This is a genomic window from Pseudomonas sp. GL-B-12, assembly GCF_019955895.1.
Classification (GTDB): Bacteria; Pseudomonadota; Gammaproteobacteria; order Pseudomonadales; family Pseudomonadaceae; genus Aquipseudomonas.
In genome coordinates this window covers 1-56088 of sequence record NZ_JAHBCX010000028.1, presented here as the reverse complement: position 1 = coordinate 56088, position 56088 = coordinate 1, and the positions used below count along the sequence as shown (strand labels likewise).

At 61.8% G+C, this 56088-nt stretch carries 51 protein-coding genes and 1 tRNA gene (1 of these 52 only partly in view); 25 read left to right on the top strand and 27 right to left on the bottom strand.

Features of this window, described 5'->3' with window-relative positions; genetic code table 11:
• A protein-coding gene (locus tag KGA85_RS16535; protein WP_223456007.1) for a peptidase U32 family protein crosses the window boundary here: on the top strand, positions 1 to 1354 show its 3' portion. The gene continues 635 nt to the left of window position 1, outside the view; the window shows 1354 of its 1989 coding nt (coding positions 636-1989); its start codon lies off the left edge, out of view; it ends in the stop codon at positions 1352 to 1354.
• 105 nt (positions 1355 to 1459) lie between these two features.
• Here KGA85_RS16535 and KGA85_RS16530 read toward each other — a convergent pair whose 3' ends face one another.
• The gene (locus KGA85_RS16530; protein WP_223543243.1) at positions 1460 to 1888 is read right to left on the bottom strand and encodes a hypothetical protein; all 429 of its coding nucleotides are present in this window, start codon (positions 1886 to 1888) and stop codon (positions 1460 to 1462) included.
• A gap of 321 nt (positions 1889 to 2209) precedes the next feature.
• Between KGA85_RS16530 and KGA85_RS16525 the strand changes: the two genes are divergently transcribed.
• Positions 2210 to 2284, top strand: a tRNA-Gln gene (locus KGA85_RS16525).
• A gap of 98 nt (positions 2285 to 2382) precedes the next feature.
• Here KGA85_RS16525 and KGA85_RS16520 read toward each other — a convergent pair.
• Positions 2383 to 3045: a glutathione S-transferase family protein gene (locus KGA85_RS16520; protein WP_223543237.1), complete on the bottom strand. Its 663-nt coding sequence runs from the start codon at positions 3043 to 3045 to the stop codon at positions 2383 to 2385.
• 157 nt (positions 3046 to 3202) lie between these two features.
• Here KGA85_RS16520 and KGA85_RS16515 point away from each other — a divergent pair, with 157 nt between their 5' ends.
• Positions 3203 to 4135 (top strand): GlxA family transcriptional regulator, encoded by a 933-nt coding sequence (locus tag KGA85_RS16515; RefSeq protein WP_223543236.1) that lies wholly within the window; start codon positions 3203 to 3205, stop codon positions 4133 to 4135.
• A 101-nt stretch (positions 4136 to 4236) separates the two neighbouring features.
• On the top strand, positions 4237 to 5211 hold the full coding sequence (locus KGA85_RS16510) for a carbon-nitrogen hydrolase family protein (RefSeq protein ID WP_223543235.1): 975 nt from the start codon (positions 4237 to 4239) through the stop codon (positions 5209 to 5211).
• A 68-nt stretch (positions 5212 to 5279) separates the two neighbouring features.
• Here KGA85_RS16510 and KGA85_RS16505 read toward each other — a convergent pair whose 3' ends face one another.
• Complete coding sequence (locus KGA85_RS16505; RefSeq protein WP_223543234.1) at positions 5280 to 5786, bottom strand: DoxX family protein; 507 nt, start codon at positions 5784 to 5786, stop codon at positions 5280 to 5282.
• Between the two features lie 365 nt (positions 5787 to 6151).
• On the opposite strand from KGA85_RS16505, the gene KGA85_RS16500 reads away from it, so the two are divergent.
• Positions 6152 to 7654, top strand: coding sequence for an aldehyde dehydrogenase family protein (locus tag KGA85_RS16500; RefSeq protein ID WP_223456002.1), 1503 nt, complete (start codon positions 6152 to 6154; stop codon positions 7652 to 7654).
• Between the two features lie 114 nt (positions 7655 to 7768).
• Here KGA85_RS16500 and KGA85_RS16495 read toward each other — a convergent pair whose 3' ends face one another.
• The 3 genes from KGA85_RS16495 to KGA85_RS16485 all read right to left on the bottom strand — a co-directional run bounded on the left by KGA85_RS16495 (position 7769) and on the right by KGA85_RS16485 (position 11177).
• Complete coding sequence (locus KGA85_RS16495) at positions 7769 to 8098, bottom strand: hypothetical protein (RefSeq protein ID WP_032829393.1); 330 nt, start codon at positions 8096 to 8098, stop codon at positions 7769 to 7771.
• 523 nt (positions 8099 to 8621) lie between these two features.
• Entirely contained in the window at positions 8622 to 9125 is a 504-nt protein-coding gene (locus KGA85_RS16490) for a GNAT family N-acetyltransferase (RefSeq protein WP_223456001.1), read from the bottom strand.
• A gap of 105 nt (positions 9126 to 9230) precedes the next feature.
• Complete coding sequence (locus KGA85_RS16485; protein ID WP_263287412.1) at positions 9231 to 11177, bottom strand: DNA topoisomerase III; 1947 nt, start codon at positions 11175 to 11177, stop codon at positions 9231 to 9233.
• A 349-nt stretch (positions 11178 to 11526) separates the two neighbouring features.
• Here KGA85_RS16485 and KGA85_RS16480 point away from each other — a divergent pair, with 349 nt between their 5' ends.
• The gene (locus KGA85_RS16480) at positions 11527 to 11895 is read left to right on the top strand and encodes a DUF427 domain-containing protein (RefSeq protein WP_008046975.1); all 369 of its coding nucleotides are present in this window, start codon (positions 11527 to 11529) and stop codon (positions 11893 to 11895) included.
• 53 nt (positions 11896 to 11948) lie between these two features.
• Here the strand turns inward: KGA85_RS16480 and KGA85_RS16475 are convergent, their stop codons facing one another.
• Together KGA85_RS16475 and KGA85_RS16470 are read right to left on the bottom strand one after the other, a co-directional pair.
• Entirely contained in the window at positions 11949 to 13571 is a 1623-nt protein-coding gene (locus tag KGA85_RS16475) for an MFS transporter (RefSeq protein WP_223455999.1), read from the bottom strand.
• 140 nt (positions 13572 to 13711) lie between these two features.
• A complete protein-coding gene (locus KGA85_RS16470; protein WP_223455998.1) occupies positions 13712 to 15373 on the bottom strand; it encodes a GMC family oxidoreductase in 1662 nt (553 codons plus the stop codon).
• A gap of 132 nt (positions 15374 to 15505) precedes the next feature.
• Here KGA85_RS16470 and KGA85_RS16465 point away from each other — a divergent pair, with 132 nt between their 5' ends.
• Positions 15506 to 16408 carry a LysR family transcriptional regulator gene (locus KGA85_RS16465; protein ID WP_223535990.1) on the top strand — a complete coding sequence of 301 codons (903 nt, stop codon included), beginning with the start codon at positions 15506 to 15508 and terminating at the stop codon, positions 16406 to 16408.
• A gap of 133 nt (positions 16409 to 16541) precedes the next feature.
• Here KGA85_RS16465 and KGA85_RS16460 read toward each other — a convergent pair whose 3' ends face one another.
• Together KGA85_RS16460 and KGA85_RS16455 are read right to left on the bottom strand one after the other, a co-directional pair.
• Positions 16542 to 17639 carry a DNA alkylation repair protein gene (locus tag KGA85_RS16460; protein WP_223455996.1) on the bottom strand — a complete coding sequence of 366 codons (1098 nt, stop codon included), beginning with the start codon at positions 17637 to 17639 and terminating at the stop codon, positions 16542 to 16544.
• A gap of 112 nt (positions 17640 to 17751) precedes the next feature.
• Positions 17752 to 19560 carry a monovalent cation:proton antiporter-2 (CPA2) family protein gene (locus KGA85_RS16455; RefSeq protein ID WP_223543233.1) on the bottom strand — a complete coding sequence of 603 codons (1809 nt, stop codon included), beginning with the start codon at positions 19558 to 19560 and terminating at the stop codon, positions 17752 to 17754.
• 159 nt (positions 19561 to 19719) lie between these two features.
• On the opposite strand from KGA85_RS16455, the gene KGA85_RS16450 reads away from it, so the two are divergent.
• On the top strand, positions 19720 to 20634 hold the full coding sequence (locus KGA85_RS16450; protein WP_223533806.1) for a LysR family transcriptional regulator: 915 nt from the start codon (positions 19720 to 19722) through the stop codon (positions 20632 to 20634).
• Here the strand turns inward: KGA85_RS16450 and KGA85_RS16445 are convergent.
• The 3 genes from KGA85_RS16445 to KGA85_RS16435 form a co-directional block, all read right to left on the bottom strand.
• The gene (locus KGA85_RS16445) at positions 20624 to 21400 is read right to left on the bottom strand and encodes a substrate-binding domain-containing protein (protein ID WP_223456019.1); all 777 of its coding nucleotides are present in this window, start codon (positions 21398 to 21400) and stop codon (positions 20624 to 20626) included. The two genes, KGA85_RS16450 and KGA85_RS16445, sit on opposite strands and share 11 nt — an antisense overlap.
• A 26-nt stretch (positions 21401 to 21426) precedes the next feature.
• Positions 21427 to 22719 carry an MFS transporter gene (locus tag KGA85_RS16440; protein WP_223543232.1) on the bottom strand — a complete coding sequence of 431 codons (1293 nt, stop codon included), beginning with the start codon at positions 22717 to 22719 and terminating at the stop codon, positions 21427 to 21429.
• A 191-nt stretch (positions 22720 to 22910) separates the two neighbouring features.
• Complete coding sequence (locus tag KGA85_RS16435; protein ID WP_046037325.1) at positions 22911 to 23984, bottom strand: sensor domain-containing diguanylate cyclase; 1074 nt, start codon at positions 23982 to 23984, stop codon at positions 22911 to 22913.
• Between the two features lie 171 nt (positions 23985 to 24155).
• Between KGA85_RS16435 and KGA85_RS16430 the strand changes: the two genes are divergently transcribed.
• Complete coding sequence (locus KGA85_RS16430; RefSeq protein WP_223535973.1) at positions 24156 to 24494, top strand: FKBP-type peptidyl-prolyl cis-trans isomerase; 339 nt, start codon at positions 24156 to 24158, stop codon at positions 24492 to 24494.
• Between the two features lie 3 nt (positions 24495 to 24497).
• Here the strand turns inward: KGA85_RS16430 and KGA85_RS16425 are convergent, their stop codons facing one another.
• Positions 24498 to 25529 (bottom strand): D-cysteine desulfhydrase family protein, encoded by a 1032-nt coding sequence (locus tag KGA85_RS16425; RefSeq protein WP_223543231.1) that lies wholly within the window; start codon positions 25527 to 25529, stop codon positions 24498 to 24500.
• A 186-nt stretch (positions 25530 to 25715) separates the two neighbouring features.
• Between KGA85_RS16425 and KGA85_RS16420 the strand changes: the two genes are divergently transcribed.
• The 3 genes from KGA85_RS16420 (at position 25716) to dmeF (ending at position 27543) form a co-directional block, all read left to right on the top strand.
• Positions 25716 to 26207 (top strand): MEKHLA domain-containing protein, encoded by a 492-nt coding sequence (locus KGA85_RS16420; RefSeq protein ID WP_223543230.1) that lies wholly within the window; start codon positions 25716 to 25718, stop codon positions 26205 to 26207.
• Between the two features lie 114 nt (positions 26208 to 26321).
• Complete coding sequence (locus KGA85_RS16415; protein ID WP_046037323.1) at positions 26322 to 26597, top strand: metal/formaldehyde-sensitive transcriptional repressor; 276 nt, start codon at positions 26322 to 26324, stop codon at positions 26595 to 26597.
• Between the two features lie 13 nt (positions 26598 to 26610).
• Positions 26611 to 27543, top strand: a complete 933-nt coding sequence (gene dmeF / locus KGA85_RS16410) for a CDF family Co(II)/Ni(II) efflux transporter DmeF (protein WP_223455989.1) — start codon at positions 26611 to 26613, stop codon at positions 27541 to 27543.
• 11 nt (positions 27544 to 27554) lie between these two features.
• Here the strand turns inward: dmeF and KGA85_RS16405 are convergent, their stop codons facing one another.
• On the bottom strand, positions 27555 to 28664 hold the full coding sequence (locus tag KGA85_RS16405) for a cytochrome P450 (protein WP_223543229.1): 1110 nt from the start codon (positions 28662 to 28664) through the stop codon (positions 27555 to 27557).
• Positions 28665 to 28742: 78 nt separating this feature from the next.
• Between KGA85_RS16405 and KGA85_RS16400 the strand changes: the two genes are divergently transcribed.
• Complete coding sequence (locus tag KGA85_RS16400) at positions 28743 to 29507, top strand: ArsR/SmtB family transcription factor (protein ID WP_223543228.1); 765 nt, start codon at positions 28743 to 28745, stop codon at positions 29505 to 29507.
• Between the two features lie 162 nt (positions 29508 to 29669).
• On the opposite strand, the gene KGA85_RS16395 is transcribed toward KGA85_RS16400, so the two are convergent.
• The 5 genes from KGA85_RS16395 to KGA85_RS16375 form a co-directional block, all read right to left on the bottom strand.
• Positions 29670 to 30689: a branched-chain amino acid aminotransferase gene (locus tag KGA85_RS16395; RefSeq protein WP_223455986.1), complete on the bottom strand. Its 1020-nt coding sequence runs from the start codon at positions 30687 to 30689 to the stop codon at positions 29670 to 29672.
• Between the two features lie 257 nt (positions 30690 to 30946).
• Positions 30947 to 32329: a dihydrolipoyl dehydrogenase gene (lpdA, locus tag KGA85_RS16390; RefSeq protein WP_223543227.1), complete on the bottom strand. Its 1383-nt coding sequence runs from the start codon at positions 32327 to 32329 to the stop codon at positions 30947 to 30949.
• A 3-nt stretch (positions 32330 to 32332) separates the two neighbouring features.
• Positions 32333 to 33607: a dihydrolipoamide acetyltransferase family protein gene (locus KGA85_RS16385; protein ID WP_223543226.1), complete on the bottom strand. Its 1275-nt coding sequence runs from the start codon at positions 33605 to 33607 to the stop codon at positions 32333 to 32335.
• Entirely contained in the window at positions 33608 to 34666 is a 1059-nt protein-coding gene (locus tag KGA85_RS16380; protein WP_015095444.1) for an alpha-ketoacid dehydrogenase subunit beta, read from the bottom strand.
• A 1-nt stretch (position 34667) separates the two neighbouring features.
• Positions 34668 to 35903 carry a 3-methyl-2-oxobutanoate dehydrogenase (2-methylpropanoyl-transferring) subunit alpha gene (locus KGA85_RS16375; protein WP_223455983.1) on the bottom strand — a complete coding sequence of 412 codons (1236 nt, stop codon included), beginning with the start codon at positions 35901 to 35903 and terminating at the stop codon, positions 34668 to 34670.
• A gap of 185 nt (positions 35904 to 36088) precedes the next feature.
• On the opposite strand from KGA85_RS16375, the gene bkdR reads away from it, so the two are divergent.
• The gene (gene bkdR, locus KGA85_RS16370; protein WP_007976593.1) at positions 36089 to 36577 is read left to right on the top strand and encodes a Bkd operon transcriptional regulator BkdR; all 489 of its coding nucleotides are present in this window, start codon (positions 36089 to 36091) and stop codon (positions 36575 to 36577) included.
• 9 nt (positions 36578 to 36586) lie between these two features.
• On the opposite strand, the gene KGA85_RS16365 is transcribed toward bkdR, so the two are convergent.
• Positions 36587 to 37450, bottom strand: a complete 864-nt coding sequence (locus tag KGA85_RS16365) for an MBL fold metallo-hydrolase (RefSeq protein ID WP_223533814.1) — start codon at positions 37448 to 37450, stop codon at positions 36587 to 36589.
• A gap of 118 nt (positions 37451 to 37568) precedes the next feature.
• Between KGA85_RS16365 and KGA85_RS16360 the strand changes: the two genes are divergently transcribed.
• From KGA85_RS16360 to nahK, 6 genes are all read left to right on the top strand, one after another.
• The gene (locus KGA85_RS16360; RefSeq protein ID WP_223455981.1) at positions 37569 to 37910 is read left to right on the top strand and encodes an ArsR/SmtB family transcription factor; all 342 of its coding nucleotides are present in this window, start codon (positions 37569 to 37571) and stop codon (positions 37908 to 37910) included.
• A 167-nt stretch (positions 37911 to 38077) separates the two neighbouring features.
• Positions 38078 to 39322 carry an FAD/NAD(P)-binding oxidoreductase gene (locus tag KGA85_RS16355; RefSeq protein WP_223543225.1) on the top strand — a complete coding sequence of 415 codons (1245 nt, stop codon included), beginning with the start codon at positions 38078 to 38080 and terminating at the stop codon, positions 39320 to 39322.
• 9 nt (positions 39323 to 39331) lie between these two features.
• Positions 39332 to 40138 carry a sulfite exporter TauE/SafE family protein gene (locus KGA85_RS16350; protein ID WP_223543224.1) on the top strand — a complete coding sequence of 269 codons (807 nt, stop codon included), beginning with the start codon at positions 39332 to 39334 and terminating at the stop codon, positions 40136 to 40138.
• Positions 40139 to 40347: 209 nt separating this feature from the next.
• A complete protein-coding gene (locus tag KGA85_RS16345) occupies positions 40348 to 41532 on the top strand; it encodes a porin (RefSeq protein ID WP_223533918.1) in 1185 nt (394 codons plus the stop codon).
• A 154-nt stretch (positions 41533 to 41686) separates the two neighbouring features.
• A complete protein-coding gene (gene nosP, locus KGA85_RS16340) occupies positions 41687 to 42844 on the top strand; it encodes a nitric oxide-sensing protein NosP (RefSeq protein WP_223455977.1) in 1158 nt (385 codons plus the stop codon).
• The gene (nahK, locus tag KGA85_RS16335; RefSeq protein ID WP_223455976.1) at positions 42774 to 45407 is read left to right on the top strand and encodes a hybrid sensor histidine kinase/response regulator NahK/ErcS'; all 2634 of its coding nucleotides are present in this window, start codon (positions 42774 to 42776) and stop codon (positions 45405 to 45407) included. Before nosP ends, nahK begins: the two co-directional genes overlap by 71 nt.
• Positions 45408 to 45519: 112 nt before the next feature.
• Here nahK and KGA85_RS16330 read toward each other — a convergent pair whose 3' ends face one another.
• The 6 genes from KGA85_RS16330 to KGA85_RS16305 all read right to left on the bottom strand — a co-directional run bounded on the left by KGA85_RS16330 (position 45520) and on the right by KGA85_RS16305 (position 50620).
• Positions 45520 to 46185, bottom strand: a complete 666-nt coding sequence (locus KGA85_RS16330; RefSeq protein WP_046037303.1) for a response regulator transcription factor — start codon at positions 46183 to 46185, stop codon at positions 45520 to 45522.
• A gap of 56 nt (positions 46186 to 46241) precedes the next feature.
• Entirely contained in the window at positions 46242 to 46799 is a 558-nt protein-coding gene (locus KGA85_RS16325; protein ID WP_223455975.1) for a PQQ-dependent catabolism-associated CXXCW motif protein, read from the bottom strand.
• 130 nt (positions 46800 to 46929) lie between these two features.
• The gene (locus tag KGA85_RS16320; RefSeq protein WP_223535959.1) at positions 46930 to 47721 is read right to left on the bottom strand and encodes an ABC transporter permease; all 792 of its coding nucleotides are present in this window, start codon (positions 47719 to 47721) and stop codon (positions 46930 to 46932) included.
• Positions 47718 to 48449 carry an ABC transporter ATP-binding protein gene (locus KGA85_RS16315; protein ID WP_223455973.1) on the bottom strand — a complete coding sequence of 244 codons (732 nt, stop codon included), beginning with the start codon at positions 48447 to 48449 and terminating at the stop codon, positions 47718 to 47720. The genes KGA85_RS16320 and KGA85_RS16315 overlap by 4 nt, the downstream gene beginning before the upstream one ends.
• The gene (locus KGA85_RS16310) at positions 48446 to 49405 is read right to left on the bottom strand and encodes a YVTN family beta-propeller repeat protein (RefSeq protein WP_223535941.1); all 960 of its coding nucleotides are present in this window, start codon (positions 49403 to 49405) and stop codon (positions 48446 to 48448) included. The genes KGA85_RS16315 and KGA85_RS16310 overlap by 4 nt, the downstream gene beginning before the upstream one ends.
• A gap of 30 nt (positions 49406 to 49435) precedes the next feature.
• Positions 49436 to 50620, bottom strand: coding sequence for an ABC transporter substrate-binding protein (locus KGA85_RS16305; protein WP_223455972.1), 1185 nt, complete (start codon positions 50618 to 50620; stop codon positions 49436 to 49438).
• Between the two features lie 280 nt (positions 50621 to 50900).
• Between KGA85_RS16305 and pedF the strand changes: the two genes are divergently transcribed.
• From pedF to KGA85_RS16280, 5 genes are all read left to right on the top strand, one after another.
• Positions 50901 to 51362 carry a cytochrome c-550 PedF gene (pedF, locus tag KGA85_RS16300; protein ID WP_223455971.1) on the top strand — a complete coding sequence of 154 codons (462 nt, stop codon included), beginning with the start codon at positions 50901 to 50903 and terminating at the stop codon, positions 51360 to 51362.
• A 3-nt stretch (positions 51363 to 51365) separates the two neighbouring features.
• On the top strand, positions 51366 to 52241 hold the full coding sequence (locus KGA85_RS16295; protein WP_223455970.1) for a substrate-binding periplasmic protein: 876 nt from the start codon (positions 51366 to 51368) through the stop codon (positions 52239 to 52241).
• A 10-nt stretch (positions 52242 to 52251) separates the two neighbouring features.
• Positions 52252 to 53013 (top strand): quinoprotein dehydrogenase-associated SoxYZ-like carrier, encoded by a 762-nt coding sequence (locus tag KGA85_RS16290; RefSeq protein WP_223543223.1) that lies wholly within the window; start codon positions 52252 to 52254, stop codon positions 53011 to 53013.
• Between the two features lie 16 nt (positions 53014 to 53029).
• Complete coding sequence (locus tag KGA85_RS16285) at positions 53030 to 53968, top strand: quinoprotein relay system zinc metallohydrolase 1 (RefSeq protein WP_223533915.1); 939 nt, start codon at positions 53030 to 53032, stop codon at positions 53966 to 53968.
• Between the two features lie 289 nt (positions 53969 to 54257).
• Entirely contained in the window at positions 54258 to 56033 is a 1776-nt protein-coding gene (locus KGA85_RS16280) for a PQQ-dependent methanol/ethanol family dehydrogenase (protein ID WP_110661132.1), read from the top strand.
• The last annotated feature ends 55 nt before the right edge of the window (positions 56034 to 56088 follow it).

Sequence of the window (56088 nt, the reverse complement as noted above, 5' to 3'; positions counted from 1 at the left end):
CGAAAAGCACCTACTGTCGATGAAGGACAACAACCAGAGCGCCAACATCCGCGCCCTGGTCGAGGCCGGTGTGCGTTCGTTCAAGATCGAGGGCCGCTACAAGGACATGGGCTATGTGAAAAACATCACCGCCTATTACCGCCAGCGCCTCGATGCTGTGCTCGAAGACCGCCCGGACCTGGCCCGTGCCTCCAGCGGCCGCACCGCGCACTTCTTCCTGCCTGACCCGGAAAAAACCTTCCACCGTGGCAGCACCGATTACTTCGTCACTGACCGCAAGATCGATATCGGCGCCTTTGACTCGCCGACCTTCACCGGTCTGCCGGTGGGTGTGGTCGAGAAAGTCGCCAAGCGTGACATGCAGGTCGTGACGCACGAGCCGCTGTCCAACGGCGACGGCCTCAACGTGCTGGTCAAGCGTGAAGTGGTGGGTTTCCGCGCCAACATCGCCGAACCCAAAGGCGAGTTCGAGGAGGATGGGGAGAAGCGCTATCGCTATCGCGTCGAGCCCAACGAGATGCCGGAGGGCATGTACAAGCTGCGCCCCAACCATCCGCTGAATCGCAATCTCGATCACAACTGGCAACAGGCGCTGCAAAAGACCTCCGCCGAGCGTCGAATCGCCCTGAACTGGGTCGCTCGCCTGCGTGAAGAGCAGCTGGAACTGATCGCTACCAGTGAAGAGGGCATCAGCGCCAGCGTCACCCTGGCTGGCCCGTTCGGCGCCGCCAACAAGCCGGAACAGGCGTTGGAGCAATTGCAGGATCTGCTCGGCCAACTGGGTACCACGCAGTACCACGCTATCGACATCAAGCTGGACGCGCCGCAGGCGTACTTCATCCCCAACTCGCAGCTCAAGGCCTTGCGCCGTGAAGTGATTGAAGCCTTGACCGAAGCGCGGATCGCCGCCCACCCGCGTGGCAGCCGCAAGGCCGAAACCACGCCGCCGCCGGTGTACCCGGATTCGCACCTGTCGTTCCTGGCCAACGTCTACAACCAGAAGGCCCGGGACTTCTATCACCGCCACGGCGTCAAGCTGATCGACGCGGCCTACGAGGCCCACGAGGAAACCGGCGAGGTGCCGGTGATGATCACCAAGCACTGCCTGCGTTTCTCCTTCAACCTGTGCCCGAAACAGGCCAAGGGCGTGACTGGCGTGCGCACCAAGGTTGCGCCGATGCAGCTGATCCACGGCGATGAAGTGCTGACGTTGAAGTTCGACTGCAAGCCTTGCGAGATGCACATCATCGGCAAGATGAAAGGCCACATCCTCAACCTGCCGCAACCGGGCAGCGTGGTCGGTCACATCAGCCCCGAAGACCTGCTCAAGACCATCCCGCGCGCGCCGCACTGAGTGACCGGTGAGTGCGTCGCAACGGCGCGCTCACCTGTTCCTGCTTGAAACCTGCTTTTGCTGAAGTCCAGGCGCTGGCGACAAACCTGGAGCTGGCGGTCGACACTATCCACAGGTGTCGGCGACAGCCTTTTCAGCGCGTTTGAATTCCTGTTTGACGTCGGTGGGGATGCGTTGCTTTTTCAGTTCCTGACCGAGGAAGGGTTGTTCGCCTCGGGACTGGACCTCAGCGTTCTCGGCCGTTATCTGCGCCTCGATGGCAGCGGCGTGCTTGTCGATGACGGCATCGACCTCGGCTTCATTCTTGGCGGTATCGAGTGCCAGGACCAACTGACCAGCCTCGGCTTTTTCGGCTTCGGCATAGGCTTCAACCGTCAACCCGGAGGCCAGGGCTCGCGCCTGGGTTTCCAGGCCATTGAGGTGCGCCCGGGCGGTCTTGCAGACCGCTTCCTGTCGCTGGTCCTGGATGTGTTCCCAGGTGTTCAACCCATAAATCGCGGCCCCGAGTACCAGAAGGGTTGCAGCGGCCCCCATTAATTTGGCTTTCACTTTTGGCGCCCTCAAATGGCAAGGGAAGGGTGTTGCGCAAACGATTCCCGATTCAATTCGAGTAAAGAAAAGCGTAGCAGAGCTGGTCGGGCTGAAAGTGCGCCGACACCCACCCGAGATTCGGCTCAACACTAAGCGTCTGTTTTAATGAACAATTTTTTTTGTTTGGGCTTCCCATACGAGGAAAAGGTTGGTAAATTTGCGCCCACTCTTGCACCGGCCCTCAGGGAGCCCGTCACGCAAGCAGGCAACAGGTCTTGTTGCCACTCAAGAAAGCGAGTGCCAGGCACTCATCGCAACAGATACAGGGGCGTCGCCAAGCGGTAAGGCAGCAGGTTTTGATCCTGCCATGCGTTGGTTCGAATCCAGCCGCCCCTGCCATTTTTTTATTCCTGCGTAATCAGATAACACTCGACCGACGGTTATTATTCGTCGATTCGTTGTTTTTTGCCTCCCATTCTCCCGTCGCACTGGTGCCCCTACCGAAAGCGCTCCGGGATGGCCTCGGCAAACGGATACCAGGAAAAATACGGCCTTGCCTCGTCGATCACCCGCTTGACCGAGGGCCTTTGGGTCAACCTGTCGAAATAAGCACTCAAGTGGCGATGATCGTCGGGAAAGGCTACGAGGGTGCTGGCGTAGAACAGCGCCGGAGCGGCGGCGCAATCGGCCATGCTGAATGCGGGGCTGGCTGCCCAGGTTCTTGCCGTCAGCTGACGTTCAAGCATGCCGTACGCCGTCATCAGCGCGGCGCGTTCGCGGGTCAGGTCGCCGTTTGCGGCATTGATTCGGTCAGCGACGATCTTCTGCATGGGCACCTGGACATGCAGGTCGAAAAAACGGTCCCACAGGCGGACTTCCAGCGCGGCTTGCCAATCGTCCGGAATCAGATGCGCCCGGTCGGGGTGGAGTCGGTCCAGGTACTCAATGATCACACTCGACTCGGGTACGTCCCGTTGGCGGTCGTGATCACGGAGCACCGGGAATTTGCAGAGTGGCCAAAGTGCTTGTAGCTCGGCCCGGTCAGCCTCGTTGCCCAGGTCGATGATCCTTTTTTCAAACTCGATTTCCAGTTCATAGAGCGCGATCAGCGCTTTGTGGCAGAACGACGAGAGCGGATGGAAATAAAGAGTCAGTGACATCCTTCAATTCCTCGGTGAGATGGAAACCAGTTGATTATCCGTCGCCATCGGCCAATGCGCGAGGCGCTCCACCCTGATGTCCGACGCCTGCTGATCGGGTTATAGTACAAGTCTCTGGCCTGAACTTCAGGTATGCCACGTTTAGGGTCATATCGCCATGCACCAGATCGGACTCATTGTTTACCCCGGTTTCCAGGTTTTGGGCCTGGCCATGTGTGCCGCCTTCGAGTTGGCCAACAGTGCCGGTGACGAGCCGTTGTACCGCATTGCCTTGCTGTCCGAGCCGGGTGGCCTGGTGCAAACGTCCGCCGGTTTTGCTGTGCAGACCGAAGCATTCGACCAGCGTGGGTTCGATACGCTGCTGGTCCTGGGCGACAACCTGATCCGCCCGACCACGCCGGGCATGCTGGCGTTTTTGCGTCGCGCCAGTCTCGGCACCCGGCGTCTGGGCTCGATTTGCACGGGGGCGATAGCCCTGGCGGAGGCGGGCTTGCTCGACGGGCGGCGGGCGACAACCCACTGGGCGCATGTGCCGGCCTTTCGCAAGGCGTACCCGAACGTGAAGGTCGAGGAAGACCGGATCTTCATCAACGACGGCCACCTGTGGACCGCGGCGGGTATGAGCGCTTGCGTCGATCTGGCGCTGGCCCTGGTGGAGAGCGATCTGGGCGTCGACATTGCACGCAAGGTAGCGCGGCAATTGGTGGTGTACCACCGGCGTTCGGGCGGGCAGTCGCAGTTTTCGGTGATGCTGGAACTGGCCCCCAAAACCGACCGGATACAGGCCGCGCTGAACTACGCCAAGCAGAATCTCAAGTCGGCGCTGTCGGTCGAGGAGCTGGCCAGCGCGGCCAATCTCAGCCCTCGGCAATTCAGCCGGGTGTTTCATGCCGAAACCGGCCAGTCTCCGGCCAAGGCCATCGAAAACCTGCGGGTCGAGTCGGCCCGGTTGATGATGGAAACCGGACGACACTCCATCGATGTGGTGGCGACGGACACCGGCTTTGGGGACCGGGAACGTATGCGCCGCGCTTTTATTCGGGCGTTCGGGCAGCCGCCGCAGGTGATCCAGCGTGCCAGTCGGGGCTGAATCATGATGTCCTGAAAGGTGGTGTATACGACATTCAGGTCTTTATATTATCGGCGTAATCTTGATCTCGTTGAAACTTTTCCCTCAATGAGATCACCGCCATGACCCTCGTCAAAGCCGCCGCCGTACAAATCAGCCCTGTTCTTTACAGCCGTGAAGGCACCGTCGACAAAGTGGTGCAGAAGATTCTCGAACTCGGCGAACAGGGTGTGCAATTCGCCGTGTTCCCGGAAACCGTCGTGCCGTACTACCCGTACTTTTCCTACGTGCAGTCACCGTTCGAAATGGCCGCCGAACACCTCAAGCTGCTGGACCAGGCGGTCACGGTGCCTTCGGCCGCCACCGATGCCATCGGCGCTGCGGCCAGGCAATCCGGGATGGTCGTGTCCATCGGCGTCAACGAACGCGATGGCGGCACGCTGTACAACACGCAGTTGCTGTTCGATGCCGACGGCTCGCTGATCCAGCGTCGCCGCAAGATTTCCCCGACCTACCACGAGCGCATGATCTGGGGCATGGGCGACGGCTCCGGTCTGCGTGCCGTCGACAGCGCGGTAGGGCGCATCGGGCAACTGGCCTGCTGGGAGCATTTCAACCCGCTGGCCCGCTATGCCTTGATGGCCGATGGCGAACAGATCCATGCGGCGATGTACCCGGGGTCGTTTGCAGGTCCCCTGTTTGCCTCGCAAATGGAAGTCAGCATTCGCCAGCATGCCCTGGAGGCCGCGTGCTTTGTGGTCAACTCCACGGCGTGGCTGTACCCCGAACAGCAGGCGCAGATCATGGCCGACACCGGTTGTGCTATCGGCCCGATCTCGGGTGGCTGTTACACGGCGATCGTCGGCCCGGACGGTGTGGTGCTGGGTTCGTTGCAGGAAGGTGAGGGCGAGGTGATTGTTGATCTCGACATGAGCCAGATCGACAAGCGCAAACGCATGATGGATTCCCGCGGCCACTACAGCCGCCCGGAATTGCTGAGCCTGTTGATTGACCGCACCCCTCAAACCCATGTGCATGAACGCAGCGCGCATCCGAAGCTGGCCGAGCAGACCGGGCTGGAAGAAGTGATTGGTTAGTTCCTGGCAAAAAAACAGGGGACTTCATGGAAGTCCCCTTTTTGTTTGTCCGCGTTGCAGCTTTCGTTTCAGCGACGCCAGATGAAACGAGCCAGCAGCGCATCGATGCTGAGCTTGCCGCCACCTGACAGCAACAGCGGTGTGAAGGCCACAAGGTAGATCAATGGCAGTTTGAAGTTGCCGTAACCCTTGTTGCTGATGGCATAACCTTGGGCAAGTTCGCTGAGGCTGTGCCAGTCGGCGGGCCAATGCACGGCGGCAGTTGCGACGAGGGTCACCACCATCAGGCTCAGCGCCGAAAAACGTGTGCCCAGGCCCACCAGCAAGGTCAAGGCGAAGATCAGTTCGGCCCACATCGACAGTTCCCAGTTCAGCGTCGCTGGAAGGTGGTCGAACGGAAACGGGAAGCGCGCCTGGATATCGGTGAACCAGTTCTGGCCGTTGAATTTTTCCAGGCCGGACTCGAGGAACTCCCAGGCGAGAAACACCCGCAGCGCCAGGGGGGCAACCCAGTCGCCGGCACGGTCGAGGTTCAGGTGCAGGCCTTTGACGGCCGAAGAAATGGAGGTGCTCATGGACGTTGCTCTCTTTCAGGTCAGGGCGGCGGGGCAACGGCATGCCCCGTGAGTTGAGCGCTTTGATTGGCGTGGCCAATCGACAGGTGTATTTCATCAACGGGGTGTATCTGCGGTGTGTCGTTGCGGCGGGGTTTTGCGTGCGGGGTGTGTCTGGGGCGGGGCTGTATACATTGAGATACGTAACCGGTCACCACATATCCCTTACCCCTGTGGGAGCGAGCCTGCTCCGGGCGGCGATCCGACGATGGCGGAGTGTCGGGCGGCAGCTATGTTGGATGTGCCGGCCTCTTCGAGAGCAGGCTCGCTCCCACAGGGAAATTGCTATACATTTTCCGGCCGCCCACTGCATGGTGAACCGCTTCATGTCCCTCGCGCTCGAACGTCTAGTCGCTGGCACGCCAATCCCTTTCGCCGGTAATCGTGTCACTGTCGTCAGCCCCGAACTGGCGCAACGCTTCCAGCCCGGTGACCACCTGCTGGTGGAGCAGGTCAGCGGCGAGTTGCTACTGATCCCCGTGGCGGACCAGCAAGCGGCCAACGTCGCGATCGAGCGCGCCCAGGCGGCATTCACCGCGCTGTCGGCGGTGTCTGACCAGGCGATCAGCGCCTTCTTCGACCTGTTTGCTCAACGCCTGGAAACCCCGGAATGCTGGGCCTTGATCGAAGCCGCCAACCTGGCTGACATCGAACGGGCCAAGGCGCGCGGTCGCTCGACCACCCGGTTGCTGGCCGATGAGCGCATGCGTCGTGACATGATCGCCGGCCTGCGCGCCTGGCGTGATGCCGCGGCCAGTCGTGGCAAGGTGATCAGTTGCGTCGAGCACGATGGCTGGAAAGTCGAGCAAGTGGTCTCGCCGCTGGGCATCGTCGCGTTCGTCTTCGAAGGTCGGCCGAATGTGTTTGCTGACGCGGCCGGTGTATTGCGCACCGGCAACACCGCCGTGCTGCGCATCGGCAGTGATGCGTTGGGCACGGCCCAGGCGATCGTCACCCATGCACTGAACCCTGCGCTGAGCGACGCCGGCTTGCCGGCCGGTGCCGTGTCGCTGGTGGAAAGTGTCAACCACGCCGCCGGTTGGGCGATGTTCGCTGACCGGCGTCTGTCATTGGCGGTGGCCCGTGGTTCGGGTCGCGCCGTCAGCCAGTTGGGCAGCATTGCGCAGCAGGCCGGCACGGCGGTCAGCCTGCACGGCACCGGTGGCGCGTGGCTGATCGCCAATGCCGATGCCGACGCCAAGCGTTTTGCCGCCGTGGTGCGCAACTCCCTGGACCGCAAGGTCTGCAACACCCTGAACGTCTGCCTGATTCACCGCGACCGTGCCGCTGAACTGGTGCCGCTGTTCCTCGACGCACTCAAGCAGGCCGGCACCGCACGGGGCCAGGGTTGCAAGCTGCACATCGTCGAAGGCAGCGAGTCGCATCTGCCACAAGATTGGCTGGCGGCAACGGTCGAGGTGTACCGCGCCGAAGGCTATCAGACCGAGGCGCAGGCCGAGCCGTTGCCCGAAGATCAATTGGGCCGTGAATGGGAGTGGGAAGAAACCCCGGAAGTCAGCCTGAAAATCGTCGACGACCTGGACAGTGCCATTGCCTTGTTCAATCGCTACAGCCCGCAATTCACGGTGTCGTTGATCAGTGAGAGTGCCGAGGCCCAGGAGCGATTCTACAACGCGGTCAACGCGCCTTTTGTCGGCAATGGCATCACCCGTTGGGTCGACGGCCAGTACGCGTTGAACAAGCCGGAACTGGGACTTTCGAACTGGGAGAGCGGTCGCCTGTTTGCTCGCAGTGCGATTCTCTCCGGTGATGGTGTGTTCACTATTCGTAGCCGCATGACCCAGGTCGATCTGGGCGTCAAACGCTGAACCCTGTGGGAGCAAGCCCGCTCCCACATTTGGTTTTCGTTCCAGCATAAAAAAGGCCTGCTCCTTATCGGGAGCAGGCCTTGTTTATCAATAAGTCAGTAATGACTCATTCAATCAGTAGAACCGGTCAATCACCCGAACTTCGTTCTGATTCTGCATCGAGGCCCAGGCCTGCTTCAGGGTTTGCAGAACATTACCGATGAAGTCCTTGTCGGCGGCGGCTTTCTTGCCGACATAGCCCTGGCCGCGACGGTACATCTTCAGTCGGGCCAGCAGGTTCTGGTTGTTCTGGTCGAACTCTGCTTCATGGGCGTGCGGCGACAGGCAGTCGATGTGAACCTGGCCACACTTGCTGATCCAGAGAATATGGTTGTCGTGGCTGTCTTTCTTTGCAGCGAAGATACGAGCCAGTTCATCGATAGTTGGTTGATTGTTCAGATTCATCATAAAGCCCCTTGACCAATTGGTGATCTTTCAAAGTTGATTCGCTAATACAGGTAGCCCATCGGTTAGTTGATCCCTGGCACCGAAACCAGGACGTCAGCGTTCGACCGCCTTATCGGGCGGGGTCCTGCGTCTGTTGCATGTAGTCGTGTTGAATAACTGCTACGCAATAGCGTCACAACGAAGAGAAGCGGCGAAAACCTTAAGGCCACTGCCGACGTTTTCAGGGTCGGCCACAAGCTTCATGAGGATTGCTCGCCAAGACTTCTCGCCCTTGTACTGGACGTTCAGGCCAGGTCAGCTTCTTCAATCTGCCTTGTGGGCAGCGTGTATCCGGGAAAAACAGCTCGGCGGTCAGACGAGCTTGCTCAAACGTGTTGCCTGTACTCCCGATCGGGGAGACGTCTGCATCATGCAAGGGCAAATCGGAGGCGTCAACGGTTTTGTAGTGAATATTTTCAGTCACTACATATTGTCGGACAAAGCTGTTGGGAATTAGCGGGCGGAGTCGAAGGTGTGTCGGTCAGGACGACAAAGGCGGACACTCAAAGCGGTAAAAAGTGCAGGGATGACCGTCTACCAGCTGCTGATGCAAGGTGAACCCGTCAACGTTGAGCCCCGGCATCACGGCGGCCCAGAACAGGCGTGCCGGCTGATTCGCCTCGATGTGGAAAATCTGCCATTGACCGGGGAATTGACTCAAGAGGGTGGATACGACAAATCGCGCGACACCCTGGCCACGGAAGCGTCGACTGACAAACAGATAGCCGATGTTGTAGTCGGCACCGGGTAGATGGACCTGGTTATCCACGGTCACGAAGCCGGCCAGTTCACCGTCGACCTTGATCAGGAATGGCCGGGTGGCTGGGTTTCGCCAGTAGTCGGGCATGGGCAGGATGTTGAACAAACCGTATTCGCCCAGTTTCAGCGGCAACCATTCGCTGAAGTCGTAGGTGTAGAACTGCATCAGGTTCTCGATGGTTTCCAGTTCATCGCGTTGGGCGGCGTGCAGTTCAATCGAAGACATTCGAAGTGGCTCCTGATCGGCCAAGGGACACCATTGATTATGGCCGGCGTCGCACGATCTGTGGCGAGGGAGCTTGCTCCCTCGCCACAGGGTTCGGTGTCAGGTTTACGTGTTGCTTGCGGGTTTTGCCCTGCGCTTGGTGCCGTTCGCAGCTTTGCGCGGGGTGCCTTTACGTTTTTTCTTCCATGGGGCTGCGGCGGAGCCGCCGGGCGGTGGACCGCTGATGGTCAGGCTCAGCCCGGCACAGCGACTGACCTGTTTGCTCATCCACGCCGCCTGTTTGGTGACGAACTCTTCCAGGCTCATTTCCCCGCTTTGCACCATGTCCAGGGCCTGTTCCCAGATCGCCGTGGTGCCCGGATCGGCGATGGCCCGTGGTACGGCGTCGATCAGGCTGAACGCGGCCGGCGTGGCGGCCAGGGCCTTGCCGTTCTTGACCAGATAACCACGGTCGAGCAGGCCCTGGATGATCGACGCACGGGTCGCTTCGGTGCCGATGCCGGTGGTGTCCTTGAGTTTTTGCTTGAGCAGCGGGTCTTCCACCAGTTTGGCCACATTCTTCATGGCCTTGATCAGGTCGCCTTCCGTGAACGGCTTTGGCGGTTGCGTCCACAGATCCTTGAGTTGCACGCCGGCCACTGCGCAATCGATGCCTTCGGCCAGGTTGGGCAGAGTCTGCGGTGCCGGGGCTTCGCGCCCCTTGGCCGGAGCCAGCGCTTCGGGCAGGGCGCGTTTCCAGCCCGGCTCGATGATCTGCTTGCCGACAGCCCGCAAGGCCTCGCCGGCGCAGTCGAAGTCGGCCTGGGTGCGGTCGTATTCGTGATTGGGCAGGAACTGCGCCAGGTATCGGGCGCGGATCAGGGTGTAGACCGCACGCTGTTTGCCCGCCAGGCGCTCGAGGTTCTTTGCCGCAGCCGTGGGGATGATGCCGTGGTGAGCGCTGACCTTGGCATCGTTCCAGGCCCGTGAGCGCCGTTGCGGATCAAGGTGGTCGTGCAAGGCGTTCAACGCCGGATCGGCCTGGCGCAACGCCGCCAGAATGGCTGGTGCCTCACTGTGCTGACTGAGGGGCAAGTAGCCGCAATCACTGCGCGGATAGGTGATGACTTTGTAGGTTTCGTACAGCGCCTGGGCGATGTCGAGGGTTTCCTGGGCACCGAGACCGAGCTTCTTCGAGCAGACCTCCTGCAGGGTGCCCAGGTCGAACGGCAGCGGGGCCACCTCGCGCATCCGTTCGGTGCGCAACTTGATCACCCGCGCACTGGCCGCGCCGCTCATGGCGGCCGCCGCCTGTTGCGCCAGCGCCTGGTTCAGGCAGCGATCCTGATCGTCGCAAACGTCCGATGCCGCGCGCCATTGCGCAGTGAACGCGGTGCCGTTGTGCAGCAGTTGCACGTCGATGGCCCAATAGGGGACGGGCACAAAGTCGGCAATGCTGCGATCGCGATCCACCACCAGGCGCAAGGTCGGCGTTTGCACCCGGCCGACCGGTAACACGCCTTGATAGCCAGACTGGCGCCCCAGCAGGGTGAACAGCCGACTCATGTTCATGCCGATCAGCCAGTCGGCCCGGGAACGCCCCAGGGCCGAGTGATAGAGGCTGAAGGTCTCGTGCCCCGGTTTGAGGGCCGCAAGGGCCTTGCGGATGGACGCATCGTCCAGCGCCGACAACCAGAGGCGGCGGATCGGCCCGCGATAGCGGCAATGCTCCACCAGTTCCCGGGCGATCATCTCGCCCTCGCGGTCGGCGTCCGTGGCGATGATCAGTTCGGACGCTTCACCGAGCAGGCGCTTGACCGCCTTGTACTGGCTGGCGGTGCGCGGCTTGACGGTCATTTTCCATTTTTCGGGAATGATCGGCAGGTCGGCCAGCACCCAGCGCTTGTAGCGCGCGTCGTAGGCATCCGGCGGTGCGGTTTCCAGCAGGTGGCCGATGCACCAGGTCACCGTGACGTCCGTTCCCAGCCAGCAGCCATCGCCCCGGCGCCGGGCGCCGAGGACTGCCGCAATGTCTTTGGCCTGGGAAGGTTTTTCACAGAGGTACAGCCGCATAACCACCATCGTCGATCAATTTGCCAGAGGTGCACAGAATGGCGCTTGATGGGCGATGGAGCAATCTTTATCTGTATGGATGTACAGCTTGGTGTGTCGCGCCGAAGGCCTGCGCCGGCTGACACCGGCCTGGCTCCGTTCGGCTGCGAAGCAGTCGCGAGGGTGAAACTTGGGTTATACCTGATAAACCGTGGTCTCAGGTTTTGGGGCTGCTGCGCAGCCCATCGCGGGCAAGCCACGCTCCCACGTTGTGCTGTGGTGTTGTCGAGAAACTGCGGGCTTGCCCGCGATGAACGTTGACGCGGTATTCCGATTTGCAGGTCCATCACTGTCATGAGGAACGCATTCCATGAAAAGCTCCGGTCCTAGCCCTGTCATCACCATCGCCGAGCAGCCTGGCTGTCTGCTGGTGAGATTTCACGGCATTCAAGTGGCGGCCTCGGCACGCGCCCTGGTGTTGCTGGAGGCCAATTACCCGCCGGTGTACTACGTGCCGCGAGAGGACATCGACGAGAAATATTTCGCCCGCACCGACCACACCAGCTATTGCCCGTACAAGGGCGATGCCAGTTATTTCAGCTTGCAGGTGCCGGGGCATGAAAGTGCCAACGCGGTGTGGAGTTACGAAGACCCCAAGGTATCGGTGGAGCAAATCCGCGGATACCTGGCGTTCTACCCGGATCAAGTGAAGTTCGAGTTGCTTGATGCCGAAGTTTGATTAGGGTTGATCGCCGCGACGAGGGAGCCGCTCCCTCGTCGCGAGCAATGACCTCAGTTCCTGTCGAGATCCACGTTGCGCGTCTCACGCAGACAAATCATCCCCACCACCAGGCTCACCCCGGTGATCACCACCGGGTACCACAGCCCGTAGAAGATGTCCCCGGTGTACACCACCAACGCGAACGACACGGTCGGCAGGAAACCGCCGAACCAGCCGTTGCCGATGTGGTAGGGCAGGGACATCGAGGTGTAGCGGATGCGGGTCGGGAACAGTTCGACCATCAACGCCGCCAGCGGGCCGTAGCACATCGCGGAGATGATGATCAGCGCGACGATCAGCGCCACGATCATCGGTTTGTTGATCTGCTGCATGTCAGCCTGTTGCGGGTAACCGGCGAGGGTCACGGCACCGCGCAGGGCGGCTTCGTCGAAACCATCGATCTTCACGTCACCGACGCTGACCTGCACGCCGCTGCCGGCCGGGGCCGCTGCGCTCTGGTAGGGCAGACCCTGCTTGACCAGGAAGGTCTTGACCTTGTCGCACGGGCTGTCGAATTTCGCCTTGCCCACCGGGTCGAACTGGAAGGTGCAGGTGGCCGGGTCGGCCATCACGGTGATCGGTGCCTGGCGACTGGCCTGGTCGATGGCCGGGTTGGCGTAGTGGGCCAGGGTCTTGAAGATCGGGAAGTACAGCGCGGTGGCCAGCAGCAGGCCGATCATCAGCACCGGTTTACGCCCGACCTTGTCCGACAGCCAGCCAAAGAAAATGAAGAAAGGCGCGCCAATGGTCACGCTGACAATCAGCAAGCCGTTGGCCACCGCCGGGTCCATTTTCAGGAACTGGGTGAGGAAGAACAGCACATAGAATTGCGCGGCATAGAAGGTCACCGCTTGCCCGGCATTGATGCTGAACAGGGCGATCAACACCACCTTGAGGTTTTCCCATTTGCCGAAGGAGTCGCGAATCGGCTGTTTGCACAGCTTGCCTTCTTCTTTCATTTTCACGAAGGCTGGCGACTCGTGCAGGCTCATACGAATCCAGGTCGAGATGCCCAGCAGCACGATGGAAAACAGGAACGGAATACGCCAGCCCCAGACTTCGAACTGGTCACCGGTGAAGTAGCGGCAGCCCAGCACCACCAGCAGCGACAGCAGCAGGCCCAGAGTCGCGGTGGACTGAATCCAGCTGGTGTGGAAGCCCCGCTTGCCGACGGGCGCGTGCTCGGCGACATAGGTCGCGGCGCCGCCGTATTCACCGCCCAGGGCCAGGCCCTGGAGCATGCGCAGCATCACCAGGATGATCGGCGCGGCGATGCCGATGCTGGCGTAGGTCGGCAGCAACCCGACGCAGAACGTCGCCAGGCCCATGAGGATGATGGTGGCGAGGAAGGTGTACTTGCGCCCGATCATGTCCCCCAACCGCCCGAACACCAGCGCGCCGAACGGCCGGACGATGAAGCCGGCGGCGAAGGCCATCAGGGCAAAGATAAACGCCGTGGTGTCGTTGACCCCGGCGAAGAACTGCTTGCTGATCACCGCCGCGAGGGCGCCATAGAGGAAAAAGTCGTACCACTCGAAGACCGTCCCGAGGGACGAGGCGAAGATGACTTTCTGGGTTTCCTGGCTGGTGCCCGCGCTGCGCACGGCTTCCAGGGTTTGAACGTTCTCTGACATACCGGTATCCCTCACAGTGATTGTTTTTGTTGTTCCACTGGTGTTGCGTGTTCCTTGCAGGGGTGATGCTCGATGTCCGTGAATCTGATGCGGTCCTTGTGGGAGCGGGCTTGCTCGCGAAAGCGTCGTGTCATTCAACATCAATGTGAATGATCCACCGCCTTCGCGAGCAAGCCCGCTCCCACAGGTGATGTGTTTACAGAAGGGTTGAGGATCATCTGCGCAGCCTTCTCGGCAATCATCAGCGTCGGCGAGCAGGTGTTGCCCGAGGTGATGCGCGGCATGATCGAGGCATCGGCAATGCGCAGGCCGGGGATGCCATGGACCTTGAGTTGCGCATCGACCACGGCGTCGGCGTCATTGCCCATGCGGCAGGTGCCCACCGGATGGAAAATCGTGGTGCCGATCCGCGCGGCGGCTTCGTGCAGTTGTTCTTCGTTTTGCAGGCTGTCGCCGGGCAGGTATTCCACCGGATTGAAGGCGCGCAGGGCCGGGGCGGCGACGATGCGCCGGGTCAGGCGAATGGCGTCGGCGGCGACCCGCAGGTCCTCCGGATGGCTCAGGTAATTGGGTTGGATCAGCGGGGCTTCCTGCGGATCGGCGGAGCGGATTTCCACCCGGCCACGGCTTTGCGGACGCAGATCGCAGACCGACGCGGTGAACGCCGGGAACGCATGCAGCGGTTCGCCAAAGCGCTCCAGCGACAGTGGCTGCACGTGGTATTCGAGATTGGCGGAAGTCTGCTCCGGCCCCGATCGGGCAAAAGCGCCCAACTGGCTCGGCGCCATGGACAGCGGGCCGCTGCGGTCATACAGGTAGCGCAGGCCCATGCCCATCTTGCCCCACAGGCTGCCGGCAATCTGGTTCAGGGTGCGGGCATTTTCCAGCTTGTAGATCAGCCGCAGTTGCAGGTGATCCTGCAGGTTGCCACCGACGCCGGGTAGTTCATGGACGACGCCAATGCCCAGCCGCTCCAGCAGTGGACGCGGGCCGATGCCGGAGCGTTGCAGGATGCTGGGCGAACCGACGGAGCCGGCACACAGGACGATCTCCTTGCGCGCCTTGAAGTTTTTCGCCTGGCCTTGCCAGCGGGCGCTGACCGCCGATGCACGGCCATTGTCCAGCAACACGCGGTCGACTTCGACACCGGTCAGCACGGTGAGATTGGGACGCTGGCGAATGGGTTTGAGAAAGGCCTTGGACGCGTTCCAGCGGATTCCGGCCTTCTGATTGACCTGGAAATAGCCGCAACCTTCGTTGTCGCCCTGGTTGAAGTCATCGATGCTGGCGATGCCGCTTTGTTCGGCGGCACTGCGGAACGCATCGAGAATCGGCCATGACAGGCGCTGGCGTTCGACTCGCCATTCGCCCGCGGCGCCGTGAAATTCGGCGGCGCCGGCAAAGTGGTTTTCACTCTGCTTGAACAGCGGCAACACGTCTTGCCAGCTCCAGCCAGGGTTGCCGTCGGCGGCCCAGCGGTCGTAGTCGCCGGCCTGGCCGCGCATGTAGATCATGCCGTTGATCGAGGAACAGCCGCCCAGTACCTTGCCGCGCGGGTAGCTCAGGGCGCGGCCTTGCAGGCCCGGTTGCGCTTCGGTCTTGAAGCACCAGTCGGTGCGCGGGTTGCCGATGCAGAACAGGTAGCCCACGGGGATGTGAATCCACGCATAGTTGTCGCGGCCACCGGCCTCGAGCAGCAACACGCGATGTTGCGCATTGGCCGACAAACGATTGGCCAGCAGACATCCGGCCGGCCCGGCCCCGACCACGATGTAATCGTATTCATCAAGGGAAGTCTGCATCCCTGACCTCGCGTTGTTGTTCTTGTTGTCTGTCATCCTAGTTGTTAGCTTTCGTCAAAAGAATGTTAGTTTTTGCGCAGCCGCTGTGCGTTTTTAAACAGCATCCCGAACGGCAAAGAACAAGGACGCTTCATGTTCGACTGGAATGACCTGCGGTTTTTTCTTGAATTGCAGCGCAGCGGGCGTTTGCTCACGGCTGCCCGGCGCTTGAACACCACCCATGCCACCGTGGCGCGGCACATCGAGGCCATCGAAAAAAGTCTCGGTACGGCGTTGTTCGTCCAGCATGCCCAGGGGTATGAGATGACCCCGGCAGGCGAGGCGTTGCTTAAACACGCCGAGGCGATGGAGAACGTGGCGCTGCTGGCCCAGGAGGAAATCACCCAGTCCACCGCGCCGCTGGGCAAGATCCGCGTCGGGGTGACGGAAGGCCTGGGCATCATGTTCCTCGCCAGTCGCATGAACGGCTTGTTCGAGCGCTATCCGGGGCTGGAGGTGGAACTGGTGGCGGTGCCGCGTTTTGTCAGCATCCTCAACCGCGAGGCGGAAATCAGCATCCACCTCGAACGCCCGGCCGCCGACATGCTGGTCACCCGCAAACTCACCGATTATCGTCTGGCGCTCTATGCCAGCCAGGACTACCTCGACCGTTCACCGCCGTTGCGCAGTCGTGAGGACCTGGGGCGTCATGCGTGGATTGGCTATGTCGACGACCTGCTGTTCAGTCAGGAGCTGATGTTCCTCAACAGCTTCTGCCGTAACCCGCAGGTGGTGTTTCACAGCACCAGCGTGATCGCCCAACAGCAGGCGGCGCGCTCAGGCCTGGGGATTGCCGTGCTGCCGTGCTACATGGCCAGTGCCGATCCCGGTCTGGTGCCGTTGCTGCCGGACGAAAGCATCCAGCGCAGCTACTGGATCAGCACCCGCCGGGAGTTGCACAAGTCGGTGCGGTTGCGGGTGTTGTGGGATTATGTGGTTGAGTTGTGTGAGCGGGAGCAGGGGTTGTTGCAGGGGGCAGTTTCCCTCGGTGCCTGAGCTGACGCCATCGCGGGCAAGCCCGCTCCCACAGGTTTTTGTGCTGTTCACACCAACTGTGTAGCACAGCAGATCCCTGTGGGAGCGGGCTTGCCCGCGATGGCGGCGGTCCATCCAGAATTGATCCTACGGCTTAACCAACAATCTCGAACGCCGTACTGGCCAGCCTTTCACCATTGACCATGATATGCACCGCATGGCGCCCCGCATAATGCCGGCGGGTGGTGAGTTCCTTGATCTGCTGGCCACGGCTGACGGCTTCGACGGCGTTACCGGGCAGCGTCAGTGCCTTGAGCTTGAACACCTTCGCCGAGGTGCTGCCGTTGGCCTTGACGTAATCGATGGCGTAGTCGATCACCAGGCGCTGGCTGCTTTGAACGGTGGATTTGACGGCAAACGACAGGGTGATCTTTTCTCCCAGGCCAATCACCGGTGGTTCGACTTTCACATCCACGATCTCGACCTCAGGCTTGCCGCCCGCGCCGATGATCGCCAGTGCCCGCTGGTTGCCCTGTTTGATCAGGCTGCGCAGGGCGTGTTTGGCGATCCATGCGGTGTGCCTGTTGTCCAGCGACCAGTCTTCGATCAGGTTCAGCACCCAGTCGGGATTATCCTTGGTGATGTCGTTGAGGTGGTTGGCCACGGATTTGCGCACGTACAGGCTCGTGTCGGCCTTGAGGTTGTCGAGGATCTTCGCGGCCAGTGTCGGATCGGCCTGAATGGGCTCCAGCCGGAATGACCAGGGCAGGCGCGGCCGGCATCCTTCGCTGGCCAGGCGCCGCACATGCTCGTTGCCATCCAGCGACCAGGCATGCATCAGCTTGAGCGAGCGTTCGAGGTCACTGCGCAGAAAGTGACGGATTGCGAATTCCGAAGAGCCAAAAGCGGTGAAGTACTTCAGTGCGTCCATCGACTGATCGAACGCATGGGCGCCGTAGCTGGCGACATAGTGCGGCAGGCACATGCTGACAAAGCCGCTGTTCAGGCGCGGGGCGAGGGCGCGTAGCACCTGCAGCGATGCCTCGTAGTCCAGGGGCAGCACGGCGTGCAGGCATTCGCTGACCCGGGCCATGCGCTGCATGACGCTGAGGTCTGCCAGGCCGGATTGGGTCAGCTTCAGGAAGCGCCTGGCCTCGAATGGCGGATAGACCGCGGTCATTTCGCTGGCGATGTGCTGGAGGCGCTCGGTGTTGAAGATTTCCTTTAGGGCGGGGGCAGGTTGGTCAGTCATGGTGGTTCCTTTGAAGTTGTGGTTATTCCATCACACCGCGTTATCGTTCTTCGCGATGTAGAAACGGGCTTGCTCCGGGCGGCGTTCCGACGAAGAGGCCCGAATAGTCACCTCAATTCTTGCCCGCCTGCTCCTGCAGTTGATCCGACTCGAATAACCTGGCCAGTTCCGCCCGCGCTTCCTGCGCCGTCTGCATCACTTTCACCGCGTCGTCATACACCGCATGCTGGGCTTCAAGCACCACTTCGTCGTGCTGCTTGAAGCGTTTGATCCGCGCATCCGCCTGAGCCTGGGTCAATCCCAGGCCGATCAGGGTTTGCCGGCTCATTTCCAGGCTCGAATGGAACGTTTCGCGCACGGCGTGAGCGTCGACGTCCATCAGCCGGTGCACATGCTGGCGGTTACGGGCACGGGCGATGATTTTCATGTGCGGGTAGAGCTTGCGCACCAGTTCGGCGGTCTTGATGTTGGTGTCCGGGTCGTCGGTGGCGATCACGAAATACTCGGCTTCCCCGACCTTCGCCGCGTTGAGGATTTCCGGGCGCATCGGGTCGCCGTAGAACACCGGTACGCCACCAAAGCTGCGGGACAGTTCGATGGTTTCCACCGAGGTGTCGAGGGCCACGAACTTGATGTTCTGTGCGCGCAGAATCCGCGCAACGATCTGGCCCATGCGGCCCATGCCGGCGATCACCACCCGTGGCGTGTCGGCGTCGATTTCGCGGAACTTCTCCGGCACTTCCACTGGTTGCACTTTCGGGCTGACCAACCGTGCGCAAAGCAGCAGCAACAGCGGCGTCACGGCCATGGACAGGGTGATGGTCAGCACCAGCAAGTCATACAGTTCTGCGGCGAACAGCCCGTGGTCGCGGCCGATCTTGAACACCACAAAGGCAAATTCACCACCGGCCGCCAACACGATTCCCAGGCGGATCGCACTGACCTTTTTCAAGCCCCCGGCCAGGCGACCGACAATAAACAGCAGCGGCAGTTTAATCGCGATCAGCAGCAGGGTCAGGCCCAGCACCGCCACCGGCATGCTCAGTAACAGGCTCAGGTTCGCGCCCATGCCGACGCTGATGAAAAACAGCCCCAGCAACAGGCCCTTGAACGGTTCGATCTGGGCTTCCAGTTCATGGCGATACTCGGAGTCCGCCAGCAGCAGGCCGGCGAGGAAGGCGCCCAGGGCCATGGAAATTCCGACCAGCTCCATCAGCCATGCCGTGCCGATCACCACCAGCAACGCCGTGGCGGTGGACACCTCTGGCAGCGCGGTCTTGGTCACCACGCGAAACACCGGTCGCAGCAGATAACGCCCGCCGATCACCACCACGGCGATGCTGGCCAGCACTTGCAGGCCGTGGTTCAGGTTTTCGCTGGCGCTGGTGCTGTGATCGCCACCGGCAAGCAACGGCACCATGGCGATCAAGGGGATCGCGGCGATGTCCTGAAACAACAGGATCGCGAACGCCAGCCGCCCGTGGGGGCTGGTCAGTTCCTTGCGTTCAGCCAGGCTTTGCAGGCCGAACGCCGTGGACGACAGCGCCAGGCCCAGGCCGAGGACGATCGCGGTGTTCAACGGCTGGCCAAACAGCCACAGCGCGACCACGCCAATTACTGTGCCAGTGAGCAACACTTGCGCCAGACCCACGCCGAACACTGATTTGCGCATCACCCACAGGCGTCGCGGCGACAGTTCCAGGCCGATGATGAACAGCAGCAACACCACGCCGAGTTCGGAAATGTTCGCAACGCTTTGCGGATTGTCGATCAGGCCCAGCACCGACGGGCCGATGATCACCCCGGCAAACAGATAGCCCAGAACCGCCCCCAGTTGCAGGCGCTTGGCCAAGGGAACGATGAGCACGGCCGCCATCAGAAACACGACAGCGGCTTGTAGCAGGTTGCCTTCATGGGGCATGAGAAAACTCCAGGACTCGGTACAGCGGGGGTGACAAGAATAAAGGCTGAGCCCTTCGGCGTCAGCAAAACGCTCGGGCTCAGATGTTACAATTTGCATTAATTAGTTACATTTATAGAATTAGCTGATCAATCCAACTGTCCCTCTCGAGTAGTCTCCATGGCGATCAACTTCGACCTCAACGATCTGCAGGCCTTCCGTGCCGTGGTCGAGCAGGGCAGCTTTCGCAAGGCCGCCGATACGGTGCGCATTTCCCAGCCAGCCTTGAGCCGGCGCATTGAAAAACTCGAAGGCGCCCTCGGTGTGCGGCTGTTCGAGCGCACCACGCGCAAGGTCAGCCTGACCCAGGCCGGACGGGGTTTCATGCCCAGCGTCGAACGCCTGCTGGACGATCTGGACGTGGCATTGCTGGGCATCAGCGAAGTCGCTTCGACCCGGCTCGGCCATGTCACGGTCGCCTGTGTACCCTCGGCGGCTTACTACTTCATGCCGCGGGTGATCGCGCACTATCACCGGCAGTTTCCACGGATCAAGGTCAAGGTGCTCGACTCCAGTGCCCACGACGTGTTGAGTGCGGTGGTCAATGGCGAAGCGGATTTCGGTCTGAGCTTCATGGGCACGCTGGAAGCCGAAGTGGATTTCGAGCCTTTGGTGCAAGAAGGGTATGTAGTGGCGTGCCGGCGCGATCATCCGCTGGCGGGGCGAAGCAGTGTCACCTGGGACGAGTTCTATCAGCAGGATTACATCTCGCTGGATAAAACCTCTGGCAACCGTTTTCTGCTGGATCAGGCACTGACCGGCGTGGTGCCGCAGCGGCCAAGTATCTGCGAAACCCGTCACGTGACCACCATGATCGGGCTGGTGGAGGCCGGGTTGGGCGTGGCGGCGGTGCCGCTGATGGCGATGCCGGCGGCGGACCATCCGATCCTGACGCGGGTGCCGTTGACCCATCCGCAGGTGATGCGCAGCGTCGGTCTGATCAAGCGCCGGGGTCGAACCCTGACCCCGGCGGCATTGGAGCTTGAACGGCTGGTGGTGGAGATGAAAGTCCTGCAGCCGTCGGTCAGCGACTGACCGAGTCCAGTCCGGTCGCTTTCACGTCCGGTTGAGCCTGGGCCGAGGCCATGTATTGCAGCAAGGCTTTGGCTTCGGCCGGGTGCCGGGCACTTACCGGGATCCCGGCGGCAAACCGGGTGACCGACTGCACCGACTCCGGAATCTTCGCCACAAAACTGACCCCCGGCACCGGCAACAATTCGCTGACCTGCTGGAAGCCCAGTTGATAGTCGCCAGTGGCAACCACCGAGCCCACGGGGATCTTCGGCACCATGGTCGACTTGGGCTTGAGCTGGTCCTCGATCCCCAGGCGTTTGAACAGCTGCTGTTCGATGTACACGCCGCTGGCGCTGTCGGAGTAGGCCACTGATTTAGCGTCGAGCAGCGTCTTTTTCAGGCCCTCGACGTTGCTGATATCCGGTTTCGGCGCACCTTCGCGCACCACCAGGCCAATGCGCGAATCCGCCAGTTCGACACGGGAAGCCGGGTCGACCTTGCCCTGCTTGATCAAGTCGTCTAGTGCATAGCCGACCATGATCACCACGTCGGCTTGCTCACCGCGGGCCAGGCGATTGGGGATCGCTTCCGGGGCCTTGCCCATGGAGGGACCGAGCGCGGTGTCGAGGGTGTTGCCGGTGGAAGCGGCGAATTTCGGGCCGAGGATCTTGTAGGCCGCCGTGAAGCCGCCGGAGGTCATCACACGGATCTCTTCAGCCTGGGCAATGCCGCTCAAGCCCAGGCTGACCACCAATGCGAGGGCGGCAAGATTGAAGGTTTTTTTCATGGTCATGTTCTCGATAAAGGGCCGGTTCACGACGCCACCGGTTGCAGATGATTCGAGGCGCGGCGATAGAGCATGAGCGTCGCGCACAATGCGCACAGTGCTGCAAAGCTCATCCAATAACCCGGTGCCGCCTTGTCGCCGGTGTACTGGATCAGCAAGGTCGACATCGCCGGGGTGAACCCGCCGAACACGGCGGTGGCCAGGCTATAGGCGAGGGAGAAACCGGCCACCCGGACTTCCACGGGCATGATCTCCGTCAGCGCCGGGATCATCGCGCCGTTGTACAGGCCGTAGATGAACGACAGCCACAACAGCACCAGCAGCATGTGGATGAAGCTGGGCGCGTTCACCAGAAAGGTCAGCACCGGGTAGGTGGTGGCGATGGCCAGCAAGGCCATGGTGATCAACACCGGGCGTCGCCCGATGCGGTCCGAGAGTGCGCCGCCAATCGGCAGCCAGATGAAATTCGAAACGCCCACCAGCAATGTCACCAGCAGCGCGTCGGACGTACTCAGGTGCAGCACGGTTTTACCGAAGGTCGGCGCGTACACCGTGATCAGGTAGAACGCGGTGGTGGTCAGGGCTACCATCATCATCCCGGCGAACACGGTCAGCCAGTTTTGCCCCAGAGTGCGGAACACTTCACCCATGCTCGGGCGGTGTTTACGGGTGGCGAACTCTTCGGTTTCCTCCAGGTTGCGGCGCAGCAGGAAGATGAACGGCACGATCATGCAGCCGACGAAAAACGGAATCCGCCAACCCCAATCGGCAATCACGTTCGGTGCCATCCACTGGTTCAAGGCGTAACCCAGCGCGGCGGCGACGATGATCGCCACTTGCTGGCTGCCCGACTGCCAACTGGTGAAAAAGCCCTTGTGGCCGGGTGTGGCGATCTCGGCGAGATACACCGACACGCCGCCCAGTTCCGCACCAGCGGAAAAGCCCTGCAGCAGCCGCCCGATCAGCACCAGGGCCGGGGCGAACAGACCGATGGTTTCGTAACCGGGCACCAGCACAATCAGGATGGTGCCGCTGGCCATGATCGACAGGGTCACGATCAACCCTTTGCGTCGACCCACATCGTCGATATAGGCACCCAGCACCACGGCGCCCAATGGACGCATCAAAAAGCCTGCACCGAACACGGCGAAGGTCATCATCAGCGAGGCGAATTCGCTGCTGGCCGGAAAGAACACGGCAGCGATCTGCGTGGCATAGAAACCGAAAAGGAAGAAGTCGAACTGTTCGAGGAAGTTGCCCGAGGTGACCCGGAAAATGGCACTGGCGCGAGAGCGTCCGCGCGGGATTGAGGCTGTCATCGATAAATACTCCACCGCTTTTATGACGTGCGCCGGCTGGACGCGGCGCACGGTTCTTATTGGGGCGGATAGTGGAGCAGGGGCATCGATATGTTAATTGCATTGTTGGCATGCATTGATGCGTGAAGCGGATCAATGCATTCGTGGCCTTGCTCGTGCAGTTACCGGTACAGGCTCCCGTCGACGAAGCGCTATTCGCTATGCGCCCGCGCAACGCTCTCGGTGCCCAGCCGATATTGATTGTTCCCGCTGCGTTTGGCCTCATACATCGCCAGGTCGGCAATGTGCAGCAAACGGTCGATACTCGACGCATGATCGGGGAACACCGCGACGCCGAGGCTGGTGCCGATGTGGCGCTGGTCGTTGCCGATGGTGACGGGCGGGGAGAGTTCGACGAAGATTTTCTGGCAGATGCTGCGCGCTTCGTCTTGAAGGCTATTGCCCTGGGGCAGGTCCTGGAGAATGACCACGAATTCGTCGCCGCCGATCCGGGCGACGGTGTCGGTGCCGCGCAGAATGCGCTTGAGCCGGGTGGCGGTCGTGACCAGCACGCGGTCGCCGGCCGCATGACCATAGCGGTCGTTGATGGCCTTGAAACCATTGAGGTCGACAAACACCAGCGCCACCCGCGTGGCACTGGTGCGCGCCAGCTCCAGCGCTTCGGACAGGCGTTCTTCGAGCACCAGGCGATTGGGCAGGCCGGTCAACGGGTCGTAATGGGCCAGGTGCTTGAGGTAGTTGGCCGAGGCCTTTTCTTCGGTGATGTCGCGTACCACGCCCATCATCTTGACCGTTTCGTCGTGGTCGTTCTTGACCACGTTGCCGGTTTCGCGCAGCCAGCGGATCGTTCCGTCGGGCCAGACCACGCGGTATTCCTCGTCATGGTTTTCGCCGGTTTCCAGGCAACGCAGTTCGCCGGCCCGAACCCTGGGCCGGTCGTCCGGATGCACGCAGGAGCAGAACAGGGCGTAGGAGGGCGTCACTTCGCCGATCTTGAAGCCGAACATGCCGAAAATCGCATCTGACCAGTACAACCGGTCGGTGTCGACATCCCAATCCCAGGTGCCGATGCGGGCAAAGTACTGGCTGCGTTTGAAGCGCTCGGCGTCGCCGTCCTGATGGATGCTCTGGCCTTCGGACAGGCGGGTGACGATGCTGCGATATTCGGCCAGTTGCTTTTGCAGCGAACGTTCGCGCCAGACCAGCGCGACGATCAGGGTGAGCGTCGTTGAACCAAGGATGACGCTGGTCCAGAGCAGGATCATTCGGGGATGGCCATCAGGGCGGTGAACCGTAGGGTAATTGTTGATTATTTTAGTTCAGCAAACCGCTTTGAACGCCGCGCGGGAGGCGGCAATGGTTGCCAATCGCGGGCAAATCTGGGAAAACGGCGCCCATCAGGCCCTTGAGGGCGAGAGAGCATACGAGTGAATTCAATGAATGACGAGCTTCAGGTAATCGATCTTCAGGTGGGTGACGGAAAAGCCGCCGTAAAAGGCGCGCTGATCACCACCCAGTACCGTGGTTGGCTGGAGGACGGGACCGAATTCGACTCTTCCTACAGCCGGGGCAAACCCTTCCAGTGCGTGATCGGCACCGGGCGGGTCATCAAGGGCTGGGACCAGGGCATCATCGGCATGCAGGTCGGTGGCAAGCGCAAGTTGCTGGTGCCGGCGCATCTGGCCTATGGCGAACGCACCATGGGCAAGATCACGCCGAATTCGAACCTGATCTTCGAAATTGAATTGCTGGAAGTGCTGACGCGGGATGATTGACCGTCAGGCCTGAAAGGTTTCCCGGTACGCGTACAGGCCGGGGGTGCCGCCGGTCATGACGAACAGCACGTTGTCCCCGGAGGCGAAGCGCCCTTGCTGCAAGTCGGCCAGCAAACCCGCAAAGGCTTTGCCGGAGTACACCGGGTCGACCAGCAGGCCTTCGGAACGGGCCATCAGGCGTACTGCGTCTTGCATGGCGACGGTTGGCAGACCGTAGCCGGCACCCAACTGGCTGCCGTCAATCGCAATCCCGGCAGCTTGCACCTCGGCGTTACTGCCCAGCAGCGCCAAAGTCTCGCGGGTCAATTGCAGGGTTCTCGTCGCTGATGAGTCCTGGTCGGACAATACCGAGAACGACTTGACCAGGGACGTACCCCGGCCCAGCAAATGGAAGCCCGCCGCGAGCCCGGCATGGGTACCGGCGCTGCCGTTGGGGACCACCACCTGGTTGAACGTCAGGTTCAGCTCCGCCTCTTGCCGGGCGATTTCCGCTGCACAGCGGGCATAGCCGAGGCTGCCCAAGGGGGTCGAGCCACCGGTCGGCAGCACCATGACCTTGCGCCCGGAATCCCGAAGCTGCGCAGCCCGGGCCTCGGCTTTGGCCAGTGAGTCGGTACCGCCGGCAAACACCTGCATCTGTGCGCCGAACAGTTGGTCGAGCAGCACGTTGCCATTGAGTTCGTAATCCACCTCGGCTTTGGCCACGGCCCGGGTCAGGAACAACTCGCAGGCGATGCCCAACCGGGCGCACACCGCGGCGGTCAGGCGCGCATGATTGGACTGGATACCACCCACGGTAATGATCGTATCGACCCCGGCTTGCAGCGCCGCGCCGATATGGAATTCAAGCTTGCGCAGCTTGTTGCCGCCGGCGCCGATCAACATATGGTCGTCGCGTTTGAGAAACAGGCCGATACCCTGCTTGTCCAGGCCCAGCAGCTGTTCGAGTCGCGCAGCCCGCTGAATGGGCGTGGGACCTTGCAGCAGGTCTGCCCGCGCAAAAACACTCAGTGACTTGTCCAGTTGGGTCTGCATCAATCGAGCCTCGTTGTTTACCATGGTAAAGGTGACTCTATGGAGAAAGGCCGGCGGGATAAACGCACTGCCCGTCATGACTGTTTTAACCCGGTGTAACTAATCGGCCGGTCAGCAGGACTTTCCAGGCCGCTTTGGACAGGCTGGGCCGGGCTTGAAACCACGATCTGAAGAGGAGAAGGCGGGTTGCCAATCAACGAATACGCCACGGCTATCGAACTGCTGGATGAGTCTTATCGACACTGGACCGGTGAACCCCTGCCAGCCCCGCAGTCGCTGAGCGGGCTTGAACGCCTGCACTGGTTGTACGCCCACGCGCCCTACAGTTTGCTGGCCCACGGCACTGAAGACGACCCTCTGTTCTTCTACGCCAATGAACAGGCGCTGGCCTGCTTCAAGTACCCGCGCCCGGAATTTCTGGGCATGCCGTCACGCTTCAGCGCCTCGCCACTGGACCGCGCCGTGCGCCAGACCCTGCTGGAGCAGGTCACGGCCCATGGCATTGCTCACGGTTACAGTGGCTATCGGGTGGATCGGCAGGGTAATGCCTTCATGATTCATGACGGCAAGGTGTGGACGCTCATCGATCAACACGGTGGGCGCGTGGGGCAGGCGGCGTTGTTCTGGCCGGATGCAGAGCGGGTCGGGCAGTTGGGGGTGTTGAGCCAAGACCTTTAGCGGACAGCTGGCTGGCGAATTTCGATGTCAGGCCGACCTGTCATCGGGTTGTGCCTTGCCAGGCTCCACTTTATCGGGGAACATATGCGCTATATAGGGGTAGGGGGTATAGGTATGTCGCACATTCACGAACACAAGGATGACTTGATCAAACGGGTGAGGCGGATAGCCGGGCAGGTGGAAGCGGTGGAGCGAGCGCTTGAGTCCGATGCCGATTGCGCCAAGACCCTGCATCTGGTCGCCGCCATCCGGGGCGCGGTCAATGGTCTGCTGGAGCAGTTCATCGATGCCCATGCCCGCGAGCACGTTGCCCATCCGGACCTGAGCGATGAAGAGCGCGCCCAGGGCGTGGAAGACTTGTTGCTGGCCATCCGTCGTTATGCCAAATAGAGGCCCGAATTCCATGACGCAGACACCCCAGGCTTCGCGTTTCGCCCACGACCATGTGTTTCTCGGCGCATCCCATGATGAAAACGCCCGACGCACCTTATGGGTGGTGGCGCTGACGTTCGTGATGATGATTGGCGAAATTGCTGCCGGCTACATCACCGGTTCCATGGCGCTGCTGGCCGATGGTTTTCACATGGCCACCCATGCCGGGGCCTTGGGCATCGCGGCGGCGGCCTATGGGTTCGCGCGGCGCAATGCCAATAACGCGCGTTACAGCTTCGGCACCGGCAAGGTCGGGGATCTCGCGGGTTTTGCCTCGGCCATGGTGCTGGGGCTGGTGGCGATCGGCATTGCCGGCGAGTCCGTTTATCGCCTGTTTCAGCCAACGACCGTGGCATTCACCGAAGCGACGGTGATTGCGGTGGTGGGGCTGGCGGTGAACATCGCCAGTGCCTTTTTGCTGGCGGGCGACCACGGTCATCATGGCCACGATCACGGACATAGCCATGATCACGGCCATCATCACCATCACGACAACAACCTGCGCTCGGCCTATGTCCATGTGTTGGCCGACGCCTTGACCTCGGTGCTGGCGATTGCCGCATTGTTGGCCGGGCGCTATCTGGGGTGGGTGTGGCTGGACCCTGTGATGGGCATCGTGGGCGCCATCGTGATTGCGAAATGGGCGGTTGGATTGATGCGTGACAGCGCTGCGGTGTTGCTCGATGTCACGGATGAGCACGTTGCCGATGAAATCCGTGAGCTGCTGGAGTCATCGGACGATGTGCGCATCAGCGATCTGCATGTCTGGCAGGTCGGCCCCCAGGCGCGGGCCGCGATTGTCAGCGTTGTAGCCGCAGCCAATGTCAGTGCCGACACCATTCGCGAACGCCTGGCGCCGGTCCATGAACTGTCTCACCTGACCGTCGAATACCGCATTGCTTGAACGGCTTTCGCTCAATCACTGAACAGCGCAATCCGTCCATTCGTGGATGGGCGGTATTGCCGTTTCAGTGGGTCCAGTGCCGGCCGCATCGCCAGAAACTGCTTGAGCGTGGCGCCTGCAATGTTCAACGCCAGGCGTTGCCCCGGACATTGATGGCGCCCCGCACCGAAGGTGAAGCTGCGCCGGTTCGGGCGGTCGAGCAGGAAGGTGTCGGGGTTGTCGTTGAGCTGCGGGTCGCGATTGGCCGAGGCCAGCAGCACCAGGATCACGTCGGTGGCGTTCAGCTTCACCCCGTCAATCTCGCAGGGGGCGGCGACGAAGCGGCGGGTGTTCTGTACCGGTGGGTCGAAGCGCTGCACTTCGGCCAGCAGGTCTTCGACAGGGGTTGATTCGCTGCGCAACGACGGATGTTGAGTCAATGCCAGCACGGCGTTGCCGATCAGCCCGGCAGTGGCCTCGAAGGTCTGGGAGAACAGGCCGATCAGGTTGGCGATCAGGGTTTGCGGCGCGCCGGATGCGAAACGTTGGCGGATGCCTGCCAGCAAAGGGCTGTGGTTGTGCGGATCGTCGAGCAATTCGATGAAGTAACCGCTCAAGTGTTCGGCGGAAGCGTGGGCGGCGGTCAATTGTGCCGCGTCACTCAAGGGCGACAGGCAGGCGACGAAATCCGCCGTCAACTCGCTGATGGCCCGGCCCTGGGCCGGGGTGAACCCCAACAACGCCGCCACCACGCACACTGGTCCACGGAACATGGCGTTGTACAGGCCAGCGGCATCCGCAGTGATCAATCGGGCGCTGACCAGGGCCTCCACTTCCTGCGCATCGATCAACTCCAGCCCCGGCGCAATCGCCGACCGTGGGCAACGCTGGCGTTCACCTTCATTCATACGCATCAATTGGCCGAACACCTGGCCGGCCATGCCGTCGGCGATCGCCTTGGGGACTGGCTCCTGCGCCGGTCGGACGTGGCAATCGGGATGCGCCAGTACGGCGGCCACCGCCCGGGCGCTGCTGGCCACCCACAGGTTGAGCCCCGGATGAAAAGCCAGCCCACCTTCGGCACGCAGTTGTGCGTAGTAGGGATAGGGATCGGCATGGGTCGCAGCGATGATCGGGTCCATGGTCACAGCCTTTTGTTGTTGGAAAGAGTTGCTACTATCTCCAGTCCGAAAGGGCTTTGATTCGTCCGGGAGCGAAATATGAGCGCAGAGCATCACGACATCGGCGTCTCGCAGGTGGCGGCAGCCATCGCTGAACCTGCGCGGACGAAAATCCTCTGTTCGCTGATGGACGGCCACGCGCGCACCAGCACCGAACTGGCGGCGGTGGCCGAAGTCAGCGCGTCGACCGCCAGTGCCCACCTGGCCAAACTCAAGGAACTGGCGCTGGTGCGGCTGCACGTCCAGGGACGTCATCGCTATTACAGCCTGGCGGACAAGCGCGTGGCCCAGGCCCTGGAGGCACTGATGGTGATCGGCCAGAACACCGCGCCGGGCTTCCGGGCGCGGACCCCGGACCGCCTGCAATTTGCCCGCACCTGCTACGACCACATGGCGGGAACCCTGGCCGTGCTGTTGTATGACCGGATGCTTGAAGCGGGTTGGCTGGAGGAAACCGACGAACAGGCCTATCGCTTGAGCGACAGTGGTACGGCAATGTTTCAAGGGCTCGGGATCGAGGTACAGGACTTGAGCACCTTGCGCCGCCGCTTTGCCTGCCCGTGCCTGGACTGGAGCATGCGCCGGCCACATCTGGGCGGATCGCTGGGCGCGGCGTTGCTGCAAACGGCGCTCAAGCGCAAGTGGGTGACCCAGGATCTGGACAGTCGGGCGTTGGCGTTGACGGCGTTGGGGCGCAAGGAGTTTGGAAGGCGGTTTGGAATCGAATTGCCGTTGGTGGTTGAGGGTAATGTCAAAGTTTCGCAAATGACGGCAGGTTCGGTGGAGTTCGGGAACATTCGCTGACTGACGATAGGTGTATTCCGGATGCTTCTGTATTGAATGCAATGCCGTCATCGCGAGCAAGCTCGCTCCCACAGGGGGGAGTGGTGGGTTCGTCAGTACAATGCAAACAAAAAGCCCCCCATCGGGTGACCGATGGGGGGCTTTTGTGCGTCTGGCGTCAGGTCAAACCTTGACGATCCAGCCCGCTGGCGCTTCGATGTCTCCAGTTTGCACGCCGGTCAGCTCTTTGTAGAGCTTCTGGGTGATCGGGCCGACTTCGGTTTCGCTGTGGAACACGTGCAGGTGGTCGTTGTAGTTGATGCCGCCAATCGGCGTGATCACCGCAGCGGTACCGCAAGCACCGGCTTCCTTGAAGTCGGAGAGCTTGTCGATGAACACGTCGCCTTCGACCACGTCCAGTCCCAGGCGGGACCTGGCCAGCTCGATCAGCGACAGGCGGGTGATGCCCGGCAGTACCGATGGCGAGTTCGGGGTCACGAACTTGTTGTCGTGGGTGATCCCGAAGAAGTTGGCCGAACCGACTTCCTCGATCTTGGTATGGGTCAGCGGATCCAGGTAGATGCAGTCGGCGAAATGCGCCTTCTTGGCCTGGGAGCCCGGCATCAGGCTGGCGGCGTAGTTGCCACCGACCTTGGCGGCACCGGTGCCTTGTGGCGCGGCGCGGTCGTAGCTGGAGATCAGGAAGTTGTGCGGGGTCAGGCCGCCCTTGAAGTAGGCGCCAACCGGAATGCAGAAGATCGAGAAGATGAACTCGGGGGCGGTACGCACGCCGATGTTGTCACCCACGCCGATCACGAACGGGCGCAGGTACAGCGCGCCGCCGGTGCCGTACGGCGGAATGAAACGCTCGTTGGCACGGACCACTGCTTTACAGGCTTCGATGAATTGCTCGGTGTCGACTTGCGGCATCAGCAGACGGGCGCAGCTGCGCTGCATGCGCAGGGCGTTCTGGTCCGGGCGGAACAGGTTGATCGAGCCGTCCTTGCAACGATAGGCCTTCATCCCTTCGAAGCATTGCTGGCCATAGTGAAGGGCAGTGGAGCCTTCGCTGATGTGCAGCACGTTGTCTTCGGTCAGGGTGCCTTTGTCCCACTCGCCATTGCGAAAGTACGACAGATAGCGCTTGTCGGTCTTGATGTAGTCAAAACCCAGCTTGTCCCAATTGATGCTTTCGTTACCCATGACACCCTCTATCACTTAACAACCGCCGAAACGGTTCAAGGCTTCTGACGTTTTTTGGATGGGGACAACAATACTTCATTCTTGGGCTAAATCGCAGCCCAGACTATCGGGTGATCGGCAGATAATTCGCATTGACCTTGAGAATTCGCGAGCAAGCCCGCTCCCACATTTGGAATGCATCCCCCTGTGGGAGCGGCGGTGCGACGATTCGACTTGCTCGCGAAGAGGCCATCACAGCCGCCATCAATTGCTCTGAATCACAGATGCAACGCATGCCCCAACGCCCGCAACGCCGCTTCCTGCACCGCCTCACCCAACGTCGGATGCGCATGGATGGTGCCGCCGATGTCTTCCAGCCGCGCGCCCATCTCCAGGCTCTGGGCAAACGCCGTGGACAACTCCGACACGCCAACACCCACCGCCTGCCAGCCGACAATCACATGATTGTCCCGACGGGCGACCACCCGCACGAAGCCGCTTTTCGACTCCAGGGTCATCGCCCGGCCATTGGCGGCGAACGGGAAGCTCGACACGATGCAGTCCCAACCTGCGGCGTTGGCCTCGTCCGGGGTCTTGCCGACCACCACCAGTTCCGGGTCGGTGAAGCACACGGCGGCGATGGCGGTCGGGTTGAACTCGCGGCTCTTGCCGCTGATCAGCTCGGCAACCATCTCGCCCTGGGCCATGGCTCGGTGGGCGAGCATCGGTTCGCCGCTCAGGTCTCCGATGGCATACACGTTGCGCATGCTGGTCTGGCAGCGGTGGTCGATCTTGATCGACGAACCGTTCATGTCCAGGTTCAGCGCTTCGAGGTTCCAGCCCTGGGTGTTCGGCTTGCGACCGACGGCCACCAGCACCTGATCGGTTTCCAGGTTCAGGGTCGCGCCGTTCGGGGCCAGTATTTGCAAGGTATTTTCTTTTAAATCAAAGCCTTGCACGCTGTTCTTCAAGTAAAGCTTTATGCCGAGTTTTCTCAGTTCGTCGTGCACAGGCTGGGTCAGTTCGGCGTCGTAGGCCGGCAGGATGCGTTCCTGCGCTTCCACCACACTTACCTCGGCGCCGAGCTTGCGATAGGCAATGCCCAGCTCCAGACCGATGTAACCACCGCCGACCACAATCAAGCGCTTGGGCACGGACGTCGGCGCCAAGGCTTCGGTGGACGAGATGATCGGCCCGCCAATCGGCAACATCGGCAGGTTCACGCTTTTCGAACCGGTGGCCAGCACCAGGTGCTCGCACTGAATGCGCGTGTCGCCAACATCAATGGTTTTACCGTCAACCACTTTGGCCCAGCCTTGAACGACCTGGACCTTGTTCTTTTTCAGCAGCGCGGCAACGCCGGTGGTCAGGCGATCGACGATGCCGTCCTTCCATTCGACGCTCTTGGTGATGTCGAGGGTCGGCGCCGAAACGCTGATGCCCAGGGCCGAAAGCTGATGGTGGTGCTGCGTCTGATGAAACTGCTCGGCGACGTGAATCAGTGCCTTGGACGGAATGCAGCCGATGTTCAGGCAAGTGCCGCCCAACGATTGGCCTTCCACCAGAATGGTCGGGATGCCCAGCTGACCGGCACGGATCGCCGTCACATAACCGCCGGGGCCGCCGCCGATGATTAGCAGCGTGGTATTCAGAGTCTGCATGCCTTACTCCACAAACAAGGTAGCGGGTTGTTCGAGCAAGCCACGGATGGCCTGGATGAATAGCGCCGCGTCCATGCCGTCGACCACGCGGTGATCGAATGAGCTGGAGAGGTTCATCATCTTGCGGATCACGATCTGGCCTTTGATCACCATTGGCCGTTCGACGATCTTGTTCACGCCGACAATCGCCACTTCCGGCAGGTTCAGCACCGGCGTGCTGACGATGCCGCCCAAGGCGCCAAGGCTGGTCAGGGTGATGGTCGAACCGGACAACTCGTCGCGGCTGGCCTTGCCGTTGCGCGCGGCGTTGGCCAGGCGAGCGATTTCCGTTGCGCTGTCCCACAGGCTGCGGGCTTCGGCGTGACGCACCACCGGCACCATCAGGCCAACGTCGCTCTGGGTCGCGACGCCCACATGCACCGCGCCGAGGCGGGTGATGACCTGGGCTTCGTCGTCGTAGCGGGCGTTCATCTGCGGGAAGTCGCGCAGGGCGACGACCATGGCGCGGACCAGGAACGGCAGCAACGTCAGCTTGCCGCGGGTCGCGCCGTGTTTTTCGTTGAGGTGCGCGCGCAGCTCTTCCACGGCGGTGACGTCGATTTCCTCGACATAACTGAAGTGGGCGGCACGCTGGGTGGCGTCCTGCATGCGCTGGGCAATCTTGCGGCGCATGCCGATCACCGGGATCTGCTGTTCATCGGTACGTTGGGCGTAAGCAGCTGCCACCGGTGCCGAAGCGTTCGACTGACCCTGGGCCAGGTAGGCGTCGAGGTCTTCATGCAGCACGCGACCGGCCGGGCCGCTGCCACGGACCAGACGCAATTGAATACCGAGGTCCAGCGCATGCTTGCGCACAGCCGGGGAGGCCAGTGGGCGTTCATCGGCTGCGCGAGCCACCATCGGGCCCTGGCAAACGGCAGCTTTCGGCGCCGGGGCAGCGACCGGTTTGCTTTCCACCACGGTTTCTACTTTGGCTGCGGCCACAGGCGCTTCTTTAACAGGTGCCGGTTGCGCCGATTCCTTAACGTTGCCCGCGCCTTCGACTTCAATGCTGATCAGCACACTGCCAACCGCCATGACTTCGCCCGGCTGGCCACCCAGGGCAATGACCTTGCCATGCACCGGCGACGGGATATCGACCATCGCCTTGTCGGTCATGACATCGGCCAGTACCTGATCTTCGACGACCATGTCGCCGACCTTGACGTGCCATACCGACAATTCAACTTCTGCAATGCCTTCACCAATGTCCGGCATTTTAATGACGTGCGTGCCCATTCAGACCTCCATGACCCGTTTCAACGCCGCGCCCACTCGGGACGGGCCTGGGAAATACGCCCACTCTTGCGCGTGCGGGTAAGGGGTGTCCCAACCGGTGACGCGTTCGATCGGCGCTTCCAGGTGGTGGAAGCAATGCTCTTGCACCAGTGACACCAGTTCGGCGCCGAAACCGCAGGTGCGGGTGGCTTCGTGCACCACCACGCAACGGCCGGTCTTTTTCACCGATTTGACGATGGTTTCCAGGTCCAGCGGCCAAAGGCTGCGCAGGTCGATGACTTCGGCGTCAACGCCGCTTTCTTCAGCAGCGACTTGCGATACGTACACTGTGGTGCCGTAGGTCAGCACGGTGACGTCCTTGCCCGGACGGGTGATCGCAGCGACGTCCAGCGGCACGGTGTAGTAGCCATCCGGTACTTGCGCGGCGGGGTGCTTCGACCACGGGGTTACCGGGCGGTCGTGGTGGCCGTCGAACGGGCCGTTGTACAGGCGTTTTGGCTCGAGGAAGATCACCGGGTCATCGTTTTCGATGGAGGCAATCAACAGGCCCTTGGCGTCGTACGGGTTGGACGGCATCACCGTGCGCAAACCGCAGACCTGGGTGAACATCGCCTCGATGCTCTGGCTGTGAGTCTGGCCGCCGTAGATGCCGCCGCCACATGGCATGCGCAGGGTCATCGGCGCGGTGAACTCGCCGGCCGAGCGGTAACGCAGGCGGGCGGCTTCGGAAATGATCTGGTCGGAGGCCGGGTAGACGTAGTCGGCGAACTGGATCTCGGCCACCGGACGCAGACCGTAGGCGCCCATGCCCACGGCGACACCGACGATGCCGCTTTCGGAGATCGGCGCGTCGAACACCCGGGAGGTGCCGTACTTGTTCTGCAGGCCTTCGGTGCAGCGGAACACGCCGCCGAAGTAGCCCACGTCCTGGCCGAAGACCACGACGTTGTCGTCACGTTCAAGCATCACATCCATGGCCGAGCGCAGGGCCTGGATCATGGTCATGGTGGTCGTGGTCATGGCGGTTTCCAGCTCGATATTGTTGTTGTGATCGTTCATGTCAGATCCCCAACTCTTGACGCTGGCGCTTCAAGTGCTCCGGCATCTCTTTGTAGACGTCTTCGAACATGGTCGCGGCGCTCGGAATCTGGCCGCCGGCGAGGGTGCCGTACTGTTCGGCTTCTTTCTGTGCGGCGATCACTTCGGCTTCGAGCTCGGCGCTGACCGCGGTGTGTTCCTCTTCGGACCATTGACCGACCTTGATCAGGTGTTGCTTGAGGCGCGCAATCGGATCACCCAGGGGGAAGTGGCTCCAGTCATCGGCCGGACGGTATTTCGACGGATCATCGGAGGTCGAGTGCGGGCCGGCGCGGTAGGTGACCCATTCGATCATGGTCGGGCCGAGGTTGCGGCGCGCACGTTCGGCCGCCCAGGCAGAGGCGGCGTAGACCGCGTAGAAATCGTTGCCGTCGACCCGCAGGGAGGCGATGCCGCAACCGACGCCACGACCGGCGAAGGTGGTCGCTTCACCACCGGCAATCGCCTGGAAGGTGGAGATCGCCCACTGGTTGTTGACCACGTTGAGGATCACCGGCGCGCGGTACACGTGGGCGAACGTCAGGGCGGTGTGGAAGTCCGATTCAGCGGTGGCGCCGTCGCCGATCCAGGCCGACGCGATTTTGGTGTCGCCCTTGATCGCCGAGGCCATGCCCCAGCCCACGGCTTGCACGAACTGGGTGGCAAGGTTGCCGGAGATGGTGAAGAAACCGGACTCCTTGACCGAGTACATGATTGGCAGCTGACGTCCCTTGAGCGGATCGCGCTCGTTGGACAGCAACTGGCAGATCAGGTCGACCAGCGGCACTTCGCGGGCCATCAGGATGCTTTGCTGGCGGTAGGTCGGAAAGCACATGTCGTCGATGTTCAGGGCCAGGGCCTGGGCGCTGCCGATGGCTTCTTCGCCAAGGCTCTGCATGTAGAACGACATCTTTTTCTGACGCTGGGCGACCACCATGCGGTTGTCGTAGATGCGGGTCTTGAGCATGGCACGCATGCCCTTGCGCAGGATCTCTACCGGCACGTTTTCGGCCCACGGGCCGAGGGCATTGCCCTGGTCGTCGAGCACGCGAATCAGGCCACGGGCCAGATCAGCCGTGTCAGCCGGTTCAACGTCGATAGGGGGTTTGCGCACCGTGCCGGCATCGGTCAGATGCAGGTAGGAGAAGTCGGTTTTACAGCCGGGACGGCCCGAGGGTTCGGGGACGTGCAGGCGCAGCGGTTCATACGCTTGGGTCATGGCTTCTACGCTCGATCTTGTGAATTTCTTGTAGTGAGCTGACAGATTTCGTTCGGTAGAAGAAATCTTGTCCTACAACAATCATAGGCCCGCCCAAGAAGAATATTTCTCTCTGTTTCGTTGCGCTAAAGATCATTTGCAGATAAAAAACCTGCATAAACACAAAAAACAGGTGGTTTTGTCTCATGCGCAAACTGGACCGTACCGATATCGGCATTCTCAACAGCCTTCAGGAGAACGCACGCATCACCAACGCCGACCTGGCGCGTTCGGTGAACCTCTCGCCGACACCGTGTTTCAACCGGGTCAAGGCCATGGAAGAACTGGGGGTAATTCGCGAGCAAGTGACGCTGCTCGATGCCGACCTGCTGGGGCTGCATGTGAACGTGTTCATTCACGTCAGCCTGGAGAAACAGGTGGAGGAGGCGTTGCAGCATTTCGAAGAGGCGATTTCCGACCGCCCCGAAGTGATGGAGTGCTACCTGATGGCCGGCGACCCGGACTATCTGATCCGGGTGCTGGTGCCGACCATCCAGTCGCTGGAGCGTTTCATGATGGACTTTCTGACCAAAGTGCCGGGGGTGGCGAACATCCGCTCGAGCTTTGCGCTCAAGCAGGTGCGCTATAAAACGGCGCTGCCGTTGCCGGCGAATGGGCTGACCCTGGGGAATTAAACGTCGATCTTAAAATTTGTTAAGCGGAATCTTCAGGTAAGTCACGCCATTGTCCTCTGCCGGCGGCAGTTCCCCCGCCCGCACATTGACCTGAATCGCCGGCAATAGCAGCGTCGGCATGCCCAGCCCGGCATCACGCCGGGTGCGCATGTCGACGAAGGCGGCTTCGTCGATGCCGTCGCGCACGTGGATGTTGCTTTTGCGCTGTTCGCCTACCGTGGTCATGCATTGGGGCGCGCGGCCCTCGGGCGGATAATCGTGGCAGATGTAGAGTCGCACGTCGGCGGGGAAGGCCAGCAGCTTGTGGATCGAGGCGTACATCTGGTTGGCATTGCCGCCGGGAAAGTCGCAGCGCGCGGTGCCCACGTCCGGCATGAACAGTGTATCGCCGACCAGGATCACATCGTTGCCGATCAGGTAAGCCATGTCCGCCGGGGTATGGCCGGGCACGTGCAAGGCGGTCGCCTTGAGATTGCCGATCATGAACGATTCGTTGGGGGCGAACAGGTGATCGAACTGGGAACCGTCGACGCGGAAGGCGGGCTCCAGATTGAACAGCGCCTTGAACACGTCCTGGACCTTGCTGATCGACTCGCCAATGGCGATCTTGCCGCCCAGTTCCCCGCGCAGGTATGGCGCGGCGGACAGGTGATCGGCATGGGCGTGGGTTTCCAGCAGCCATTGCACCTGCAACTGACGAGCACGGACGAAGGCGATGATCCTGTCGGCCTGGGTGGTCGCGGTACGCCCGGCGGCCCCGTCGTAGTCGAGCACCGGATCGACAATCGCACACTGTCCGCCATCAGCCTCGTAGACCACGTAGCTGTAGGTCGAGGAGGCGGGGTCGAGGAAAGCTTCAATCAGCGCGGGCATGGACACGAACCTGTGCAGGGGTAGAAAAGTCGGACGACGAATAGTCAGCCATGGGTTGCAACACTTTATGTAAAGACATAATGTTCGCAGCTTAAGTGACGTTGAAGGCATCCTGCAAATGCAATCCAGTCTGACCGAATGTGAAGTCGCTCAACTGCGCGCCTCGGCCTCCAAGGCCTGTGCGCTGCTCAAGGCCCTGGCCAATGAGGATCGCCTGTTGATCCTGTGCCAGCTGACCCAGGGCGAACGCAACGTAGGCGAGCTGGAAAAAATCACCGGCGTGCGCCAACCGACCCTGTCCCAGCAATTGGGGATCCTGCGCGATGAAGGACTGGTCGCCACCCGTCGTGAAGGCAAGTACATTTTTTACGGTCTCGCCAGTCACGAAGTGATCCAGGTGATGAAAACCCTCTCCGGGCTTTATTGCGGGGCGGTGCTTAAAAGCTGGGTTCAACCCTGATCCTGTTCAACACACCGAACCTGTGGGAGCGAGCTTGCTCGCGATGACGTCGGCACATTCAACATAAATGTTGGCAGACCAACCGTCATCGCGAGCAAGCTCGCTCCCACAATGATTTTGGTGTCTGGACTAGCATCAATCCTTGCGTGCAGCAAAAGGAACAAGCAATGAACGATCAACACTGGGGCTCATCCATCAGTGCAGATATCGTGGTCATCGGCGGCGGCACGGCGGGTATCGGCTTTGTCGCCAGCCTGCTCAAGCGTAGCCCGCATCTGAACATCACCGTGATCGAACCCGACTCCCGGCACTACTATCAACCGGCCTGGACGCTGGTCGGCGGTGGTGCCTACAACGTGGAAAACACCGTGCGGCCAATGGCGTCGGTGATGCCGCGCGGGACCCATTGGCTGCAGGCTGCCGTGACGGGCATCGATCCCGACAAGCGCCAACTCACCCTCGGTGACGGGCGCACGGTCGGCTATCAAAACCTGGTGGTCTGCCCCGGCCTGCGCCTGGCCTGGGAGAAGATCGAAGGCCTGGAGGAAACCCTCGGCCAGCACGGCGTGACCTCCAATTACAGCTATCGGCACGCGACCTACACCTGGGATCAGGTGCAGAAACTGCGCGGCGGCAAGGTGCTGTTCACCCAGCCGGCCATGCCGATCAAATGTGCCGGCGCGCCACAAAAGGCGCTGTACCTGTCCTGCGATCACTGGCGCAAGACCGGTGTGCTGGACAACATCGACGTCGAATTCAATCTGGCGGGCGCGGCGCTGTTCGGTGTGGCGACCTTTGTCCCGCCGCTGATGAAGTACATCGAGAAGTACAAAGCCCGGTTGGCCTTCAACTCCAACCTGGTCAAGGTCGACGGCCCGGCGAAAACCGCGTGGTTCGACGTCAGGGATGCCGATGGCAATGTCACCCGCCAGGCCAAAACCTTTGACCTGCTGCATGTCGTGCCGCCTCAGGTGTCCCCGGATTTCGTCGCCCGCAGCCCGCTGGCCGACAGCGCTGGCTGGTGCGAGGTCGACCCCCACAGCCTGCAGCATCCGCGTTATCCCGACGTCTTCGCGTTGGGTGATATCTGCGGCACCACCAATGCAAAAACCGCCGCGGCGGTGCGCAAGCAGATCGTGGTGGTGGCCGAAAACCTGCTGGCCTTGCGCAAGCAACAACCACTGCCGCTGAAGTACGACGGTTACGGCTCCTGTCCGCTGACGGTGGAGAAGGGCAAGGTGATCCTTGCCGAGTTCGGTTACGCGGGCAAGTTGCTGCCGACCTTTCCCCTTGACCCGACGATTCCGCGCCGCTCGGCGTGGTGGCTGAAGGCGACACTGCTACCGTGGTTCTACTGGAACGGTATGCTCAAGGGCCGCGAGTGGCTGACACGTGTGTCCAGGGTCGACTGAGAACTCCCTATGTTGCTGGCAAGTCTGTTTGGCGTAGTGATGGGATTGGTGCTCGGCTTGACTGGCGCCGGCGGCGGTATCCTTGCGGTCCCGGCCCTGGTGTTGGGGTTGGGCTGGAGCATGACCCAGGCCGCTCCGGTGGCGTTGTTCGCGGTGGGCAGTGCGGCAGCGGTCGGTGCCATCGACGGTTTGCGCCATGGCCTGGTGCGTTATCGCGCGGCGCTGCTGATCGCGGCGTTGGGTGCGGTGTTTTCGCCGGTGGGCATCTACTTTGCCCATCAGCTGCCGGAAAAAATCCTGATGATCCTGTTCTGCCTGCTGATGGTCGTAGTGGCCGGGCGGATGTTGCGCCGCGAGCGCAAGGACGAGGGCCCCAGCGATCACGGTCAGGCCAACTGGGGCCAGAAGAACTGCATGCTCGATCAACAGACCGGGCGCTTTTCCTGGACCGCCAAATGCACCGCGACCCTCGCCGCGCTCGGCGCAGTGACCGGCGTGGTCTCGGGATTGCTGGGGGTGGGCGGCGGTTTTCTGATTGTCCCGGCCTTCAAGCAACTGACCGATGTGCAGATGCGCGGGATCATCGCCACGTCGCTGATGGTGATCAGTCTGATTTCGGCCATCGGCGTGATCGGCGCGTTCCAGGCCGGGGTGCGCATCGACGGTTCGGGCATTGCCTTCATCGTCTCCAGCATCGTCGGCATGATCATCGGCCGCAAGCTCTGCGCCCGGGTGCCGGCGCGGGCGTTGCAGGTCGGGTTCGCCAGCATCTGCGTCGTGGTCGCCGCTTACATGCTGTTCAGGGCAAACGCCTAGCCGGTACCGGTTCCTGTGGACGCCACTCGGGTCCACAGGCCTACACACTAAGTGGCGAGCCTCGCCGACCAGCGGTCTTACGCCATAGTTGTCACGCACCGCCGGCTCATCCAAAGCACCTGAAAACCACCCCCAAGGCAGCGTATGGCGCCGCCGGTCAGGTTTCGATAATCGCCTCCGACACTTAGTCCCCCGTTTCGGAGCGCGCCATGCACAACAATAAGAACGTCACGCATCGTTTTCTGCCTGCCTTTATCGCCAGCCTGTCTGCCCTTGGCCTGAGCCAAGTGGCCGAGGCGGATATCATGCTGTACGACAAGGACCAGACCACGTTCTCCACCGACGGCTACATCAACGCCTTCTACGTGAACAGCGATGTCGACCGGGCCGGCGAGCAGTTCGACCGTCGGCAGTCACGGGTGAAGATGGGCTTTTTACCCAACTACCTGGGCTTCAACATGGGCAAGCAGGTAGACGATCTCAAGCTCGGTGCTCGCGCCTCGTTCTGGGTCACCATCAACGACAGCCAAACCAACGGCACCGACACCGCCATCGATGTGCGGCAGTTCTTCGGCACCGTGGCCAACCCGGAATGGGGCGAAGTGCTGATCGGCAAGGACTTCGGGCTGTTCGCCCGTTCCAACATCCTGCTCGACGAAATGCTCGCCGGTTACGGCCAGGTCAGCGATACGTTGGGGCTGGTGGATGGTGGCGGGGTGTCGTTCGGCAACATTGGCACCGGTTACCCGTACCCGTTCCCGACCTCGCAGATAACCTATCGCACCCCGGTGATGGACGGTCTGCGCGTGGCGGTCGGCATCATGGACCCGGTGGACACCAACGACAGCAGCCCGACGGGCAAGGCCTATCAGGAAAACCCGCGTACCGAGAGCGAAGTCACCTATCAGTTCGACCTGGCCGGGGCAAAGATCTACAGCTGGGTCAACGGCAGCTACCAGACCTCGGACAACACGGATTCCACGGTCGAGACCGTCACCTCCAAGGGTGTCGGTTATGGCGTGCAGGCGAAGATGGGCGGCTTGTCCCTCACCGGGTCCGGTTTCCAGGCCAAGGGCATCAACCCGTTTTTCACCAACAATGCCGGCGAGCCGACCCTGCGCAACGTCGACAGCGACGGCTACCTGTTGCAGGGCTCCTACAAACTGGGCAAGAACCGCCTGGCCTTGTCCTACGGCAAGACCAATGACGATGGCAACGGCGTGGTCGGCAGCGGCGCGGACTACGAGACCCGCGGCATCGCGTTGTTCCATGACGTGAACGACAACCTCAAGCTGGTGGCCGAGTACAACCAGTTCGAAATCAACGGCCACGACACCAGCGAGCAGAACGAAAACACCGACACCTTCGCAGTGGGTGCGGTGCTGACCTGGTAACCCCGGGAGGTGGCCCTGGCCGTGCGCATCGCGGCGAGGGTCACCAACCGTCTCATCCCATCGAAGCGGCTACCCGCTACCCAAGTAGCATTCGTCGCACCCCACAGACTTCGTACACTCGTGCCTCATACACACGCACCTGCGGGAGGTAAGGATGCAGCAGAGCGAAGGCGTCGTCAGTGCAATGTCCCAGGCCACCGATGCCCGGCAGGTCGCGCAGGAACTGGCACGACAGTTGTTGCATCCGCACCTGGGGTTCGTGCTGTTCTTCTGTTCCGCCGAGTACGACTTGCAGGCGCTGGGCCAGGCCTTGCAGCAAAGCTTCGGCGGCATTCGCCTGGTGGGCTGCACCAGCGCCGGGGAAATCACCCCGCTGGGCTACGGGCGCAATTGCGTGACGGCGGTGGGCTTCGATCACCGGCACTTTTCCATCGCGATCGAGCTGATCGACCAGATGGAGCACTTCAGCCTGATCGACGCCCAGCAAATGGTCGAGCGCCTGGTCAGTGGCTGTCGCAGCAACACCCTGGCCCCGATCAAGGGCAACAGCTTTGCCCTGACCCTGCTCGATGGCCTGTCCAGCCGCGAAGAAATGGTCCTGGCGGCCTTGAGCGCGGCATTGGGCGACATTCCGCATTTCGGCGGCTCGGCCGGCGACGACAACTACCTGACCCATACCCATGTGTACTTCGATGGCGAGTTCCACAGCGGCGCGGCCGTGGTGGTGCTGGTCAATACCTGGCTGGATTTCGAAGTGTTCACCACCCACCACGTGCTGCCCCGCGCTGAGAAGCTGGTGGTCACCGGGGCCGACAGCACCTTGCGCCGAGTCTTCGAACTCAATGCCGAGCCGGCCGCCGCCGAGTACGCCCGGCACATCGGCGTGCCGGTGGCGCAGCTCGATCACCGGGTCTTCGCCGCGCACCCGTTGGCGGTACGGATCAACCAGCAGTACTACGTGCGTGCCATCCAGCAGGTGCATCCGGACCTGAGCCTGAGTTTCTACTGCGCCGTGGAAAACGGCATCGTCCTCACCGCCATGACCCCGGGCCCGATGCTGCCGAACCTGCAGAGCCTGTTCGAGGGGTTGCAGGAGCGCCTGGGCGATTTGCTGCTGACCATCGGTTGCGACTGTTTCCTGCGGCGTCTGGAACTCGAAGACGACGGCAGTCTTGATCAGATCGGCAGGTTTTTGCGTGAGCAACGGGTGATGGGTTTCAACACCTACGGAGAACAGTTCAATGGCATGCACATCAACCAGACCTTCACCGGCGTTGCCATTGCCCGTGGCCGTGCCCCAGGACATCGCTGAGCTGCAGGCCGAACTGGCCGGGCTGCGTCTGGAAAACCACAAACTGCAGCGCATCAATGGCGCGCTGATCGAGCGGGTCGAGTCCGGGGGAACCCGCGGCAACGATCCGTACGCGGCATTCCAGCATTCGGTGGTGCTGGCCGAGCAAGTGCGCGAACGCACCGATGCCCTGAACCAGGCCATGGCCGAACTCAAGGCCGGTAATCATTTGCTCAGCGAAGCCCGCCTGCGCGCGGAAACGGCGCATCAACACCTGATCGATGCCATCGAAAGCATTTCCGACGCCTTCGTGCTGTTCGACGCCGACCAGCGCATCGTGCTGTTCAACAGTCGCTTCAAGGCGTTCTGGAGCAACAGCCGGGTGCGGATCAATGCCGGCATGCGCCTGACCGAGGTCAAGCGATTGATGATGAACAACGGCCTGTTCACCGAAGAGCCTCGGGGGCATGCCGACGAAAACCTGCTGTACCGCCTGCAGAACGGGCGCTGGCTGCAAGTCAGCGAGCGGCCGACCCAGGAAGGCGGGCGGGTGATTCTGTTCACCGACATTACCGACGTCAAACTCAGCGAAACCGTACGCCGTGAGCAGGCGGTGGCGCAGAAGTCGCATCTTTTGCAACGGGCGGTCGACAACCTGTCCCAAGGGGTGGCGATGGTCAGCGCCGAGGGCATCCTGGAGTTGTGGAACCGGCGCTTCCTGGAGTTGAGCGGCCTGGCGCCGGTGGCGGCCCATCGCCCGTTTGCCGAAGTGATCGCCGACAGCGAGCTGAACCTGCTGACCCCGGCCAGTCGCGATGGCAACGGACGACCGGTCCGCGAATGCGAGCAGCGCCTGTACGATGGCAGGGTCCTGGAAATCCGCACCCATCCGTTGCCCACCGGCGGTTTCGTCAACACCTTCACCGACATCACCGAGCGCTACCAGCACGCCGAGGCGCTGAGTGAAAGCGAACACTGGATCCGTCTGATCACCGATCACGTACCGGCATTGATTGCCTACCTCAATGCCGACCTGGTCTACGAGTTCACCAACAAGGTCTACGAAGAGTGGTACTGCTGGCCGCGAGGCGTGATGCTCGGCCAGAGCCTGCGCGAAGTGCACAGTGAACAGCATTACCAGCGGCTGGAGTCCTACGTGGCCAGGGCGCTGTCCGGCGAGAGCGTGACCTTCGAGTTCGCTGAAACCAACGTCAACAACCAGGAGCGCTACATGCTGCGCTCCTATGTGCCCAACCGTCTGGCCAGTGGCGAGGTGGTGGGGATTTTCGTGCTGATCCGCGACATCACCGAACGGCGGCGCACCGCCGAGGCGCTGCATCAGGCTTATCAGAACCTGGAGCTGCGGGTACGCGAGCGCACGGCGGAATTGACCACCCTCAACGACCAGCTGCTGCGCGAGATCGATGAGCGTCGCCTGGTCGAGTCACGCTTGCGCGAAGCCAAGCAGGAAGCGGAGCAGGCCAACCTGTCGAAGACCAAGTTCCTCGCCGCCGTCAGCCACGACCTGCTGCAACCGTTGAATGCCGCGCGCCTGTTTACCAGTGCCTTGCTGGAACGGCGCGAGCCGATGTCCAGCGAGATTCTGGTGCGCAACGTGAGCAATTCCCTGGAAGACGTGGAGAACCTGCTCGGCACCCTGGTGGACATTTCCAAGCTCGATGCGGGGGTGATCAAGGCCGACATTGCGCCGTTCGCCCTCAGTGAACTGCTGGACAACCTGGCCGCCGAATACACCCAGGTGGCGCGCAGTGAAGGCCTGCAACTGCACTTCATCGGCTGCTCGGCGCTGGTGCGCAGCGACATCCAGTTGCTCGCGCGGATTCTGCGCAACCTGCTGAGCAATGCGATTCGCTATACCTACAGTGGCCGCGTGGTGCTCGGTTGCCGGCGGCATCATCAGTGCCTGACGATCGAAGTCTGGGACAGCGGCATGGGCATTGCCGAGCATCGCCTGGAGGAGATCTTCCAGGAGTTCAAGCGTGGTGACGTGCAGCGACCCGATCAGGATCGCGGCCTGGGCCTGGGCCTGGCGATTGTCGAGAAAATTGCCGGAATCCTCGGGCATCCCATTCATGTGCGCTCGTGGCCGGGCCGGGGCTCGATGTTCTCGGTCGAAGTACCGTTGAGCGCCACCGCGCCGAAACCTCAGCCCGCGTTGCAGATGAGCGAGCCGATGCTTGAGCGCCTGCGCGGTGCCCGGATATGGGTGCTGGACAACGACGCGACCATTTGTGCCGGCATGCGCACCTTGCTCGAGGGGTGGGGGTGTCGGGTGGTGACGGCGCTGTCGGAGGAGGACCTGGCGCGGCAAGTGGACAACTACCACGCCGAGGCGGACCTGCTGATCGCCGACTACCACCTGGATAACGATCAGAACGGTGTCGATGCGGTGGCAAGAATCAATGCCCGTCGTGCCTCACCGATTCCGGCGATGATGATCACCGCCAACTACAGCAATGAACTCAAGCAGCAGATCCGCGAACTGGGCCACACCCTGATGCACAAGCCGGTGCGGCCGATGAAGCTGAAGACGGCGATGAGTCATTTGCTTGGCCGGCCTTGAAATCTACGGTGCATGGGACGGCCCCTTCGCGAGCAAGCCCGCTCCCACAGGTACATCGCTGTCCTTGTGGGAGCGGGCTTGCTCGCGAAAGGGGCGCCGCGGTCTTACTGACTCAACGCCGCAGATAAGACCCGAAATCAATATCCCCTGCACTCAGGATCGCTTGCACCCGGTTGTGCACGTTGAGCTTGCGCAGGATTGCCGAGACGTGGGCCTTGACCGTGGTTTCGGCGATTTCCAGGGTGTAGGCGATCTGCTTGTTCGATTCGCCCTTGGTCATGCGTTCCAGCACCTGCAGTTGCTTGCGGGTCAGGGCCTGGAGCAGTTCGGGCGGGAAGCTCGGGGTGTCGTTCATCCGCCGGTGGGTACTGCTTTTGCCGGTGCGGATGATGTCCGGGGGCAGGTAGACATTGCCATTGAGAATCTGCTGGATGGCATCGGTCATCTGGGCGCGGGGTGAGGACTTGGTGATGAAACCCACGGCACCGTAGGTGATGGCTTGCAGCACGATCTGTTTGTCTTGCTCGGCGGAGACAATCACCACCGGAATGGTCGGCGCTTCGTTACGCAGGTTGATCAGGCCATTGAGCCCGTGCATGCCGGGCATGTTCAGGTCGAGCAGGATCAGGTCCAGGTCGTCGTGTTCCTGGGTCAGGGCCAGGGCGCTGTCCAGGTCGGCGGTTTCCATCACTTCGCTGCCGGCAAAACCGTCGCTGATGACGTTGTGGATGGCTTCGCGAAACAGCGGGTGATCGTCGGCAATCAGGATTTTGTACATGGCCTTTCACCTCATTATTTTGATTATGGTGTGGCAACAACACGCACGCGTAAAGCTCAGGGAAAGGGTTCTGGCCGGGCTGGCGAAACCGGCAGATTGGCCGCTTGCCAGGCGTCCAGGCCATCGCGATACCAATACAGAGTCTTATAGCCCATGGTGGCTGCGCGCTTGACCGCATTCCAGCTCAACCAGCAGTCGGAGCGGCAGTAGAAGACCAGCGGTTGCGTCGGGTCGCCGGCGGTCAGCTTTTTCAGGTTGCCGGCGAAATAGTCCTGCCATTGCGGCGTCAGGTCGCCGTCCCCGGTATTGGCCAGCCAATGGCTGCCGGGAAGGTTTTCATGGGGCTGGTCTTCGATGAATTGCCCTTGCAGCCACTGACGGCGGTAGACGTCGATCAGCACCGGGCGCGGGGTTTGGTTGAGCAGGGTTTGCAGGGCGGGGGTGTCGACGATGGTTGCGCCTTGCAGCTGGTCGGGCGTCGGGCTGCGGTACAGGCCGATGCGATAGCCGTCGGTGGAGAACAGCGCTGTGTCGGCCTGCGCGGTGCTCAGCAGCAGACCCAGGGACAGGGCGGCGAGAGCAGGGCGCAACAGGCAACGTCGGGCACGTGGCATGGGTTAAGTCCTTATAGTTATGGACCTATTACATGCCAGTCGGGGGGCGTTGGGAATGCGACGATAGACAGGGAAACCAGTACTAAAGTAGTAATTTCACCCTGTTCAATGAAGATCCCCTGAGGGGTAATCAGCTGGATTTGCGCAGGGCCGCATGCTGCGGGTTGAAGGTCAGCACGGCGAGCAGCGCAAACAACAGCGTCAGCCCCGTGCACACCGCCAGAGCCAGGGGATTGAAGCGTTCATACAGGGCAAAACGCACCAGCTCCACCGCATGGGTGAACGGATTCACCGCGCACAGCCAATACAGCCACTCGCTGGCCTCGCGCATCTTCCACAGGGGATACAGCGCCGACGACAGGAAAAACAGCGGGAAGATCACGAAATTCATCACCCCGGCAAAGTTCTCCAGCTGACGGATCGCGTTCGACAGCAACAGGCCCAGGGCGCTGAGCATCAACGCCACCAGCAGCAGGGCCGGCAACGCCATCAACAGGCCCATGGCCGGTGGCCGCACGCCGTAGACCCAGGCAATCGCCAGGAACGCATACACCTGCAACAGCGAAATCAGCGACGTGGCCAACAGTTTGCTGCACAGCAGAAAGGTTCGGGGCAGGGGGCTGGTCAGCAGCACCCGCATGCTGCCCATCTCGCGGTCGTAGACCATCGACAGTGAGCCCTGCATGCCGTTGAACAGCAGGATCATGCAGGCCAGCCCGGGAATGATGTAGACCTCATAGGGGATGTAGGTGTCGTAGGGCTCGATGATCGCGATCCCCAGCGCTGCGCGAAAACCGGCGGCGAACACCAGCAGCCACAGCAGCGGCCGCACCAGGGCGCTGAGAAACCGCGTGCGTTGCAGCACAAAGCGCAGCCATTCGCGCAGCACGATACCGCTAAAGCATTGCCAGTAAGCGTTCATTGGGCAGCTCCTGATGTTGTCAGGCGGGTGAAGGCCGAACCGAGGTCACCGCCGTGTTCCAGGCTCAGGGCATCGGCCTGTCCGCTGGCTACCAGCCGGCCTTGATGCAGGATCAGCAAGTCATCGCTGGGCTGCACCTCGTCGAGCAAATGGGTGGTCCAGAGCACGCTGATGCGCTCGTCGCGACACAGGCTGCGGATGTGCTGGTTGAGCGCCAGGCGACTCGCCGGGTCGAGGCCGACACTGGCTTCGTCGAGCAGCAACAGGCGCGGCTCATGCAACAGGGCGCGGGCAATTTCCACCCGGCGACGATGGCCGCCATTGAGTTCGCGTACCCGTTCGCGGCGGCGGTCGGTCAGGGCCTGGCGGGCCAGTTCGGCGTCGACCCGAAGGTCGGTCTGACGCCGGGACAGACCATGCAATGCAGCGTGATAACGCAGGTTCTGTTCGACGCTGAGGTCCAGGTCCAGGGTGCTTTGCTGGAACACCACGCCCAATTGCCTGAGTGCCGGGCGTGCCGCGCTACGCAATGAACAGCCACCGACGCGGATCTCGCCTTGCTGCAGATCATAGAGCCGGGTCAGCAGGGCAATCAGGGTCGACTTGCCCGCGCCGTTGGGGCCCAGCAGCGCGGCGAAGCGCCCGGGCTCCAGGCTGAAACTCACCTTGCGCAAGGCCTCTCGGGCGCCGTAGGCAAAGCTCAGGTCACTGACTTCAAGGGCGTTCATGGCGTCACCACCACGCCCCAGGGATAGCGCCCGACCTTCACCGATTTACTGACCTTGAGGCTGTCGACATCGATCACCGAGACATCGCCGCTGACGCCGTTGGTGGCCAGCAATTGCTTCTGATCCGGGGTGAATGCCATCTGCCAGACCCGTCGACCCACCAGCAGGTAATCGAGAATCTCGAAGGTCTTGGCATCGATCACCGCCACATGATTGGCCGGGCCCAGTGCGACGAAGCCGTACTTGCCATCGGCGCTGAGCTTGATGCCGACGGGCTGGACCTTGTCGGGGTGCACGCCCTTGATCTGGAAGTTCAGGGTCTTGAGCACGGTGCGGCTGGCCACATCGAGAATGGTCACGGTGCCGCCGATTTCCGCCGAGGCCCAGAGCTGTGCGCCATCGGGGGAGAACTCGACGAAACGCGGGCGCTGATCCACCAAGGTGCTGTCGTCCAGGGTCTGGGTGCTGGTGTCGATCCAGTGCAGCATGTTGGTGGTCTCGCTGGTGTTGACCGCCCACTTGCCGTCAGGGCTGACGGCCATGCCTTCAGGTTCGACGCCGACGTTGATCTGGCCGAGCACCTTGGAAGTCTCGGTGTCGATCACCGTGACCAGCGCATCGTCTTCGTTGGAGACGTACAACCAGCGATTGTTCGGATGCAGGGCGAATTGCTCGGGGTCTTTGCCCGAGGGCAGTTCCTTGATGATCTTGCGCGTGGCCACGTCCATCACCTGGACCCGGTCCGAGTCACTGGCGCAGATGTACAGCAGCTTGTTGTCATGGGACAGCAGCAGGCCGCGGGGACGCTGGCCGACGGGCAGGGTGTCGGTGACTTGCAGGGTCTGCAGGTCGATCAGGCTCAGGCTGTTGTCCTTTTCGTTGGAGACCCAGGCAGTGCTGGCAACGGCATGGCCAGCGGCGAGCAGCATGATGCAAGAGAGCAGGGTGCGGCGCATGGCGGATTCCTTGTTGTTGTGATTTTCGGATCAGGGAAAACGGCAGCTGACCTCGGGTTTGTCGTAGCCCAGGCTGTCCATCTCATTGAACGGGTGCAGAAAACCATCTTGGGGTGAGGTGCTGACCAGCGCCCGGGGCTGGACGATGGGAATCGGCTGGCGCAACTGGCCGTTCCACGGCCGATAGCTGAGCTTGCGGCCCTTGAAACCATCGAGGGGCAACTGGTCGCTGATTTCCAGCGTACGGATCGCCATCGGCTCGGCCTGGCGCAGTTTGCTCACGGCGCTGGCGATGCTGCGCACGGCCATCCAGGCGGCGAAATCGCGGTCATTCATCCAGCGCCCGGTCAGGGCTTCGAAGCGTTTTTGCAGCTGCGCGGCGCCGTAGGTTTCCACGGTCTTGTGCCAGCCCACCGGGGTCAGGCCCTGGGTGCCGGCGACCGGGCGCGGGTACCAGGTCTGGTAGGGCACGTATTCACCGAAGTCGCCGCGTTCATCGGCCACCAGTACCACGTCGTACTCGGCGGTCTGGGTGAACAGCGGCATGTCGGCCTGGGCGCTGCGGCGTTGGTCGTTATCGAAGCTCCAGGGTTTTTCCGCCACCAGTTGCAAGCCAAAGCGCTTGGCCCCGCGGCGCAGGGCGGCGGCATAGGCTTGATCGTCCGGCGTCGGGCCGACAATCAGCAGCGCCCGCTGCCATTTGCGCAACACCAGAAACTGCGCCAGTGCATCGGCGAGCATCGCGCGGCTCGGCAAGGTGTGCAGTACGTTCGGCAGGCAATCGGTGGTGCGCAGGCTGTCATCGGGGCTACCGGCGTTGAACAGCAAACTGTCGGGCAGTGCCGCACTCAATTGGCGCAGGCTGGTGGCGGGGGCATTCACCACGAACAGGCGCAGGCCTTGTTCATGCTGCACCTTTGCCGCTTCGAGCAAGGCCTCGGGGCTGTCGACACTGGCGCTGACCAGGCTGTAGCCGTGGTTGAGAAAACGCCCGGTGCTGTTGCTGTCGGTGATCGCCAGTTCGGCGCCGCGCAGCCCGGCATCGATGGGCTCGGGGATGACGTTCGACAGCAACGGGCCGGGGTCGGGGCGATAACCCAGGTAGCCGATCCGCACCTGCAAGGGCGCATCGGCGGCCTGGCTCTGGGTGGCCAGGCCGGCGGCGCAGGCAATCGCCAGCAGGTAGATCAGGGCGTAAGGGATGAGCAGGCGCATAGGGCACTCCATTACAGGTAGCGCCAGCATAGGAAGGCTGTGGTGCAGTGAAAATATGCAGAAAGTACCGAAGGGCCAGTACCAAGGTAGTAGCCCGCCACGCACGGCGCGGTTCTGGCATGGGCAACCACGGCCCGCGTCCCGTGTCCACCGATTGCCTTACGACCAAGGGAGTAGGCGGCGACCACCAAAGCAGCATGGGGTCTGGGCGCAGGGCTTTCTAAGATGGCTGCCATAGCCTCTGCCAAGAGGTTTTGCGTGCAATCCAGAGGGCATAACAATGACAACAAAACGCAACGCCTTGCTCGTGACCGGGCTATTGGCCAGTTTGATCAGCGCAGGTTCCGTCTGGGCCCACGGCAACGTGGTGCCACAGGCCGTGGCCACCCCGGGGCTGACCCCGATCAAGGACGCCGGTGTGCAACTCGATGCCGATGGCTGGGCCGCGGTGAACCCGTATCGCACCGCTGCGGAACACGACAAGGCAGTGGAAATCGGTGCCTCGGCCTACACCCAGAACTGCGCGGCCTGTCATGGCCTGGAAGCCAAGTCCGGCGGTATCGCCCCTGACTTGCGCATGCTCGATGTCGGTGAGGCGGGCGATGAATGGTTCGCCGAACGGGTGCGCCATGGCGCCGTGCGCGACGGTCGGGTGTACATGCCGAAGATGGCCGACTACCTGAGCCAGGAAGCCCTGTGGGCGGTGCGCACTTATCTGGACTCTGTGCACGTCGAGGAGTGACCCATGCGCCTGCTCGCGGTGTTGATCAGCGCTCTGTGGCTGTGCTGCCAGGCGGCGCAGGCGCAGGTTCGCAACTACGACGAAATGATCGCCGCCGGGGAGCTGAAGGTGGCGGTCTACAAGGACTTCGCCCCCTACAGCTTTGAAAGCGCCGGAAAGCCCCAGGGCGTCGATGTCGAACTCGCCGAAGCCCTGGCCAAGGCGCTCGGCGTGCGTCTGACACTGATCTGGGCACCGGCCGGGGAAAAGCTCGATGACGACCTGCGCGATTACATCTGGCGTGCCAGTGCCTTGCACAACCAGCAACTGGCCGACCTGATGATGCGCGTGCCTTATGACCGTGACTACGCGCAGAAGCGCAACGAGTTCGGCGAACTGGTCAACGGCCAAGTGGTGATGTTCGGTCCGTACCAGAACGAGCAATGGCAGGTGGCCTATGACCGCCGGCGGCTGGACAAGGTCGCCAGCGTCGCGGTGTTCGAGCAGCACCCGATTGGTGTCGAAGTCGACAGCGTGCCGTCGTTCTACCTGACCTCGGTGTTCAACGGCATGCTCGCCGGCAAGACCCATCACTATCCCGGCGTGCCCCAGGCGTTTGCCGCGATGAAGGCCGGCGAGGTCGACGCGGTGATGGCCATGCGCGGCGAAATCGACTGGCAAGTTCACGAAGCGGCCGACCCGCAAGTGGCGCTGGCAGAAAATGCCTACCCGAACATGGGCAAGCAGCTCTGGGAAATCGGCATGGCGGTGCACGAAAGCAACCGGCAACTGGCCTATGCCGTGGAAGAGGCTCTGGAAAGCCTGATCCGCGAGGGTTCGGTGAAGACCATCTACGGCCATTACGGCCTGCAATACGACGTGCCCGAGATGTATCAATAAGGAGCAGGCGATGAAATGGCGAGGGAGTTGTCTGTTGGCTTGCTGGTTGAGCCTGGCGGCACAGGCTGGCGCTATCGATCCTGGCAAGGACCCGGTGCCATCGGTGATGTGGGCCTTCTATCAGCAGCAGTTTCTCGGTAATGCGCCGTTCGTTTTCGATGAGCGAGTCAAGTTGCTGGCGCCGCCGTTTGCCGAAGATGCCCGGCAGGTGCCGCTGGAAATCGACGCCCGGGCGTTCAAGGGCGCGGTGGTGAAAATCCTCGCCTGGGCAGAGCTGAACCCGTTGCCGAAAATCATCGACTTCCAGCCGCTGGATTCGGTTTTGCCCTGGCTGTCGTTGCGCATTCGCATCGAACAGGCCACGCCCTTGCGCGCGGCGGTGTTGACCCGTGACGGGTTGTGGCATGTCGGTTCGACCCTGATCGACGCCGCCGGTGGCGGCTGCACCGCGCCGAGCGTGGTGCGGACTCAACCGGGCTGGGAGGAGCACATCGGCGAAGTGCTCGGCGGGCGCTATCCCCGGGGTGAATTCAGCCGCTTGCGGTTGCAGGTGGCCCATCCCATGGACAACGGCATGGTCAGCGGCATTCCGGAATTCTTCATCAACCATGCCGAGCTGCGCGACCACAACGAGCAAGTACTGGCCCGGCTGGAGCTGTTTCCCGCAGTCAGCGAAAACCCCAACCTGGCCTTCGACATTGAAGGGGCAGGGCAAACGCGCCTGCTGCTACGGGACAACAGCGGCAATGAGTTCGATGCGTCGATCCCCTGATCTCAAGGAGCGTGGCATGCGCTGGATCCTGTTGATGGTGTTAAGCGTCAGTCTGCCGGCCCTGGCCGATCTCGAATACTCACTCAAGCCCCGGCAGATCGCCCAGGACACCTGGCTGCTGGAAGGCAGCACGGATAATTTCGCCAAGGCCAACGGCGGCAACATCGTCAATACCGCGTTCATCGTCACCGAACGCGGAGTGGTGGTGATCGACACCGGGCCGTCCCGGCGGTACGGCGAAGCGATGCGCAAGGCCATTGCCGCCACTACCGACAAGCCGGTGATCGAGGTCTTGCTGACCCATCACCACCCGGACCATGTGCTGGGCAACCAAGCTTTCAGCGACGTGCCGATTGGCGCCCTGGCCGGCACCACCGAGCTGCTGCAACAGCAAGGCGATGCCATGGCCGAGAATATGTACCGGATGGTTGGCGACTGGATGCGTGGCACCGAAGTGGTGCTGCCCACGCAGACGCTGACACCCGGCGTGAAAAGTTTTGGGAATCACGATCTGCGTCTGCTGAGCCTGGGTGGGCATACGGGCGCGGATCTGGCTATTCTCGACCAGCAAACCGGCGTGTTGTTTGCCGGGGACCTGGTGTTTTATCAGCGGGCGCTGACCACGCCCAACAGTCCAGGGCTGTCGGTGTGGCTGGCGGACATCGCGACCCTGCAAGGCTTGCCCTGGACGCTGGTCGTACCGGGCCATGGGCCGGTGTCGAGCGATCCACAACCCTTCGAGCAAATGCGCGATTACCTGACCTGGCTCGATCAGCTGATGCGCGACGGCGCCGCCAATGGCAGCGACATGGCCGAGATGATCCGCAGCCCCATCCCCGAACGCTTCGCCGGGATCAACCTGAGCCGTTATGAACTGATCCGCAGCATCAGTCATTTGTACCCGCGTTACGAGCGCGAGCGGATGACGCGGGTGGATTCCAACGCAAATAACTGACCCACCCCGATCTAATGTGGGAGCGGCGGTGCGACGATTCGACTTGCTCGCGAAGGCGGAGTGTCAGGCGACATCGATGTCGAATGTGCCGGCCTCTTCGCGAGCAAGCCCGCTCCCACAGGGGACTTTCATCAGGCACAAAATCCGCTGCTCATCTCCTCCCACCCTGTACCAAGGAACTAGCAATCTCCTCATTGCGGGCAATTGTTGCCAGGGCGGCGGCGCCCAAGAATCTGCACCAGACCGGGAAAATTTCCCGGGCATAACAAAAACTGCAGAGGAAGCCGTCATGACCCAACCCGCACGTCGCCAGCCCTTCGTCTTGAGCCTGCTGCTCAGTGCCATGCTGTTGTCCGGCCAGGCATTGGCCGGGGTTTCCGACCAGGACATTCTCCAGGACCCGAAGAACCCGGAACAGGTCGTGACCAACGGCCTCGGCGTTCAGGGGCAGCGCTACAGCCCGCTGGATATTCTCAACGTCGACAACGTCAAGGAGCTGCGCCCGGCCTGGGCGTTTTCCTTTGGCGGTGAAAAACAGCGTGGCCAGCAAGCGCAGCCGATGGTCAAGGACGGCGTGATGTACATGACCGGTTCCTACTCCCGGGTGTTCGCCGTGGATGCACGCACCGGCAAGAAACTCTGGCAATACGATGCACGCCTGCCCGATGACATCCGCCCCTGCTGCGACGTGATCAACCGTGGCGTCGCGCTGTATGGCGACCTGGTGATTTTCGGCACCCTCGACGCCAAGCTCGTGGCGTTGAACAAGGACACCGGCAAGGTGGTGTGGAGCAAGAAAGTCGCCGACCACAAGGAAGGCTACTCGATCAGCGCCGCGCCGCTGGTGATCAACGGCAAGCTGATTACCGGCGTGGCCGGCGGCGAGTTCGGCGTGGTGGGCAAGATCGAGGCCTACGACCCGAAAAACGGTGATCTGCTGTGGACCCGGCCGACGGTCGAAGGCCATATGGGCTACGTCTACAAGGATGGCAAAGCGGTGGAAAACGGCATCTCCGGCGGCGAGGCGGGCAAGACCTGGCCGGGCGATCTCTGGAAAACCGGCGGCGCGGCCCCTTGGCTGGGCGGCTATTACGACCCGGAAACCAACCTGCTGCTGTTCGGTACCGGCAACCCGGCACCGTGGAACTCGCACCTGCGCCCTGGCGACAACCTCTACTCCTCATCGCGCCTGGCGCTCAACCCGGACGACGGCACCATCAAGTGGCACTTCCAGAGCACGCCCCACGACGGTTGGGACTACGACGGCGTGAACGAGCTGGTGTCGTTCAACTACAGCGAAGGCGGCAAGGAGATCAAGGCGGCGGCCACTGCCGACCGTAACGGTTTCTTCTACGTACTGGATCGTACCAACGGCAAATTCATCCGTGGCTTCCCGTTCGTGGACAAGATCACCTGGGCCACCGGCCTGGATAAGAACGGCCGGCCGATCTACAACGAAGCCAGCCGTCCCGGCGCCCCGGGATCCGAAGTCAAGGGCAGCTCGGTCTTCGTAGCGCCGGCGTTCCTCGGCGCGAAAAACTGGATGCCGATGGCTTACAACCAGGACACCGGGCTGTTCTATGTGCCGTCCAACGAATGGGGCATGGACATCTGGAACGAAGGCATCGCCTACAAGAAAGGCGCGGCATTCCTCGGCGCCGGCTTCACCATCAAGCCGTTGAACGAAGACTACATCGGTGTGCTGCGGGCCATCGATCCGAAAACCGGCAAGGAAGTCTGGCGCCACAAGAACTACGCGCCGCTGTGGGGCGGGGTGCTGACCACCAAGGGCAACCTGGTGTTCACCGGCACACCTGAAGGCTTCCTGCAGGCTTTCAACGCCAAGACCGGCGAAAAGGTCTGGGAGTTCCAGACCGGTTCCGGCGTGCTCGGCTCGCCCATCACCTGGGAAATGGACGGCGAACAGTACGTCTCGGTGCTCTCCGGGTGGGGCGGCGCGGTACCGCTGTGGGGCGGCGAAGTGGCCAAGCGCATCAAGGACTTCAACCAGGGCGGCATGCTCTGGACCTTCAAGCTGCCCAAGGACCTCGTCGCCAAGCACTGATCCCTTGTGGGAGCGGGCTTGCTCGCGAAGGGGCCTTCACATTCAACATTGATGT

Excerpts from the sequence above, each read along its gene's own strand:
- KGA85_RS16530 (WP_223543243.1), bottom strand. The coding sequence starts at position 1,888 with ATGGGGGCCGCTGCAACCCTTCTGGTACTCGGGGCCGCGATTTATGGG.
- KGA85_RS16520 (WP_223543237.1), bottom strand. The coding sequence starts at position 3,045 with ATGTCACTGACTCTTTATTTCCATCCGCTCTCGTCGTTCTGCCACAAA.
- KGA85_RS16515 (WP_223543236.1), top strand. The coding sequence starts at position 3,203 with ATGCACCAGATCGGACTCATTGTTTACCCCGGTTTCCAGGTTTTGGGC.
- KGA85_RS16510 (WP_223543235.1), top strand. The coding sequence starts at position 4,237 with ATGACCCTCGTCAAAGCCGCCGCCGTACAAATCAGCCCTGTTCTTTAC.
- KGA85_RS16505 (WP_223543234.1), bottom strand. The coding sequence starts at position 5,786 with ATGAGCACCTCCATTTCTTCGGCCGTCAAAGGCCTGCACCTGAACCTC.
- KGA85_RS16500 (WP_223456002.1), top strand. The coding sequence starts at position 6,152 with ATGTCCCTCGCGCTCGAACGTCTAGTCGCTGGCACGCCAATCCCTTTC.
- KGA85_RS16495 (WP_032829393.1), bottom strand. The coding sequence starts at position 8,098 with ATGAATCTGAACAATCAACCAACTATCGATGAACTGGCTCGTATCTTC.
- KGA85_RS16490 (WP_223456001.1), bottom strand. The coding sequence starts at position 9,125 with ATGTCTTCGATTGAACTGCACGCCGCCCAACGCGATGAACTGGAAACC.
- KGA85_RS16485 (WP_263287412.1), bottom strand. The coding sequence starts at position 11,177 with ATGCGGCTGTACCTCTGTGAAAAACCTTCCCAGGCCAAAGACATTGCG.
- KGA85_RS16480 (WP_008046975.1), top strand. The coding sequence starts at position 11,527 with ATGAAAAGCTCCGGTCCTAGCCCTGTCATCACCATCGCCGAGCAGCCT.
- KGA85_RS16475 (WP_223455999.1), bottom strand. The coding sequence starts at position 13,571 with ATGTCAGAGAACGTTCAAACCCTGGAAGCCGTGCGCAGCGCGGGCACC.
- KGA85_RS16470 (WP_223455998.1), bottom strand. The coding sequence starts at position 15,373 with ATGCAGACTTCCCTTGATGAATACGATTACATCGTGGTCGGGGCCGGG.
- KGA85_RS16465 (WP_223535990.1), top strand. The coding sequence starts at position 15,506 with ATGTTCGACTGGAATGACCTGCGGTTTTTTCTTGAATTGCAGCGCAGC.
- KGA85_RS16460 (WP_223455996.1), bottom strand. The coding sequence starts at position 17,639 with ATGACTGACCAACCTGCCCCCGCCCTAAAGGAAATCTTCAACACCGAG.
- KGA85_RS16455 (WP_223543233.1), bottom strand. The coding sequence starts at position 19,560 with ATGCCCCATGAAGGCAACCTGCTACAAGCCGCTGTCGTGTTTCTGATG.
- KGA85_RS16450 (WP_223533806.1), top strand. The coding sequence starts at position 19,720 with ATGGCGATCAACTTCGACCTCAACGATCTGCAGGCCTTCCGTGCCGTG.
- KGA85_RS16445 (WP_223456019.1), bottom strand. The coding sequence starts at position 21,400 with ATGAAAAAAACCTTCAATCTTGCCGCCCTCGCATTGGTGGTCAGCCTG.
- KGA85_RS16440 (WP_223543232.1), bottom strand. The coding sequence starts at position 22,719 with ATGACAGCCTCAATCCCGCGCGGACGCTCTCGCGCCAGTGCCATTTTC.
- KGA85_RS16435 (WP_046037325.1), bottom strand. The coding sequence starts at position 23,984 with ATGATCCTGCTCTGGACCAGCGTCATCCTTGGTTCAACGACGCTCACC.
- KGA85_RS16430 (WP_223535973.1), top strand. The coding sequence starts at position 24,156 with ATGAATGACGAGCTTCAGGTAATCGATCTTCAGGTGGGTGACGGAAAA.
- KGA85_RS16425 (WP_223543231.1), bottom strand. The coding sequence starts at position 25,529 with ATGCAGACCCAACTGGACAAGTCACTGAGTGTTTTTGCGCGGGCAGAC.
- KGA85_RS16415 (WP_046037323.1), top strand. The coding sequence starts at position 26,322 with ATGTCGCACATTCACGAACACAAGGATGACTTGATCAAACGGGTGAGG.
- dmeF (WP_223455989.1), top strand. The coding sequence starts at position 26,611 with ATGACGCAGACACCCCAGGCTTCGCGTTTCGCCCACGACCATGTGTTT.
- KGA85_RS16405 (WP_223543229.1), bottom strand. The coding sequence starts at position 28,664 with ATGGACCCGATCATCGCTGCGACCCATGCCGATCCCTATCCCTACTAC.
- KGA85_RS16400 (WP_223543228.1), top strand. The coding sequence starts at position 28,743 with ATGAGCGCAGAGCATCACGACATCGGCGTCTCGCAGGTGGCGGCAGCC.
- KGA85_RS16395 (WP_223455986.1), bottom strand. The coding sequence starts at position 30,689 with ATGGGTAACGAAAGCATCAATTGGGACAAGCTGGGTTTTGACTACATC.
- lpdA (WP_223543227.1), bottom strand. The coding sequence starts at position 32,329 with ATGCAGACTCTGAATACCACGCTGCTAATCATCGGCGGCGGCCCCGGC.
- KGA85_RS16385 (WP_223543226.1), bottom strand. The coding sequence starts at position 33,607 with ATGGGCACGCACGTCATTAAAATGCCGGACATTGGTGAAGGCATTGCA.
- KGA85_RS16380 (WP_015095444.1), bottom strand. The coding sequence starts at position 34,666 with ATGAACGATCACAACAACAATATCGAGCTGGAAACCGCCATGACCACG.
- KGA85_RS16375 (WP_223455983.1), bottom strand. The coding sequence starts at position 35,903 with ATGACCCAAGCGTATGAACCGCTGCGCCTGCACGTCCCCGAACCCTCG.
- bkdR (WP_007976593.1), top strand. The coding sequence starts at position 36,089 with ATGCGCAAACTGGACCGTACCGATATCGGCATTCTCAACAGCCTTCAG.
- KGA85_RS16365 (WP_223533814.1), bottom strand. The coding sequence starts at position 37,450 with ATGCCCGCGCTGATTGAAGCTTTCCTCGACCCCGCCTCCTCGACCTAC.
- KGA85_RS16360 (WP_223455981.1), top strand. The coding sequence starts at position 37,569 with ATGCAATCCAGTCTGACCGAATGTGAAGTCGCTCAACTGCGCGCCTCG.
- KGA85_RS16355 (WP_223543225.1), top strand. The coding sequence starts at position 38,078 with ATGAACGATCAACACTGGGGCTCATCCATCAGTGCAGATATCGTGGTC.
- KGA85_RS16350 (WP_223543224.1), top strand. The coding sequence starts at position 39,332 with ATGTTGCTGGCAAGTCTGTTTGGCGTAGTGATGGGATTGGTGCTCGGC.
- KGA85_RS16345 (WP_223533918.1), top strand. The coding sequence starts at position 40,348 with ATGCACAACAATAAGAACGTCACGCATCGTTTTCTGCCTGCCTTTATC.
- nosP (WP_223455977.1), top strand. The coding sequence starts at position 41,687 with ATGCAGCAGAGCGAAGGCGTCGTCAGTGCAATGTCCCAGGCCACCGAT.
- nahK (WP_223455976.1), top strand. The coding sequence starts at position 42,774 with ATGGCATGCACATCAACCAGACCTTCACCGGCGTTGCCATTGCCCGTG.
- KGA85_RS16330 (WP_046037303.1), bottom strand. The coding sequence starts at position 46,185 with ATGTACAAAATCCTGATTGCCGACGATCACCCGCTGTTTCGCGAAGCC.
- KGA85_RS16325 (WP_223455975.1), bottom strand. The coding sequence starts at position 46,799 with ATGCCACGTGCCCGACGTTGCCTGTTGCGCCCTGCTCTCGCCGCCCTG.
- KGA85_RS16320 (WP_223535959.1), bottom strand. The coding sequence starts at position 47,721 with ATGAACGCTTACTGGCAATGCTTTAGCGGTATCGTGCTGCGCGAATGG.
- KGA85_RS16315 (WP_223455973.1), bottom strand. The coding sequence starts at position 48,449 with ATGAACGCCCTTGAAGTCAGTGACCTGAGCTTTGCCTACGGCGCCCGA.
- KGA85_RS16310 (WP_223535941.1), bottom strand. The coding sequence starts at position 49,405 with ATGCGCCGCACCCTGCTCTCTTGCATCATGCTGCTCGCCGCTGGCCAT.
- KGA85_RS16305 (WP_223455972.1), bottom strand. The coding sequence starts at position 50,620 with ATGCGCCTGCTCATCCCTTACGCCCTGATCTACCTGCTGGCGATTGCC.
- pedF (WP_223455971.1), top strand. The coding sequence starts at position 50,901 with ATGACAACAAAACGCAACGCCTTGCTCGTGACCGGGCTATTGGCCAGT.
- KGA85_RS16295 (WP_223455970.1), top strand. The coding sequence starts at position 51,366 with ATGCGCCTGCTCGCGGTGTTGATCAGCGCTCTGTGGCTGTGCTGCCAG.
- KGA85_RS16290 (WP_223543223.1), top strand. The coding sequence starts at position 52,252 with ATGAAATGGCGAGGGAGTTGTCTGTTGGCTTGCTGGTTGAGCCTGGCG.
- KGA85_RS16285 (WP_223533915.1), top strand. The coding sequence starts at position 53,030 with ATGCGCTGGATCCTGTTGATGGTGTTAAGCGTCAGTCTGCCGGCCCTG.
- KGA85_RS16280 (WP_110661132.1), top strand. The coding sequence starts at position 54,258 with ATGACCCAACCCGCACGTCGCCAGCCCTTCGTCTTGAGCCTGCTGCTC.